Annotated in this window: 36 protein-coding genes; 29 read left to right on the top strand and 7 right to left on the bottom strand. The window is 57.1% G+C overall.

Annotation, left to right across the window (positions count from 1 at the left end; translation table 11 throughout):
- The first annotated feature begins 274 nt into the window (after nucleotides 1-274).
- The 9 genes from ACESLM_RS18525 to infC all read left to right on the top strand — a co-directional run bounded on the left by ACESLM_RS18525 (nucleotide 275) and on the right by infC (nucleotide 9,116).
- Nucleotides 275-2,059, top strand: a complete 1,785-nt coding sequence (locus ACESLM_RS18525) for an acyl-CoA dehydrogenase family protein (RefSeq protein WP_372633051.1) — start codon at nucleotides 275-277, stop codon at nucleotides 2,057-2,059.
- A 60-nt stretch (nucleotides 2,060-2,119) separates the two neighbouring features.
- Nucleotides 2,120-3,787: a long-chain-fatty-acid--CoA ligase gene (locus ACESLM_RS18520; RefSeq protein ID WP_372633055.1), complete on the top strand. Its 1,668-nt coding sequence runs from the start codon at nucleotides 2,120-2,122 to the stop codon at nucleotides 3,785-3,787.
- Between the two features lie 27 nt (nucleotides 3,788-3,814).
- The gene (locus ACESLM_RS18515; RefSeq protein WP_372633050.1) at nucleotides 3,815-4,237 is read left to right on the top strand and encodes a PaaI family thioesterase; all 423 of its coding nucleotides are present in this window, start codon (nucleotides 3,815-3,817) and stop codon (nucleotides 4,235-4,237) included.
- Nucleotides 4,238-4,372: 135 nt separating this feature from the next.
- Nucleotides 4,373-5,053 carry a YdeI/OmpD-associated family protein gene (locus ACESLM_RS18510; protein WP_372633049.1) on the top strand — a complete coding sequence of 227 codons (681 nt, stop codon included), beginning with the start codon at nucleotides 4,373-4,375 and terminating at the stop codon, nucleotides 5,051-5,053.
- Nucleotides 5,054-5,065: 12 nt separating this feature from the next.
- Nucleotides 5,066-5,305, top strand: a complete 240-nt coding sequence (locus tag ACESLM_RS18505; RefSeq protein WP_372633048.1) for a type II toxin-antitoxin system Phd/YefM family antitoxin — start codon at nucleotides 5,066-5,068, stop codon at nucleotides 5,303-5,305.
- Nucleotides 5,306-5,654: 349 nt separating this feature from the next.
- Entirely contained in the window at nucleotides 5,655-6,263 is a 609-nt protein-coding gene (locus tag ACESLM_RS18500; RefSeq protein WP_372633047.1) for an ECF transporter S component, read from the top strand.
- Nucleotides 6,260-7,861, top strand: coding sequence for an ABC transporter ATP-binding protein (locus ACESLM_RS18495; RefSeq protein WP_372633046.1), 1,602 nt, complete (start codon nucleotides 6,260-6,262; stop codon nucleotides 7,859-7,861). Before ACESLM_RS18500 ends, ACESLM_RS18495 begins: the two co-directional genes overlap by 4 nt.
- Complete coding sequence (locus tag ACESLM_RS18490; protein ID WP_372633045.1) at nucleotides 7,815-8,606, top strand: energy-coupling factor transporter transmembrane component T family protein; 792 nt, start codon at nucleotides 7,815-7,817, stop codon at nucleotides 8,604-8,606. The genes ACESLM_RS18495 and ACESLM_RS18490 overlap by 47 nt, the downstream gene beginning before the upstream one ends.
- Nucleotides 8,607-8,624: 18 nt before the next feature.
- Nucleotides 8,625-9,116, top strand: coding sequence for a translation initiation factor IF-3 (infC, locus tag ACESLM_RS18485; protein ID WP_372633054.1), 492 nt, complete (start codon nucleotides 8,625-8,627; stop codon nucleotides 9,114-9,116).
- 52 nt (nucleotides 9,117-9,168) lie between these two features.
- Here infC and ACESLM_RS18480 read toward each other — a convergent pair whose 3' ends face one another.
- The gene (locus ACESLM_RS18480) at nucleotides 9,169-10,077 is read right to left on the bottom strand and encodes a pseudouridine-5'-phosphate glycosidase (RefSeq protein WP_372633053.1); all 909 of its coding nucleotides are present in this window, start codon (nucleotides 10,075-10,077) and stop codon (nucleotides 9,169-9,171) included.
- A 12-nt stretch (nucleotides 10,078-10,089) separates the two neighbouring features.
- On the bottom strand, nucleotides 10,090-11,184 hold the full coding sequence (locus ACESLM_RS18475) for a carbohydrate kinase (protein ID WP_372633044.1): 1,095 nt from the start codon (nucleotides 11,182-11,184) through the stop codon (nucleotides 10,090-10,092).
- 123 nt (nucleotides 11,185-11,307) lie between these two features.
- Between ACESLM_RS18475 and ACESLM_RS18470 the strand changes: the two genes are divergently transcribed.
- Nucleotides 11,308-12,420: an acyl-CoA dehydrogenase family protein gene (locus tag ACESLM_RS18470; RefSeq protein ID WP_372633043.1), complete on the top strand. Its 1,113-nt coding sequence runs from the start codon at nucleotides 11,308-11,310 to the stop codon at nucleotides 12,418-12,420.
- A 201-nt stretch (nucleotides 12,421-12,621) separates the two neighbouring features.
- Here ACESLM_RS18470 and ACESLM_RS18465 read toward each other — a convergent pair whose 3' ends face one another.
- A complete protein-coding gene (locus tag ACESLM_RS18465; RefSeq protein ID WP_372633042.1) occupies nucleotides 12,622-14,661 on the bottom strand; it encodes a molybdopterin-containing oxidoreductase family protein in 2,040 nt (679 codons plus the stop codon).
- A 152-nt stretch (nucleotides 14,662-14,813) separates the two neighbouring features.
- Between ACESLM_RS18465 and ACESLM_RS18460 the strand changes: the two genes are divergently transcribed.
- The 3 genes from ACESLM_RS18460 (at nucleotide 14,814) to ACESLM_RS18450 (ending at nucleotide 17,468) form a co-directional block, all read left to right on the top strand.
- Nucleotides 14,814-15,599, top strand: coding sequence for an SDR family oxidoreductase (locus ACESLM_RS18460; protein WP_372633041.1), 786 nt, complete (start codon nucleotides 14,814-14,816; stop codon nucleotides 15,597-15,599).
- A gap of 214 nt (nucleotides 15,600-15,813) precedes the next feature.
- Nucleotides 15,814-16,014 carry a cold-shock protein gene (locus tag ACESLM_RS18455; protein WP_094043234.1) on the top strand — a complete coding sequence of 67 codons (201 nt, stop codon included), beginning with the start codon at nucleotides 15,814-15,816 and terminating at the stop codon, nucleotides 16,012-16,014.
- A 194-nt stretch (nucleotides 16,015-16,208) separates the two neighbouring features.
- Nucleotides 16,209-17,468 carry an NAD(P)/FAD-dependent oxidoreductase gene (locus tag ACESLM_RS18450; RefSeq protein ID WP_372633040.1) on the top strand — a complete coding sequence of 420 codons (1,260 nt, stop codon included), beginning with the start codon at nucleotides 16,209-16,211 and terminating at the stop codon, nucleotides 17,466-17,468.
- Nucleotides 17,469-17,598: 130 nt separating this feature from the next.
- Here ACESLM_RS18450 and ACESLM_RS18445 read toward each other — a convergent pair whose 3' ends face one another.
- Both ACESLM_RS18445 and ACESLM_RS18440 read right to left on the bottom strand, forming a co-directional pair.
- Nucleotides 17,599-18,831 carry an S-layer homology domain-containing protein gene (locus tag ACESLM_RS18445; protein WP_372633039.1) on the bottom strand — a complete coding sequence of 411 codons (1,233 nt, stop codon included), beginning with the start codon at nucleotides 18,829-18,831 and terminating at the stop codon, nucleotides 17,599-17,601.
- A gap of 329 nt (nucleotides 18,832-19,160) precedes the next feature.
- Nucleotides 19,161-19,952: an IucA/IucC family C-terminal-domain containing protein gene (locus tag ACESLM_RS18440; protein WP_372633038.1), complete on the bottom strand. Its 792-nt coding sequence runs from the start codon at nucleotides 19,950-19,952 to the stop codon at nucleotides 19,161-19,163.
- A 130-nt stretch (nucleotides 19,953-20,082) separates the two neighbouring features.
- Between ACESLM_RS18440 and lplT the strand changes: the two genes are divergently transcribed.
- A complete protein-coding gene (lplT, locus tag ACESLM_RS18435; protein ID WP_372633037.1) occupies nucleotides 20,083-21,294 on the top strand; it encodes a lysophospholipid transporter LplT in 1,212 nt (403 codons plus the stop codon).
- Here lplT and ACESLM_RS18430 read toward each other — a convergent pair.
- On the bottom strand, nucleotides 21,275-21,571 hold the full coding sequence (locus tag ACESLM_RS18430) for a hypothetical protein (RefSeq protein WP_372633036.1): 297 nt from the start codon (nucleotides 21,569-21,571) through the stop codon (nucleotides 21,275-21,277). The genes lplT and ACESLM_RS18430 overlap by 20 nt on opposite strands.
- A gap of 144 nt (nucleotides 21,572-21,715) precedes the next feature.
- On the opposite strand from ACESLM_RS18430, the gene ACESLM_RS18425 reads away from it, so the two are divergent.
- Nucleotides 21,716-23,566, top strand: a complete 1,851-nt coding sequence (locus tag ACESLM_RS18425) for an LTA synthase family protein (protein ID WP_372633035.1) — start codon at nucleotides 21,716-21,718, stop codon at nucleotides 23,564-23,566.
- A gap of 38 nt (nucleotides 23,567-23,604) precedes the next feature.
- Nucleotides 23,605-24,267, top strand: a complete 663-nt coding sequence (locus tag ACESLM_RS18420) for a phosphatase PAP2 family protein (RefSeq protein WP_372633034.1) — start codon at nucleotides 23,605-23,607, stop codon at nucleotides 24,265-24,267.
- Nucleotides 24,268-24,339: 72 nt separating this feature from the next.
- Here the strand turns inward: ACESLM_RS18420 and ACESLM_RS18415 are convergent, their stop codons facing one another.
- Nucleotides 24,340-24,963 carry a TetR/AcrR family transcriptional regulator gene (locus ACESLM_RS18415; RefSeq protein WP_372633033.1) on the bottom strand — a complete coding sequence of 208 codons (624 nt, stop codon included), beginning with the start codon at nucleotides 24,961-24,963 and terminating at the stop codon, nucleotides 24,340-24,342.
- A 219-nt stretch (nucleotides 24,964-25,182) separates the two neighbouring features.
- Between ACESLM_RS18415 and ACESLM_RS18410 the strand changes: the two genes are divergently transcribed.
- The 13 genes from ACESLM_RS18410 (at nucleotide 25,183) to ACESLM_RS18350 (ending at nucleotide 45,328) form a co-directional block, all read left to right on the top strand.
- Nucleotides 25,183-26,685 carry a DHA2 family efflux MFS transporter permease subunit gene (locus ACESLM_RS18410; protein ID WP_372633032.1) on the top strand — a complete coding sequence of 501 codons (1,503 nt, stop codon included), beginning with the start codon at nucleotides 25,183-25,185 and terminating at the stop codon, nucleotides 26,683-26,685.
- A gap of 509 nt (nucleotides 26,686-27,194) precedes the next feature.
- Nucleotides 27,195-28,139: a DoxX family membrane protein gene (locus ACESLM_RS18405; RefSeq protein WP_372633031.1), complete on the top strand. Its 945-nt coding sequence runs from the start codon at nucleotides 27,195-27,197 to the stop codon at nucleotides 28,137-28,139.
- Between the two features lie 236 nt (nucleotides 28,140-28,375).
- A complete protein-coding gene (locus tag ACESLM_RS18400) occupies nucleotides 28,376-29,356 on the top strand; it encodes an ABC transporter permease (protein WP_372633030.1) in 981 nt (326 codons plus the stop codon).
- Between the two features lie 36 nt (nucleotides 29,357-29,392).
- On the top strand, nucleotides 29,393-30,286 hold the full coding sequence (locus ACESLM_RS18395) for a carbohydrate ABC transporter permease (protein WP_372633052.1): 894 nt from the start codon (nucleotides 29,393-29,395) through the stop codon (nucleotides 30,284-30,286).
- A gap of 74 nt (nucleotides 30,287-30,360) precedes the next feature.
- Nucleotides 30,361-32,064 (top strand): extracellular solute-binding protein, encoded by a 1,704-nt coding sequence (locus ACESLM_RS18390; RefSeq protein WP_372633029.1) that lies wholly within the window; start codon nucleotides 30,361-30,363, stop codon nucleotides 32,062-32,064.
- Nucleotides 32,065-32,228: 164 nt separating this feature from the next.
- Nucleotides 32,229-33,908, top strand: a complete 1,680-nt coding sequence (locus tag ACESLM_RS18385) for an extracellular solute-binding protein (protein WP_372633028.1) — start codon at nucleotides 32,229-32,231, stop codon at nucleotides 33,906-33,908.
- A gap of 70 nt (nucleotides 33,909-33,978) precedes the next feature.
- A complete protein-coding gene (locus tag ACESLM_RS18380; RefSeq protein ID WP_372633027.1) occupies nucleotides 33,979-35,556 on the top strand; it encodes a response regulator in 1,578 nt (525 codons plus the stop codon).
- Between the two features lie 15 nt (nucleotides 35,557-35,571).
- On the top strand, nucleotides 35,572-37,338 hold the full coding sequence (locus tag ACESLM_RS18375; protein WP_372633026.1) for a sensor histidine kinase: 1,767 nt from the start codon (nucleotides 35,572-35,574) through the stop codon (nucleotides 37,336-37,338).
- 600 nt (nucleotides 37,339-37,938) lie between these two features.
- Entirely contained in the window at nucleotides 37,939-38,901 is a 963-nt protein-coding gene (locus ACESLM_RS18370; protein ID WP_372633025.1) for an ABC transporter permease, read from the top strand.
- An 18-nt stretch (nucleotides 38,902-38,919) separates the two neighbouring features.
- Entirely contained in the window at nucleotides 38,920-39,810 is an 891-nt protein-coding gene (locus tag ACESLM_RS18365) for a carbohydrate ABC transporter permease (protein ID WP_372633024.1), read from the top strand.
- A 247-nt stretch (nucleotides 39,811-40,057) separates the two neighbouring features.
- Nucleotides 40,058-41,770: an extracellular solute-binding protein gene (locus tag ACESLM_RS18360; protein WP_372633023.1), complete on the top strand. Its 1,713-nt coding sequence runs from the start codon at nucleotides 40,058-40,060 to the stop codon at nucleotides 41,768-41,770.
- A gap of 116 nt (nucleotides 41,771-41,886) precedes the next feature.
- On the top strand, nucleotides 41,887-43,782 hold the full coding sequence (locus ACESLM_RS18355; protein WP_372633022.1) for a sensor histidine kinase: 1,896 nt from the start codon (nucleotides 41,887-41,889) through the stop codon (nucleotides 43,780-43,782).
- The gene (locus ACESLM_RS18350; protein ID WP_372633021.1) at nucleotides 43,757-45,328 is read left to right on the top strand and encodes a response regulator; all 1,572 of its coding nucleotides are present in this window, start codon (nucleotides 43,757-43,759) and stop codon (nucleotides 45,326-45,328) included. The genes ACESLM_RS18355 and ACESLM_RS18350 overlap by 26 nt, the downstream gene beginning before the upstream one ends.
- Nucleotides 45,329-45,436 lie beyond the last annotated feature (108 nt).

Raw genomic sequence — 45,436 nt, 5'->3', positions numbered from 1 at the left:
TGCCTCGGGGCGGCGGTCCCGGCTCCACAAAGGCCAAAAAAGTGCCTCGCCGGTGGGTGGTCGGGAGAGAGCAGGGACTGCCAAGGCCAAAAAAGTGCCTTGGAGCAGCGACCCCGGCTCTGCGAAGGCCAAAAAAGTGCCTCGCCGGTGGGTGGTCGGGAGAGAGCAGGGACTGCCAAGGCCAAAAAAGTGCCTAGGAGCCACGGCGTTCACTGGACGAGGGAACCAAGCCACGAGATACGCATGTTCAATCATCTCAAAGGAGAGGAAAGCGATGGGCAAAACGCTAAGCGGCAAGGTAATCGGCGGGAGCTTCATCATCGAGGATATCGAAGCGGACCGCATCGTGACGCCGGAGGACTTCACCGAGGAGCATCGGATGATCGCGCAGACGACCGAGGATTTCGTTGAGGCCGAAATCGCGCCTCATGATGAAGCGATCGAGAAGCTGAACTACGAGCTGACCGTCGCGAAGCTGCGGCAGGCGGGGGAGACCGGCCTGCTCGGCGCGGACGTGCCCGAAGCCTATGGCGGACTGGGCCTGGACAAAGTCGGCACGACGCTGATCGGCGAGCGCTTCGCCAAGGCCGCCTCCTTCGCGCTGTCCGCCGGAGCGCATGTCGGCATCGGCACGCTGCCGATCGTTTACTTCGGCACCGAGGCGCAGAAGCGCAAGTATTTGCCGGAGCTGGCGTCGGGCGAGAAGCTGGCCGCTTACTGCCTGACGGAGCCGTCCTCAGGCTCGGACGCGCAAGGCGCGAAGACGACGGCGACACCGACGGAGGACGGCCGATTTTACGTGCTGAACGGCGCCAAGCAGTTCATTACGAACGCGGGCTTCGCCGACATCTTCATCGTGTACGCCAAGGTGAACGGCACTGACTTCAGCACGTTTATCGTCGAGCGGACGATGCCGGGCGTCAGCATCGGTCCGGAGGAGAAGAAGATGGGCATCAAGGGTTCTTCCACCTGTCCGCTCATCCTGGAGGACGTCAAGGTGCCGGCCGAAAATCTGCTGTGGGAAGCCGGCAAAGGCCATCTGATCGCCTTCAACATTTTGAATATCGGCCGGTTCAAGCTGGCTGCGGGCGCGCTCGGCACCGCCAAGGAAGCGCTCGGGCTGTCCGCCAAGTACGCCAACGAGCGCGTGCAGTTCGGCCGCCCGATCTCCTCGTTCCCGCTCATCGGCAAGAAGCTGGCGGAGATGAACGTTCGCTCCTATGCGCTGGAGAGCATGGTGTACCGCACGGCGGGGCTGTTCGACGAGGGGCTGGCCGAGGTCGATCACGGCGCGGACAACGTCGGGTTCCAGGCGGCCAAGGCGATCGCGGAATACCAGCTCGAATGCTCGATCAACAAAGTGTTCGGCTCGGAAGCGCTTGATTTCGTCGCCGACGAGGGGGTGCAGATTCACGGGGGGTACGGCTACATCCAGGAGTATCGCATCGAGCGTATTTATCGGGACTCGCGCATTAACCGCATTTTCGAAGGGACGAACGAGATCAACAGACTGCTTATTCCCGGAGCGCTGATCAAACGAGCGTTAAAGGGAGAGCTGCCGCTGATGCAGAAGGCGATGGCGCTCCAGGCCGAGCTGATGGCGCCGATGCCGAGCCGGGAGTTCGAGGGAACGCTGGAGCAGGAGACGCATTTGCTGGCCATGGCCAAAAAGATATTTCTGATGGTCGGGGCTCAGGCCGTGCAGAAGTACCAGACGAAGCTGGACCGGGAGCAGGAGGTGCTCAGCCATCTGGGAGATATGCTGATCTCCGTCTTTGCGTCCGAGAGCGCGCTGCTGCGCGCCCGCAAGCTGATCGGCCGGAGCGGCGAAGCCAAAGCGGCCAACGCGATCGACATGACGACCGTCTTCATTCACGAGGAGTTCGGCAAAGTCGAAGAATTCGCGCGGGAGGCGCTGGCTGCGATGGAGTCGGGAGACGTGCTGCGAACGCAGCTGTCCATTTTGAAGAAGCTCGGACGCCGGGCCGCGGTCGATACGATCGGGCTGAAGCGGAGGATCGCGGCCAAGGTGATCGAAGCGGAAAAGTACGTCGTGTGAAAAGTGAAACGCAACGCTGCAACCAAAGCAACTCACTAGAGTGGGAGCGAGGTGTCGGTGGTGTCCAATGCCCCCTGGTTAAAGGAATATCCTGCCGAAGTTCCGCATTCGCACGAGTATCCGAAAAAGAATTTGGCCTGCTTTCTAATCGATTCCGCTTCGGCCTATCCCGACAATGTCGCCCTGGAGTTTCTGGGGAAGAAGGTGACGTACGGCTCGCTTCTGGAGCAGTCCCGCCGCTTCGCGAACGCGTTGCTCAAGCTCGGCATCCGCAAGGGAGACCGTGTCGCCGTCATGCTGCCGAACTGCCCGCAAGCCGTCATCGCTTACTTCGGCATTCTGATGATCGGCGGAGTCGTCGTCATGACCAATCCGCTCTATATGCCCCGCGAGCTGGAGCATCAGCTTGCCGATTCGGACGCTCGCATCATCGTTACGCTCGACTTGCTCTTGAATCGCGTTCAGCAATCGACGGTTAAGCGTCCGCTGGAACGGATCGTCGTTACGTCGATCCAAGATTACTTGCCTTTTCCGAAGAACGCCCTGTACATGCTGAAGCAGAAAAAAGAAGGAAAGTTCGTCAAGGTGGGGTACACCGAGCAGGTGCTGTCGTTCCGCGAGCTGATCAAGAGCTCCCCCGCCTACCCCGTGCTGGCGGACGTCGACGCGGAGGAGGATTTGGCGCTCGTCCAGTATACGGGCGGGACGACCGGACTGGCCAAAGGCGTTATGCTGACGCACTACAACCTGGTGGCCAACACGGTGCAAACCCGGCTGTGGTGTTACAAAACGGAGAATGCGAAGGAACGTTTGCTGGCTGCGCTGCCCTTTTTCCACGTGTTCGGGCTGACCGTCCTGCTCAACCTGGGGGTGTATGCGGCGAATACGCTCGTGCTGCTGCCGCGCTTCGAGATCGATCAAGTGTTGAAGACGATCCACAAGAAGAAGCCGACGCAGTTTCCAGGCGCGCCTACGATGTACATCGCGATCGTTAATCATCCCAATGTGCGGAAGTACGACTTCTCCTCGATCAACTTCTGCATCAGCGGCGCCGCTTCTTTGCCCCTGCACGTGCAGGGGCGTTTCGAGGAGATGACCGGAGGCAAGCTGATTGAAGGCTACGGGCTGACCGAGGCGTCTCCGGTCACGCATGCGAACAACATTTGGGCGCGGCGGAAGAACGGCTCTATCGGCCTCCCTTTTCCGGACACCGAAGCCCGTTACGTCGATCCGGACACGTTCGAAGACGTGCCGGTCGGGCAGATCGGGGAGCTGGCGATCCGGGGGCCGCAGGTGATGAAGGGGTACTGGAACCGGCCGGACGAGACGGCAAAGGCGCTGCAGGGCGGCTGGCTGTTGACCGGAGATCTGGGCAGGCAGGACGAGGAAGGCTACTGCTATATTGTCGATCGGCGTAAGGACGTCATTGTGGCGGGAGGCTACAACGTCTACCCTCGGGAAGTTGAGGAGGTTCTCTACGAGCATCCGGACGTGGAGGAGGCGAGCGTTGCGGGCGTGCCGGACGCTTACCGCGGAGAAACGGTGAAGGCGTTCGTCGTACTGCGGCAAGGAGCGTCGCGCGATAAGGAAGCGCTGGAACGGTGGTGCAGGGAGAAGCTGGCGGCGTACAAAGTGCCGAAAATCATCGAGTTCCGCGAGACGCTGCCGAAGACGATGTCGGGCAAGGTGCTTCGTCGCAAGCTGCTCGAAGAGGAACCGGAAGGCTGAAACGGAAAGGGAGGAGGAGACGAACGGATGGAGACGAACAAGGGAGTTGAGCTTCCTCCGCAGATGGAACAGTGGAAAGCGAAGGCGGAATCGACGTTCTGGGGCTGGGTCGGCTGCTCGTTCGAGCGGGTGGACGAACGCGGGATCCTGGTGTCGCTGGACGTGAAGCCGCATCATCTGAATTTGATCGGCATTCTGCACGGCGGGGTGCATGCGACGATGATCGATTCGGCAATGGGGCTTGCGGCGATGATTGCCCGTCCGAACGCCGGCGTCGTGACGACGCATCTGAACCTGAACTACGTCGCCCCTGTCGGAGCGGGCCGTGTCTACGTTGAAGCGGAGATCGCGCACATGACCCGCAAGACGGTGACGACGCAGGCTCGCGTCAGAACGGAGGACGGCGAGCTGCTGGCGTTCGGGACCGGAACGTTTCGCGTGTTGGAGTAACGGAGCCAAGGGGAGGCGGCACAGAGGAAGCCAAAGTTGCATTCGAGCAAATCTTCAACGAATCAACCTCGTCAGCTCCGGGCCATGATCGGCTATAATGATCGTAAGACCGATAATCGCCTGGAGGATGAAGCAATGTCGAAAACGATCGTGGATAAGCTGGGCCTGCGTAAATACGAGAGAGCCGCGATTTTGAACCAGCCGGAAGGAACCGATTATTTCACGGAATTGAAAGGGTACGATACGTCGCTCAAGGACGCCGGGTATGATCTTGTGTTCGCCTTCGTGCTGGATATGGAATCGTTGAAGAACCTTGTCGGCCGCGTTATCGTCGAGGGGGCGCTGAGTCCGAACGGATATCTGTTCGTCGCCTATCCGAAGCTGGGCAATAAAAAGTACGCAACGTCCATTCACCGCGACGATCTGTTCCCGGGGCTCGGCGCGGACGAAGAAGGGTATATCTCGGGAAGCGCAGTTAAGTTCGCGAGGATGGTCGGACTGGACGACGTGTTTACCGTCGTCGGATTCAAGGAAGACTCCAAGGGCAAGGGGGCGCCGTCGCCGCGTGCGGCTCAGCCGAGCCAGCGGGTGGACGACTACGTCGATCTGATTCCGAGCGTGGAGCAGGATTTGGCCGATTCTCCCGAGCTTCTGGCCTTCTACCGGTCGCTTACCCCGGGCTATCGCAAGGACTGGGCTCGTTACGTCTACAGCGCCAAGCAAGAGGAGACGCGGGCAAATCGGCGGGAGGAGATGAAAGCGATCCTTAAGACAGGCTACAAGAGCCGAGAGCTCTATCGGCAAGCTGGAAGATAGGAGGACGAGTCTGTGGCGGACGGTAACGAGCTGGACGAACCTTTGATTGTAACGCGCAATGGAGAGGTTGATCCCGTTGTGGTGACCCATGAAACGTATAGGAGCATAGAGGCCCGTATTAAATTGCAATCGAAGCTATTGGTGGCTGAAAAGCAGGTTGCAGACGGAGAAGAACTTGTCAATCACGATGAAGTGATAACCCGCATGCGGAGGAAGCTGTATGCGGCCAATGAGTGTAACGGGCGGTATTAATAGGGGATTGCGGGCAATATCGTATTGCCAAAATCGTGAGCATGAGATAAGTTATAGATAATTGAATCGCAAAGAAACGGGTGCTTGATGAAGTCAGGCTGAGATTGCGGCCGTATGCCGCTGACCGTCGATCTGATCTGGGTAATGCCAGCGTAGAGACAACTTTGGTCGCGTATCTTCGGATGCCGTGCGCTAGCCTGCCCTGCTCGTAAGGGGCGGGCTTTTTCGTTTGCGGTCAAGCCGCTTCGGGGCGTGCGGAGTACAGGGGTAGCCCGGAAGACCTCGTTGCTCGATTGCCCGTCTAAGCGTTCAAGAGGCAACACAATACCGGAGAGGAAGTGTTGAAGTTATGGCGCAAGCCGGACAAGGGACGAAGTCCCGGGGATTGAAATTGACCGATATTATGGTCACGGTCGTGATCGCGGTCGTCTTCGGCATCATCTACAAAATATGGGGCCCGATGTACGACGTCTTTAAGCCGCTCGGGCTGCATGCGGAGCAGCTGTCGTACGGCATGTGGTTCCTGGCGGGAACGTTCGCGTTCCTCGTCATTCGCAAGCCGGGAGTGGCGGTGCTGGCCGAGGTCGCGGCGGCCAGCGTGAGCGCGCTGCTCGGCAGCGAGTGGGGCATCTCCACGTTGTGGTACGGGCTGCTGCAGGGGCTCGGAGCCGAGATCGTGTTCGCGATCTTCCTGTATCGCAACTTCTCGGTATGGGTCGCATCGCTGGCGGCGATCGGCGCTGCGGCCGGGTCGCTGGTGCTCGATTTCGGCTACGGCTACATTGAGCAGCTCACGGCGTGGAACTATACGCTGTTCATCGGGTTGCGCCTGATCGGCAGCATCGTCATCGCGGGCATCTTCGCTTATTCGTTGGCCAAGGCGCTGGAGCTGACGGGCGTGACCAAGGTGCTGCGTCCCGCTTCGAAGCAGGACTTCGACGCGCTCCACCGGGCATGACAGGGGACGCGGCAACCTCAGGCAGCGCTGTGTCGGCGCTCGCCGCGGATACTTCGACGCTGACTGTGCACCGTGCATCCGGACCGTCGGCTCAAGCGGCTGCTTTGCCGGGGCTATCGCCTACAGCGCCGCTGCCCGATTCCGTCGCGGCGGCAGTATCCAATCTGAAGCTGAAGTTCGCGGGAGAGGACGCCTTGTTGTTTCAAGGCGTTTCTCTTTCTTTTCGCAAGGGGGAGCATACGCTGCTGCTCGGGCCGAGCGGCTGCGGCAAGTCGACGCTGCTTCAGGTGATGAGCGGGCTGATTCCCGGCTTGATCGAGGTGCCGATGATCGCCGACGAGACGGTCGTGCCTGAACGGTGGGGATACGTGTTCCAGGACCCGGACACGCAGTTCTGTATGCCCTACGTAGACGAGGAACTCGCCTTCGTACTGGAAAATCTGCTAGTGCCGCGAGAGGAGATGCCTGCCCGCATCTCCCGGCATCTGCGGCAGGTGGGGCTTGAATTACCCGACCCCCACGTGCCGATTCAGACGCTCTCGCAAGGGATGAAGCAGCGGCTGGCGATCGCCGCCGCGCTGGCGACGGAGCCGGAGGTGCTGTTCCTGGACGAACCGACGGCGCTGCTCGACGAAGAGGGCACGGAGCAGGTGTGGCGGACGATCCGTTCGGTCGCGAGCGGCATGACGCTGATTGCCGTCGAGCACAAAATCGAGGGAATGGCCGATCTGTTCGACCGGGTCGTCGTTCTCGGACCTAGCGGAGAGATCGTGGCGGACGGCGCGGCTGCCGATGTATTCACGCAATATCGAGCCGAGCTGAACCGTTACGGAATCTGGTATCCGGGCATTTGGGAGGAGCGGGACCGGAAGCTGGGCAAGCGGCCGGGGAAAGCTAACCCGGAACCTTCGGATCGACCGATCGCCGAGCTTCAAAACTATCGCGGACTAAGAGGAACGAAGCCGGTCATCGAAGTGGAGAGCGCGGAGATCAAGCCGGGGGATTGGATCGCCGTCATGGGCGACAACGGAGCGGGCAAAAGCTCTCTCCTGCTCGCGATCATGCGCCTGATCAAGACGGAAGGGCTATGCAGGGTAGCCGGAGGGGAGTTTCGCAAGACGGAGCAACTAGCCGAACATGCGGCTTTCGTGTTCCAGAACCCGGAATTTCAATTCGTGACCCATACGGTTCGGGACGAGATCGAGTATTCGCTGCTGGTTGACGGAGTGGAAGCGGGAGAGCGGCGCCAAAGCAGCGAACGGCTGATGGAGGAACTGCAGCTGGCCGATTGCGCGAGCCGCCATCCCTTCCAATTGTCGATGGGACAGAAGAGGCGGCTCAGCGTCGCTTCCGCGATCATCCGCGGCCAGCGGCTGCTGCTGCTCGACGAGCCGACGTTCGGGCTGGATGCGCGCAACACGTTCGCCATGCTGGAACTGCTGGAGCGCCTGCGCTCGGAAGAGATGGCGATTCTGATGGTGACGCACGATCCCCGAATCGCGGAACGCTATTGCACGGCCGTCTGGCGTGTCCGGGAAGGGAGGCTGGCGGATGCAATTGACCTTTCCGCACCGGCGGACATGGCTGCATCGCGTTAATCCCGTCGTGAAGCTGACGCTGTTTTCCCTCTGGTTTTTTGCGGTCATTCTCATTCACGACTTCAGCGTCATGGCGAACGTAGCGGCCGGCTCCGTGCTTCTGCTGCTCTGGTCGGGCCACCCATGGCGCAGGCTGCTGCTGTACGCTTCGCCATTTCTGCTCGTATTCGTCTCCTCGACGACGGGCATGATGTTTTTCGGCAAAGGGGAGACGCCGTGGTTTTCGTGGGGCATCGTGAACATTACCGAGGAGAGCTTTTACCGCGGGCTGCATCTCGGCTTCAGGGCGCTGAGCATGGCCGCGGTCGGTCTGCTGTTCGGATTGACGACACGGCCGGTCGACCTGTTTTACGCGCTGATGCAGAAGGCGAAGCTGCCGCCGAAATACGCGTACAGCTTTCTCGCCGCGATGCGAATGATCCCGATTCTTGCCGAGGAGTTCCAGACGCTGCGCCACGCGCTGAAGATCCGGGGGATGAAGAAGCAGAGCAGACTGAAGACGTTCTATCAGACGTGGCACCGCTATGCGATTCCGCTGCTGGCGCAGAGCATCCGCAGAGCGCACCGGATCGCGGTCGCGATGGAGGCGAAGCGGTTTGCCGGGCAGGCGCGAAGAACCTATTATTATATTATCGGGTTCAGCTGCCGGGACATCGTCTTCGGAGCCGTGACGGCCGCCTTGTTCGGACTGTCGTTCGCGCTGGGAACCCAGTGGCCGTACGTCGGCATTACCGACGTGCGATGAGAAAAGAGGATGAAAGCCATGCTGATCATGAACGAGAAAATAAAAGCTTCCGAGGTGAGGCTGACGGGAGTGGACGGAGAGGAACTGGGCATTGTCTCCAGAGACGAAGCTCTGGCTCTGGCGCGCGAGCTGAAGGCGGATCTGGTGTGCACTTCGCTGCTGAGCAGCCCGCCGCCGTGCAAGCTGACGCCGCGGGGAACGGCCAAGCAGACGGCCGCCAAGGAGAAGCAGCAGGAGCGCAAAGCCGCGCAGCCCCCGAAGGTGAAGGAGATTCGCCTGACGCCCCACATCGAGGATCACGACTACGAGACGAAGCGCCGTCAGGCGGAGAAGCTGCTCGCCTCCGGCGACGCGGTGCAGTTCGTCGTGAAAATTCAAGGCAAGGAAGGGCAGAAGGCGAAGGAACTGCTGGAGCAATTGCTGAAGGATCTCGCGGAGGTCGGGCGCAAAGCGACCGGCATCCAGCTCAGCGGCAAACAAGCGGCCGTCCAGGTCACCCCCGTTCGATAGGGGCTGCCCGGCGGCCGCTTGGCATGCGGTGCGGATAGAGGAGAGCGGCAGCTTAGGCTTTCAAAGCAACGGCGATCTGCGCCGCGACTTTGGCGTTATGGTAGACGAGCGCGATGTTCGTCTCCAGGCTGCGTCCTTCGGTCAGCTCCTTGATGCGAGCGAGCAGGAACGGAGTGACCTTCTTGCCGGTAATGTTCTGTTCCTTGGCTTCGCTCAGCGCCTGTTGAATGACGCCTTCGATCTCGGCCTGCGGTAGGGCGGATTCGGCCGGCACCGGGTTGGCAACGATGGCGCCGCCGTTCAGGCCGAGCTGCCATTTCTTCTTCAGCACGTCGGCGATCTGCGCCGGCTCGTCGAGGCGGAAGTCGACGCCGTAGCCGCTCTCCCGGGCATAGAAGGACGGGAATTCGTCGGTCTTGTAGCCGATGACGGGCACGCCGTGCGTCTCCAAGTATTCGAGCGTGCGGCCGATGTCGAGAATCGACTTGGCCCCTGCGCATACGACGGCGACGTTCGTCTGCGCCAGCTCGGTCAAGTCGGCGGAGACGTCCATCGTCGTCTCGCCTTCGCGGTGTACGCCGCCGATGCCGCCGGTCGCGAACACCTCGATGCCGGCCAGCGCTGCGCCGATCATCGTTGCCGATACCGTCGTCGCGCCGATTTTGCCGGAGGACAGCAGGTAAGGGAAGTCGCGGCGGCTGACTTTCTCGACGGGATTGGAGGTCGCGAAGGCTTCCAGTTCCTGCTCGTTCAGGCCGATCTTAACGCGGCCTTCCATAATGCCGATCGTCGCGGGAACGGCTCCTTGCTCGCGGATGATCCGCTCGACGGTGCGGGCCATTTCGATGTTTTGCGGATAAGGCATGCCGTGGGAGATGATCGTCGTCTCGAGAGCGACGATCGGCTTGCCGGCGGAGAGCGCCTCGCGAACTTCGTCCGTATAGGTCAGGTACTGGCTGATTGCGTTGTTCATTTAGAATCTCTCCTCTAGAGTTTGTTGGAGCGTAGGCTCGCTAAGCTGCGCCGAGACGGACTCGGCGGTCTGCAAGGTCAGGTGAGAGGCGGCCAGTCCGAGCCGGCAAGCCTCGCGATAAGATCGGTCGTGCAGTACGCCATAAGCGACTCCGGCGACGAAGGCGTCTCCGGCTCCCGTCACTTCGACGACTTCCGTCGGAATCGGGGGAATAAGAGCCCGATCGCCGTCCGCCGACGAGTGGAAGACGCCTTGCTCTCCGGAGGTAATGAAGACGTGGGCGACTCCGCGTTCGTGAATGGCCCGCGCCAGTTCCGCGTATTCGGGTGCGTCCGACGGGATCGCTCCGGCAAGCTCGACCGCTTCCTCCAGATTGGGGAAGATCGCGGTTACCCCGGTCAAGTCGGCGGGCAGCTTCTTCGCCTTGCCGGAGGAGACCGGATCGATCAGCAGCGGCAGCGAGCCGTCACGGCAACGGCCGATTAGCTCGGCCAGCGTCTCGGCCGGCAAGTTCGCGTCGGCAACGACGAGCTTCGACGCGGCGATGTGCGGCCAGCGCTCCTGCACAATTTGCGGGGAGAAGCGGTCGTAAATGTCCATGTCGGCATAAGCGACGAACATCTCTCCGTCCGGATCGAGCAGGGCGGTGTACGTGCCCGTCTTCTCGCCGGGCAGCACTTGGGAGAGCGAGGTGTTCACGCCGGAAGCGGCCGTTTCCTTCAGCACCCATTGTCCGGACTGGTCGTCTCCGACAACGGTGAGCAGGGAGACGGTGCAGCTCAGACGGGCCAGATTCTCGGCGATATTGCGGGCGACGCCTCCGCAGGCCGTCGCAACGCTGGCCGGGTTGGAGGAGCCTGCCCGGATGCGCTGCTTGGCGGTAGCCTTGCTGTCGAGGTTGGCCCCGCCGATGCACAGCACGGTGTTCTCCTCCGCGGTGATGTAGGCCCGGCCGCGGATGACGCCCCGCTTGGTCAGCGCGGCGATGTAGCCCGCGACCGCCGATCTGGAAATGCCGATGCTGGCGGCGATGTCGTTCTGTGATATAAAAGGATTGTGGCGGATCAGGTCCATAATTTGCCGCTCGCGGTCCATTGTCCGATCCTCCTTCGTTCATATTGAAACTGAAGCAAGTTCATCATACACCCGATCTAAACATTTGTCTATATAATAAACTTTTGTCCTGAGGGGACAAAGGGGAGAAAAGAGGAACCCGTTGTGACGAGATCGGCAACAGGAACAGGAACGAAAACGCCAACAGGGAGAATCCCCGAAGCTCTTGCACAAGCAGCGAAAAGGTATGCGGGCTTGTCCGAAGGGACAACGCTGCCTGCGGACGTGCTGGCAGGCATCTATGACGCCAAGCTGTTTAAACAGTTCGTGCCGGAGGAGCTGAATGGCTTGATGCTGTCGCTGCCCGAGGCGTTGCGCGTGTTCGCAGAGGCGTCCGAGATCGACGGAAGCTTCGGCTGGCTCGTGACGATCGGGTCGGGCGGCGGATTTTTCTCTGCGGCGCTGCCGCCCGAGCAGGCGCGGGAGCTGTTCGGTCCGGCGAACGCGGTCGTAGCCGGCAGCGGACACCCGAACGGAGTCGCCGTTCCGGTCGAGGGAGGCTACCGGGTCAGCGGGCAGTGGAAATATTGCAGCGGCTCGACGTTCGCCAGCCTGTATACGGCGAACTGCCGCATTGATAGAGGAGACGGAGCGGAACCGGAAATTCGTTCGTTCGCGTTTCTGCCCGAGCAGATTCGCGTCATCCGCGATTGGAACTCGTTCGGCCTGAAAGGCACGGACAGTCATTCGATGGCGGTGGACGACGCGTTCGTGCCCGCGCAGCGCACATTCAGTATTATGAGCCCGCCCAACTATGACGATCCCATTTTCCGCTATCCGTTTCTGCCGTTCGCGCAGACGTCGTTCGCCGCCGTATGTCTGGGCATTTGCCGCCATTTTCTCGCGGAGGCCCGTTCGTTCGTCGCTTCCAAACGCGCCGAGTGGGATTCGGCCAAACCGGGACGGGCTGAAGAAACGGAGCGTGCCATCTCCGAGCAGGAAGCGAAGCTGAAGACGGACGCAGCCCATTTCTACGAGACTGTGGAGCGGACATGGGACGCTTTCGTCGCGGCCGGGGAAATGTCGGAGGTCGATCAAGCCGAGGTCGGACAGGTTTGCCAGGCGCTGTCCAGAAGCGTATTAGCGCATGCGCATACGATTTTCCCGTTGCTCGGCATGGCCGTGCTGATGGAGGATCATCCGATCAACCGGATCTGGCGCGATCTTCATACGGTGACGCAGCACGCGGTTCTGGCGGCGCAACCCGAGCCGGCCTGACCGGCAAGAACACCGAACGCCAGAAGAAGCCAATCGGTTCATCGTAAGGAAGGACGCAAAACCGGCAGGGAACGCTAATCTCGGGAGGGATTCCGGCCGGACAAGCTGCACGAGCTATCGTCGGAAATCCCGCTCGAAGACGTTCCTGCCGCTCTGGCCGCTATGCTCGCCGGCAAATCCAGGGGACGAGTCGTCGTGAAGCTATAGCTTCACGACTTCGACCCGCGTGGAGAAGAACGTCGCCCCGCCGCCCATGTCGGCCAGCCGCTGCGAGGTCAACGAATTGACGGCCTGAACGCCGTCGTTGCCGTGCTCCCACCACAGGCCTTGCGTGACGAGCACGCCCGGCAGCACGTTGTCCGCTACTTTCGCTGTCAGACGAACTTCGCCGCGTCCGTTCCACATCCGCACCGAATCTCCGTGCGCGATGCCCCGGGCGGCGGCGTCTTCGGCGTTCATGTCGACGACGGGCCCCTTCTCCAGCTTCTTCAGCCGCTCCTGATTGCCGAACGTGGAGTTGATGAAGCTGTGGTTCGGCCCGGTGACGAGCAGCAGCGGATATTCCTCCGGCTCCCGCAGCGGCGAATATTCCGGTACGGGCGGCAATCCCGCGCGCAGCATCCGCTCGGAGTAGAACTCGATTTTCCCTGAAGGGGTCGGAATCCGCTGCGGAACGAGCGAAGGCCGATCCAGCTTCATTCTTACGTAACCTTCCCGCTGCAGCTCCTCGTAGGTCAGACCGTCAAGGAACGGGCTCCTGTAATCCAGAGCCTCGCGAATCATCTGCTCCTCGGTCACGCCGAATACTTCGGGCTCGAATCCCATGCGCAGGCCAAGCTCCTTGAACAGCGTGAAGTTGGACTTGCATTCGCCCATCGGCTCCAGAATCGGCTCGTGAAGCTGCAAGTACAGATGCCAATAGGAAGCGAACAAGTCGAGGTTTTCAAAATGGCTTGTCGCGGGCAGTACGATATCGGCGTACTTGCACGTGTCGGTCAGGAACAGATCGTGCGTCACGGTGAACAGATCGTCCCGCATCAGCCCTTGGCGCACCCGATTCTGATCGGGCGCGACGACCGCGGGATTGCTGTTGTAGACGAACAGCACGTCGACGGACGGCTCCGACGCGAGCAGCGCTTCGCCGAGCCGGTTCATGCTGATGGAACGGACGTTGCGGTCGGGCAGCAGGTCCGGCCGTTCCAGCTTAACGGCGTTAACCGAGGAATAATGGCTGTTGCCCTTGATCGCTCCGCCGCCGGGAATGCCCCATTGGCCGATCAGGGCGGGCAGGCACGCGATCGTGCGGATCGCCATGCCGCCGTTGTCGTGGTGCTGAAGGCCGTTGCCGATGCGAATGAACGACGGCGTCGTCCCCGCGTATTCGCGGGCCAGCCTGACGATCGTATCCGCCGGAACGCCGGTAATTTCCGCGACCCGCTCCGGCGGGTACTTCTCCGCTTGGACGGCAAGCTCCTCGAATCCCTTCGTATATTCGGCGATAAATCGCTCATCCGTCAGCTTTTCTTTGATCAGCACATGCATCATGCCGAGCGCCAGCGCCGTGTCGGTCCCCGGGAGAATGCCCACGAACTCGTCGGCCCAGGCCGAGGTGCGGTTGCGGTGCACGTCGATGTGGACGATTTTCGCTCCGCGCCTGCGGGCTTCGGTCAGGTACATCACTTGATGCATGTTGGTCGATACGAGATTGCAGCCCCAGATCAGGGCATACCTCGTATGAACCGTCGTCTCGGGATCGGTGCCCGCGGAAGCGCCCATCGTATAGCCGTAGCCCGCCGATCCGGCCGCGTTGCAGATCGTCCTCTCCAGCTGGCTGGCGCCGATCCGGTGGAAGAAGCGCCGATCCATCCCTTCGGCGTTCAGAATGCCCATATTTCCATAGAAGCTGTAGGGAAGAATCGATTCCGCTCCTTTGGCGGCAATGGCGTTCTTCAGTCTGGAGACGATCTCGTCGTCGTAGGCTTCGTCCCAGGTGATGCGTTCGAATTCCAGCGTTCCCTTGGGACCGGTTCTGCGCAGCGGGTGCAGCACGCGGTCGGGGTGGTACACGCGCTCGCGCAGGTGCCGGACTTTGTTGCAGATCGCGCCCTGCGTGACCGGGTGGTCGGGATTGCCGTCTATGGATACAATGGCGTTGTTCTCCAGGGTGACGTGCAAGCTGCACGTGTCGGGACAATCGAAAGGACAAACCGAGCGAACGACTTTGCTCTCTGTTACGGTCATGATTCTGCTCAACTCCGTTTCTATTGCCAGTATAGCTCAAACAAACGTTTGGCGGGAATGGGGCGGCGGACGCGAACCTCTTGTTTTTCGTTGGGAAAAGCGGGGTAATTCAGGTTGGGGCTGGCAACAATACGAGCAAAGGAGGTGTGAAAATGGCGGAGCTCGAGGGGAAGGTCGCAATCGTAACCGGAGGGGGCTCTGGCATCGGCAAGGGGGCGGCGTTGAAAATGGCGGCCCACGGGGCCAAAGTCGGCGTCGTCGACCGGGATTCGGAGCGGGCGAAACGAGTGCGCGAAGAAATCGAACGGGCTGGAGGAGAGGCGTTGGATTTGGAAGCGGACGTCGCGTCGGCGGATTCCGTCCGCTCCGCGATTGAACGAGCGGCCTCGCGCTGGGGGCGATTGGATATTGTTTTCGCGAATGCGGGCATTAACGGAACGTGGACGCCGATCGAGCATTTGACCGAAGAGGATTGGGACCGGACGATGGACATCAATCTGAAGGGGACGTTCTTGACGCTGAAGCATGCCATTCCGCATCTGAAACGGCAAGGAGGCAGCGTGATTATCACCAGCTCGGTCAACGGCAACCGGATCTTCTCCAATATCGGGGCGAGCGCCTACAGTACGAGCAAGGCGGGACAGGTCGCGCTGATGCAGATGGCCGCGCTGGAGCTGGCGGAGCATCGCATCCGGGTCAATGCAATCTGTCCGGGAGCTATCCGCACGAATATCGGGGAGAATACGAACAAGACGCCCGAAGCCGAGGCGGCGCAAATCCCGGTGGAGTATCCGGAAGGCTCGAATCCGTTGGCGCATCGCCCGGGCACGCCGGAGCAGGTGGCCGAGCTGGTGCTGTTTCTGGCCTCTCCGCGCTCATCGCTGATCACGGGAACGAAAGCGTACATCGACGGGGCCGAATCGTTGCTCATCGGATGAATGAACGCATGAAGGTTGGACATACTAAGCTTTGACAGAAGAATAAGTTGCTTTTTGCATGGGAACCTGTTATAGTAAGGACTATCGAAATCGTGACCTGAATTCACAAAATGGAAAGGGTTATCATTTTGAAGTTAACCCTGCCGTTCTGTGGATTTTTTATTCGTATGAATAAAAAAGTTCATGAGGCAATTGTAATTTGGAGGTGAAATACATGCAAGAGGGTACAGTTAAATGGTTCAACGCTGACAAAGGCTTCGGATTCATCGAAGTTGAAGGCGGAAACGACGTATTCGTGCACTTCAGCGCGATCACGGGCGAAGGCTTCAAGACTTTGGACGAAGGCCAACGCGTTCAATTCAACGTGGTTCAAGGCAACCGCGGACCGCAAGCGGAAAACGTAGTTAAGCTGTAAGGCTTAATGCGCCGCAAGAGAGATTCTCGACGATTTTCGTCGAGGGTCTCTCTTTTTTTTTGCGCCCGAAGGCCGCCCAGCCGCCCATGACCGACTTAGTGACCGCGGTAACTGGTCATATGACAGAGACCGGGGATACGATGGGGGGAGATCATTTCCGCCCGCGATGGGGCGGAAGGACAGGGGAGATGACGATGAGTTTCGATGCGATCGTGGTAGGCGCCCGCGTGGCGGGGGCTTCTCTCGCGTATTATTTGGCCAAGGCAGGATACCAGGTTCTGCTGCTGGATCGGGCGACCTTTCCGAGCGACACGTTGTCCACGCACAATATGTTCAGCAACTCGCTTGGAATACTGCAGGAGATGGGAGTGCTGGAGGCCGTGCTGGAGACGGACACTCCCCTCTATCGCAGAGGGCGGATTCAATTCGACGGAGCGGTCATCGACGGACTGTTCCCCGAGACGAACGGGATTCAAGGCTGTCTATGCGTGCGGCGGAAGTATTTGGACCGGATTTTGTTCGAGCATGCGAAGCAACAACCGGGAGTAACGGCCGTTGAAGGCTTCAAGGTAACGTCGCTGATTCGGGTTGACGGGGCCATCGCGGGCGTGGAAGGCAGGCGCAGGGACGGTCAGGGTGAGACGGAAAGATTCGAGGCCAAGCTTGTCGTAGGGGCGGACGGAAGATTGTCCAGAGTCAGGGAATGGGTCGGAAGCGAGCGCAAAATTTCCCTTCCGACGGATTTCGCTTCTTACGTGGCCTACTTGTCGGACTTCCGGCAAGAAGGGGAGACGCATGTGGAGTTCCACAAAAACGGGGATAAGCTGGCTATCGTTTTCCCGACGAGCGATGGCCAGTTCGTCGTCGGAGGGATGTTCCCGCTTAACGACATTGCCCGCTTAGACCGCTTCAAGGCGAATCCGGAAGCGGGCTTCCGCGAGCTGATCGACGAGGGCTTCGGGCATACGACGCTTGCCGAGCGCTTCCGCAACGCCCGGTTCGTCGAGCCGATCCGCGGCTTGCACGGCTATGACAACGATTGGTACGTCGGCATGGGAGAAGGCTGGGCGCTGCTAGGAGACGCGCTTACCTTCAAGGACCCTTGCGTCGGCCAGGGGATGCACGACGCGCTGTTCGGCGCGCGGCTGCTGGCGGACATTTTGTCGCGGCGTCCTTCGGACGAGTGGCAGGGGAACTGGGCTTCGATGGGAGAGGCGTATCAGTCGGCCATGGAGGAGAAGCTGATGTCCCGCTTCTGGCTCGGCTGCCAGTTCACGAAGAACGTGCCGGTCTCCGAAGAAATGACGGCGGCTTACAATCTGGTCGGCTCGGACCAGGGCGCGACCGGGACGTTCCTCGGCATGTATAACTACGCGAGCGAGCCGGAGGATTTGCAGGCCGAGATCGGACGGTTGCTTGCAAGCGTGCAGGGGGGAGCTCCGACTCAGGTTTGAAGGGAATAGAGGCGCCAAGTTCTTAGTCGACGGAGAAGGGCATGCCTTTCGCCGCCCGCGACGGAAGACGGTATGCCCGGAATTGAAGAAAGCCAAGCCGTCCCTGTCCGGGGCGACTTGGCTTTCTTGATTACGCACTTTTCTTCGTGATGGAGAAGATGACCGTTTTGCCGGTCAGATCGACCAGTACGTCGACTTTATCATCTCCGATTTCGAGCTGTTGAGAAGCGACCTTGGCGCCGGATTCGACTTTGACGCATATGTCGTTGAATCGCTCGCGGAACGTCGCCGAGTTGTAGCCGAACAAATAGTTGGAGAACGACTCGACCGCCTCCTGATTGCGCGCCAGCGTCCCTTCGCGCAGTCGGATCGTTATGCCGTAGGTATTGTATTGGGGATCGAGCCACAGCGCCGTCTCCTCGAGCGTCTTGCCCGAATTCGAGGCGGACAGGACGGCGTCCTTCTCCTTCTGGTCCTTGAACAGTCTCAGCTTCGTATCCAGCAGATCGTGGTTGGAGCCCCGCAGCGCCCCCGCTTGTTTGAGAACTTCGTAAGCGTCGTGCATTCTCCGGTCGGGGAATACGACGATCCGCGTGCCTCCGCCGACGGTCGGAACGGCGAGCTGGAGATCGTTCTTCTCTCCCGAAGTGACGGAGATGCGGTTTGTCTTCTCCGTTAAGCGATTCAGAAGAACGAGGGATTGCGCCCGCGTAACTTTGTCTCCGACGCCGAAATAGCCGTTCGGGTACCCCTGCATGATGCCTTTGACCAGCGCTTCCGCGATGAACTTCTGCTCCCGCTCCGAGGCGCTCATCAAGTCTCCGTAAGCCTGCGCCAACTGACGGCTGAACTGCGAATCCTCCAGAAACTCCGTCTCCTGAAGCGTATAGTAGATCACTTCCGCGACGTTCTCGCGCGTCATATCGTTCTGAAAGTCGCTGTAGCGGCTTCTGTTCAGGAAGTGCAGATCGCTGGCGACGTCGATGTAGGGCTTGGCCCAATACCCGGTAGTCGCCGGCTTGAAGTCGAAATAGCGGTAATCCTGCTTCAGAATCGTCTGGTTCTCCGCGCTCAGACTTTGCAGGAACGAGGAATTCCAGCTTCGCTCTCCGTTCTGGTGCAGGTCGGTATAGGACAATACGAGCATCTTGATGAATTGATCGACTTTCACGGGCGCGTCGGGCCGGAACGTTCCGTCCGGATAGCCGTCCAGTATGCCCTTGGACACCATGTCCACGATCGTTTGCTCGGCCCAATGTCCCCGAATGTCGGTAAAAGGGGTTTTGCCTGTTCCTTGCGCATAGGCCGAACTTCCCGTGCTTATAAGCGCGATAAGGATAGCGAAAAATGTAAAACGACGCATGAAAATCCTCCCGTTTCTGATTTGCCTGTAAGGCACCCTAATAAGCTAACCATAATCGGGATCGGGTTGGGAACCGCCGAGGAGACTAATGTGGGAAAGGGCGGTTGCGGTCTTAAGTTGCGTTTTTACGTAGGTCTTGAGGTGCGCAATCCCGGCCGGAGCGATCGATGCGGATAAAGCCGAGATGGCGTATGAGCTAATAGAACCAGTAAGGGGGCGTTCGAACCGCGTCTGCGGACCTAGTCGATCATGGGCGATGCGGAGGCAAACAAAAGGAGCCTTCCGTCATTCGGAGGGCTCCAACGCTTGTTATGACAAATCCGTCGCGTTTACGCGGATTGCTCTTTGATTCGGGCTTCGATCAGCAGCTTCATTTCCGCCCTGTCCTTTTCCTTGAGAATCGGGCAAGTGTAACATTTCGTTCCGTTTTCTCGTTTATAGTACATACAGCAAGCCGAGCGGATCATCATTTGGCCGCCGGGCTCGTACGGACTGTCGATATAGACCGGGGTATGGACGTACGGATTTTTGCGGCGATTAAACGTCTCTCCCGGCATGCCGGCGAGCAGGAGATAGTCGTCCTCCATCGTTCGTCTCAGCGCTCCTTCCGGTACGATCCCCCGGAGGTACTCCATGACGTAAGCGATCCGCGCTCCATACTGATTCCAGACGATCGCGGGTTTTAATCCCGCCGCTTGCGCCGCCGCCTCGATCAGCGGATTCATCGTTTCCCCGAAGTAGCGGGTCCATTCGCCGCGAATGGCTTCTTCCCGTCCTTCGGAAGGAAGGTCCGTCCATTTCAATTCGTTGTACTTGAACACCACGTGCGCATGATCGTCGTGCGCTTCGAGCTGAACGGTCAAGTTATCGAGCGAGAGGTCGAGAATTTTGCCGTATTGGGACATGACGATCTGCTTGGTGGCCGCAAGGCCGAAGAAGGCGATGCCGATGAACGACACGGCCACCTCCAGGCCGACGCCCTTGATTAGGGCGGAGCCCACCTCCAGCGCCTGCCGCATCCGCTTCTCGTCCAGCAATTCCGCGGCCGGAACGGATAGCAGCGGGTGCTCGCAGCCGCTCGCGGAAATATGGAAGTGTTCCTCGAACAGCGAAAGATCCATTCTCATCCCATCCCTGTCGCGTATCTGATTATGATTCTCATTTCAATTCATGATAGCTTCCGTTTCTTGTTGTTGTCAATCGAGGGGGAAGGAGTATAATAAGGGGGCTGATACGAAAGGGTGGAAAATTTTGTTTGCTTCTTTCAGAAAAATAAAACCGCTTAACGCGGTCGTATGGACTCAATTTCTAAGCGCGTTCGCGGACAATTTGAATTTCTTCCTTATCGTAGGCCTCGTGAAGCGGGAAGGCGCCTCGGACCCGGACGGCATGGTCACTTACATACAAATGGCGTTTCTCGTCGCTTACGTCGTGCTCGCGCCCCTCGTCGGAGCGTTCGCCGACAAGAAGGCGAAGTCTCACGTGCTGCTCCTCGGCAACGCGATGAAGGCGACCGGCATTACGTTGCTGCTCCTCGGGGTGCCTCCGGCGCTCTGTTACTTCTTCGTGGGCGTGGGAGCCGTCGTGTACTCGCCGGGCAAATACGGAATATTGTCGGAGCTGACGAAGTCGGAGGGAGAGCTGCTGAAGGCCAACGCCCAGGTCGAAGGCTCGACGATTCTCGCGATTCTGCTCGGCACGGTCGCGGGAGGTTTCCTGGCCGCCCGCTCCGATCTGCCGGCTATTCTCGTTTGTCTGTTCATTTATTTGCTGTCGCTGGCCATGACGTTTCTCGTGCCGGTCAAACCCGGCAATCCCGACATTCGCTACCGGACGGCTTCCGGACAGTTTTTCCGCGACGCGGCGAAGCTGTTCCGCAACCGCCGGAGCCGCTTCTCGCTGATCGGCACGGGAGCGTTCTGGCTGACGGCGTCCGTGCTGCGGATCGCTCTGATCGCCTGGCTGCCGCTTAACCTCGGCATCGCGGACACCGACCAGCAATCGATGATCATCGGCGTGACGGCGCTCGGAGTCGTGGCCAGCGCCTGGCTGACGCCGAGGTTGGTGCCCGAAGGAAGGCTGTACCGCGGATTCTTCTACGGCATCGCGATGGTCGGCACGGTTATGGCCGCGAACTTCACGAACGAGCTGTGGCTGACGGTGTCGCTTCTGTTCGTGACCGGCGTCATGGGCGGCATTTTCCTCATCCCGCTGAACACGATGCTGCAGGAGGAGGGCAAAGCCCTCGTCGGCCCCGGAAGAACGATCGCGGTTCAGAACTTCGTGGAGAACGCGCTGACGGTCGTGGGCCTGTTCCTGTACTTGACGCTCAGGAAGATGGAAGTGCCCGTCAACTATTCGGTCGTCGGCATCGGTGCGGTATTGACGCTGTTCTTCATCTACCTGGCGTTCCAATTCGGCAAGATCAGGGAAAGCTACGCCCTTATTCGCGCAAAGAGATGACGTGCACAAGCTGGGCGTCCGCCGTGATCTTGATGATCGCGTGGCCGGAGTCGTATTCCGCCGTACCGAGCCCGACTTCCGCCGAAGGCTCCGACCCGAGCAGATAGAACAGATCGTCGGCGAGCGTGCGGACGCACACTTCGCGCTCGTCCTTGCTCAGGTCTTGCCAATCGGTTTCTTCCATTTCGAACGCTTCGTAAAACTGCGGTACCGTCGTTAGAGCCCGGGACAAGTCGTCCAAAATATGATCATAGGATCTGGTGTAGGAAATGGCCATGGGGAGTACCCCTTTCGAAGTTTATGCTTGCATTATACGCGAAGCGAATTTCTTTAGCCAACCTTTAGGTAATCTTCCTGCATGTAAGGCTTTAACGCTCAGTTAACATTTTGTATAATAAGTAGGGTTCGGGGGTGAATGGAAATGGAAGCTTCAAAATGGAGAGAGTGGCTGTCCAAGCCATTCGTATTTTTCTCTCTCATAATGGTGCTCAAAATCCTTCTGGCTCGGCTCGTCGTATTCGACGGGGCTTCGATCTGGCTTCAACTGGCGACAGGCATTCCTTCCATTTGGATCCTGTTCTGCCTGATCGAGTGGTTCGCGCCGAAACGGAAGCTGGGCGTCTACTTGACGGTGGACATTCTTGTTACGTCGATCTACTTCGCCGTCATTATGTACTACAAATATTTCGGCGTTATCGTGACCTATCATGCGCTTAAACAAGTGAACCAGGTAACGGAAGTGAAGGGGAGCGTCTTCTCCCTGCTGCATCCTTATTTTCTGTTCATCTATACCGATATTGTCGTGCTACTGCTGCTGTACGTCAGCCGCAGATTCAGAAGCTGGGCCAAGTCGCTTGCCAAGAGGGAGTCCGGAGCGCTGGTCTCTGCGGTGTTCGCCGTCTCGCTCGTAGGCAGCGTCGCAACGGTATGGACTCACAGCGACAGCATCAACGAGTTGAAGCAAGCCGAAAACATGGGGATTCTGAACTACGAAGCTTATGCGGTCATCGCCAGCGCCACCCAGGAGATCGAGGATCCGAGCAAGGTGACCGAAGAGGCGATCGCCGCCCTGAAAGGCATCGAGGAGCCCGCCGTCCCCCTCTACTGGGGTGCGGCGGAAGGGAAGAATGTGATCGTGCTCCAGCTCGAAGCGACCCAGACCTTCCTCATCGACCGCCAAGTCGACGGCAAGGAAGTGACGCCTGTCTTGAACGGGCTGGCTAAGGAGAACTTTTACTTCCCGCGCTTCTACCAGCAGGTCGGTCAAGGAAATACGTCGGATGCGGAATTCGTCGTCAACACCTCCTTCTATATTCCCCAGCATGGGGCGGCGGCGCAGGAATACGGCGGCTTGGATCTGCCGAGCATGCCAAAAAAATTCGCGGAGCGCGGCTACCAGACGGCAACGTTCCATACGAACGACGTCCAATTCTGGAACCGTAAGGAGCTGTACAAAGGCCTCGGATTCGACCGTTATTACGACGCCGGATTTTTCGGAGACGACGATATGGTGTTCTTCGGTCCGTCGGATGAAATTCTGTACGAGAAGACCGCCGACGAGCTGCTGAAAATGAGCCAATCCGGCCAACCGTTTTACGCGCAAGTCATCTCGATGTCTTCTCACCATCCGTTCAACATGCCGGAACGCAAAGTCCGCTTCGAGCTGCCCGACCGCTATCGGGACACGCTCGTCGGCGACTATATCCAGGCTCAGAACTATACGGATTATGCTGTCGGCCAGTTCATCGAGAAGCTGAAGGAGATCGGCCTGTGGGACGATACGTTACTGATCGTGTACGGGGACCATCTGGGATTGCCGATCTACTCGCTTACCGATCACGAGAAAAAGCTGATGAAAGAACTATACGGACACGATTACGGTTTCTCCGAAATGCTGAACATCCCGCTTATTATTGCCGCCCCGGGAGTGACGCAACCGCAAGTGTTTCCTCAAACGGGAGGACAGGTGGACGTCTTCCCGACGCTGGCGAATCTTCTCGGGATTTCGCTGAAAGGGCATATCCACTTCGGACAGGATTTGCTCAACCATACCGACAACGTGCTGCCGCAAAGATATTATTTGCCTTCCGGCTCCTTCGTGAACGGCAGAGGAATTTTTGTTCCGGGACTGGGCTACGAAGACGGGGTCAGCTATCCGTTCGACGGGGAACAGCCGTCGGAGACCGACTCGACGGAAGACGAATATAATCGAGCGTTGGAGCTTTTGCGGCTGTCGAACAGCTACGTGAGCCACTTGCCTGAGCATGAATAGACGGTTGACGCAATAAATATAGATCAGGGGGTAAGTGCGTGAACCTTATAAAAAGAATCGATTGGAAAAAGTACTCTCCGCTGCTGCTGATGCTGATGTTTCCCGTGTTGGGATGGATGTACGCTTTAACGAACAACATCGAAAACCAAGAGGTGTACAGCTTGGCGACCGCGGTGGACGAGACGATCCCGTTCGTCAAATGGTTCGCTCTGCCGTATTCGGTCTGGATTTTCTACATCTACGTCTGCTTGTTCTACTTCTTCAAGAAAGACGTCAACGTGTACTACCGCAATCTGATGACTTACGCGCTCTGCGCGCTGCTCTGCTATTTGATCTACTCGGTATTCCAGACGACGGTCGCGCGTCCACCGGTCATCGGGGACGATCCGTTCTCGCTGTTGATGAAGTACATTTACAATCGGGATCAGCCCTACAACTGCTTCCCGAGCATTCACTGCTTCTCCAGCTACATGGTAATGAGGGCGATCTGGACGAGTTCGTTCCGCAACAAATGGAACGTAACGCTCATTACCGGGATGTCCAGTCTTATCATTATGTCCACCTTGTTCGTGAAACAACACGTCATCATGGACGTGCTGGGCGCGGTGTTCCTCGTCGAAGTCGTGACGGCCGCGATCATCGTGGTCGAACGGAGAGCGAAGCTGGCGCGCGAGCGCCAGAAGAGCACCTTCGGGGCATAAAAATGAAAAAGGCCGAACCCGGGCATAGAATCAGCCTTGCCGGAGTTCGGCCTTTCGCGCGGGTACGGCGTGCTAAGCCTGGCGGCGTACGGACGACGCTCTCGCCGTCAGTACGAACATCCGGCGATAATGTTCCTTAATTTGCTCGCGGGTATAGCCTCGCTCCTTCTTGATCTGAAAGTAGCCTACCGGGGACATCGAGCAAATGATCGCATGGGCCGCGAAGTCGGGATCGAAATCGGTCGCCGGATCTTCCGCCGCGATTTCGGACAGCAGCCCCGCGATTTTGTCCCGGGAGAAACGGTACATCGGAGAATGAAAGAAGTTGCCCCGGTCGTCGTCGCAGTTCATCTTCGCTTCGGTCTCGAGAAGCAGCTCGGCTTTGTCTTCAATCGCGTCGATCCAGTAATCCAGAACGCCCGACAGCCGCTCCCAGGCCGGCGCGCCGCTGCTGCTTGTCAAATATCGATCGATCTCTTTGATCAGCCTGTCGCCGTATTCGTGCAGCATATCCAGGCAGAGATCGCCTTTGTGGGCGTATTTACGGTAGAGCGTCGCTTGTCCGATCCCGGCCGTCTTGGCGATCTGGTGCATGCTGACTGGCTGTACGCCATATTCGCTGAACAGTTCGTGAGCGGTCTGGAGAATAAGCTGACGATTCTCGACCGCGTCTCTGCGTTCCCGTCTGACGGACACGATGCGCCACCTCGCAATCGATAGAAGTTCGCTTTCCACATGTTGACAACCGGACATTTGTCCGGTAACATCGAAGTAAAGCGGACAATTGTCCGCTCAGAACGCAGGTTTTCGTTGCAGCGTCCGGATAACTCTATTGTACCGTCGCGTTCCCCGGCGGTCAATGGAAGAGAGAGAACGCGCAAAGGAAGCCTCTCCCATTCGGATAGGAGGTTTTATATGTCATCCCCAAATGCGCAGGCATCGGAGGATAACGCGATCTCGATGCGCGGCATTCTCGGACCGCTGGTCGCCATCATCATCGGCATTTTCATGGTTATTTTGGACGGAACGGCCGTTAACGTCGCGCTGCCCAAGCTTCAAGAAGAGTTTAATTTGCCTAATCTCACGCTCGTGCAGTGGACGGTTATCGGTTACGCGCTCGCACAGGCGGCCGTCATTCCTCTGGCGGGCTGGTTGTCGGACCGCTTCGGCGCGAAGCGGGTGTTCCTGATCTCGATCGGACTGTTCACGATCGGCTCGCTGCTATGCGCGCTGGCGACGAGCGTCGAGCTGTTGATCGCGTTCCGGATCGTGCAGGGAATCGGCGGCGGCGTAGTCGTACCGATCTCGATGGCGTTCATCTACCGTCTCGCTCCTCCGAACAAGGTCGGAACGGTCATGGGCATGATGGGGGTCCCGATCCTGCTGGCTCCCGCGCTCGGTCCCGTGTTGGCGGGCTGGTTCGTCGAATACTACAGCTGGGATTGGATCTTCCTGATCAATCTTCCGATCGGCGTGATCGGAATTATGCTCGGCATCCGCACGCTCCCGAATATCGGCCGCCAAGCGGTCGCTTCGCTCGACCGGCTCGGCATGATTCTCGGTCCGCTCGCGTTCGCCGCGCTCGTCTACGGCGTATCCGAAGGCGGCATCGACCCGATGACCGGAAAGTCGACTTGGACCGAGCTTCCGACTGTCATCGGAGTCAGTATCGGAGTTATCGCCCTCGTTCTGTTCATCATCGTCGAGCTGCGCAAGCAGAATCCGCTGCTCGAGCTTCGCGTCTTCCGTTCGGGCAACTTCACCAAAGGGATCATCGTGCAATGGGTGTCGCAGATCGCGCTGTTCGGAACGCTGTTCCTCGTGCCGCTGTTCCTGCAGCAGGCCAAGGGATATTCGCCGATGGAAGCCGGCCTGATGATGCTTCCGCAGGCGCTTGCTTCCGGGCTGTTCATGCCGATCGGCGGCAAGCTGTCCGACCGCTTCGGAGCGCGCCCGCTCGTTATCGTCGGGATGGCCATTACGACGGTCGCGGCCTTGCTGCTGTCCAACATCTCGGCGGATGACGGCAAGCTGGCGATCATGCTTCCGCTCGGATTGCTCGGAGCCGGGATGGGGCTGTTCATGATGCCGCTTAATACGCACCTGATTCAATCGGCTCCGCTGAACCTGGTCGGCCGGGTAACGTCTCTGACAAACGCGGCGCAGCAGGTCATGATGTCGTTTGCGGTCGCCGTGCTGACGACGATTTCGACGACGAGAATGCAGGATCTGATGACGAAGCAGCAGAAGCCGGCGCCGGATCTGCCGATCTTCGCCGAGGCTTTCGGGCATACGTTCTTCATTCTGATCTTCATTGCCGTGGCGGGGGCCGCTCTGGGCTTGCTGCTGCGCAAGCCGCAGAGACAGGAAGGCGAGTCCGCGCCGGGCGCCGAAGCTCCGATGATCGTAGGACACTGATTTAAATTGGACGGGGCCGTTCGCCAAGCCAGCGCTTGGGGAACGGCCCCTTTGTGTATTGAAGCGCAACCGCGCGATTCTTCCTGAATTCACTATCACGAAAACAACGATAGCCCTGCCTCTCTATCATTCTTGCGGCTCCGTGGCCGCGCCAGTGAGAATTCGTGTTTCCTTCCAGCAGCCGATCGTTAGATGAAAATAAGGAATGTGTGTGGGGAAACGGAGGAATATTACCCGTACGAAGAAAAATCAGAGGGTTACATCTTCACATAAATATAAATTATACTCGATATCTGTGAGGGTGTCAATATTAATCGAGAGGGCGAATCCGAAGAATAACCGGACGATTATGTGGTAGAACGACAAAATTCACCCCGGAGTTAGGCTAGCCCCCCTCCCCCTTATTTAGTATAATTTTTAGAGAAGACGGTTACATCATGCTAAAATCTGTTCGACAGCATGCTGCTGCAGCTTAAACAATGAACTAACGACAGGAGAATGGATCATCGATGATCGCTTACGCGCATGTTAAATGGTTTACCGACGTCACCCCGGTCAAGGAAACGTTGGACAATGTGCTGTCTCCCGTGTTCGCGGGCACGGCGCTGGCGGTCGCTCTGCTGCTCGCCGCGCTGACGCAGCTGCTGCCCTCGATTATGAAAATAAGCGCGCTCGGCAAGCTGGACGAAGGGGTCGAGAAGCTGAGGCCGTGGTCGTTCCTGATTTTGCAGTATGGCACGGCGGCCGCGTTGCTGTGGGCGCTTCTGGAGGGCGGGCTGTTCGCTCCCGAATTCGCTTCCCCGGAAGGGTCGCTGGAGCTGACCATCTGGGCGACGATCGTTCTGCTGCTCATCCCGCATCATCTCCCCGTCAAGCTCGCTTCCGTCGCGTTGTTCGGACTGTACGTCTATTACGTCGGCGAGTACGGCCTGTTTCACATGCTGGACTACGGCTTCTACCTCGCGATTGCCGCCGCGCTGGGATTTTACCGCACGCCGCTGCAGAAGTGGTCTTTTCCGCTGCTGTACCTGGGAACGGGCTTGTCCCTGTGCTGGGTGGCCGTCGAGAAATGGATTTACCCGGCGATGAGCCTGGACATTATCGAGCACCACAACGTGCCTACCTTCGGCTTCGATCCGGCGGTGTTCGTCGTGCTCGCCGCATTTATCGAATTCGTCGTCGGCTACTTGCTCGTCGTTGGCATTTTGAATCGGCTGCTGTCGATCGTGCTCACGCTGATCTTCATTATGACGACGATGCTGTTCGGCTACGTCGAGATCGTCGGCCATTTTATGATCCATATCGTGCTCGTGTTGTTTATTATCGAAGGGGTGAGCTTCTACAAGCCTCCCGTGGAGATGCATAAGACGAAGCTTGAGCGGATCGTGTTCGTGGCTTTGAATTTCCTGCTTGTGCTGGCGACTTTCCTGCTGTTGTACTACAGGTTTGCATGAAGTTACGAGTGCGGAATAGCGGATAATACAGGAAGAGGTCGATCGGATTTTCCGATCGGCCTCTTTTTTTATCAAAATCGTGGCTAAGTGTAAACAATCGGGGTTTTGTTATATCGTTTTAACTTTTACCCGACGGTAGAATGTAAACGTAGCTGGCGACCGGAAGGAACTTGAATGAAACAGGTTCGAAAGAGGTTGGAAGCAAGAGACAAACTGATCGAACTAGGAGGATATGCATGACGCAAGCCATGACGAAACAGCCTTACTCGGCAACGCCGCCGGACCCGGGCTTAGTCGGAAAGAAGAGCTGGTTATCCCGGCTCCTCAAGCAGTTGGACGTCCAGTTGATGGTTTGGCCCGGACTGCTGCTCATTTTCGTGTTTTCCTACATCCCGATGTACGGCGTGTTAACCGCGTTCATGGATTACAACGTTTTCACGGGAGCAAGAATTTTCGACAATCCGTGGGTCGGATTCAAGCATTTCGAAGCTTTCTTTAATGCTCCCGATTTCGATACGCTTCTGCGCAATACGCTGATCATCAGCGTGCTGAAATTCGCGATCGGATTCCCGGCGCCCATCATACTGGCGCTGCTGCTGAACGAAGTGCGCCATATGGCGTTCAAGCGCGTCGTTCAGACGATTACGTACTTGCCTCACTTCATGTCGTGGGTTATCGTCGGCGGCTTGGTCATGTCGTTGCTTTCTACGGAAAATGGAAGCATTAATATTTTGCTCCAGAAGCTGAGGCTGATCAACGAACCGATCCACTTCCTCTCGATGCACGAGTATTTCTGGAGCATCCTGATTACGACAAACGTGTGGAAGGAAATCGGCTTCAACTCCATCGTGTACCTCGCGGCGATCGCGGCGATCGACCCGCATCTATACGAGGCCGCGGACATCGACGGAGCCAGCAAATTCAAGCAGATCTACTTGATTACGATCCCGACGATCATGCCGGTCATCATCATCTTCATGATTCTCGCCATGGGCAGCTTCCTGAACGCCGGTTTCGAAGATATCCTGATTCTCGCTCAGGATCCGGGGCTCAGGCCCGTATCGGACGTAATAGATACCTATGTATATAGGGTCGGCTTACAGAATCAGAAATACTCGTATGCGGTCGCGGTCGGTTTGTTCAAGGCTCTGGTCAGCATCGGTCTCCTGACGACGGCTAACTACTTGGCTCGCAGATCGGGCAACAGTCTGTGGTAAGAGACAGAACATACGAGGAGGAGAACGAAGTTGAGAATGAAACGGCTCGGGTATAGCGATCGCTTAATGATCATCTGCATCTATACCTTTCTCACGATATTATCGCTGACTTGCATCTACCCGTTCTGGAACGGTCTGGTCGTTTCCTTCAACGAAGGATTGGATACGGCCAAGGGCGGAGTTACGATCTGGCCGAGAGTCTTCACGACGGCCAACTACGAAGTCGTGTTCAGCGACAAGAACCTGCTTAACGCGTTCTTCATCTCCATCAGCCGTACGATCGTGGGCACGGTGACCGCCGTATTCGCGACCGCGATGCTCGCTTACGGCCTGACGAAGCCGTACCTGATGGGGCGCAAGTTCTACATGCTGTTCTTCATTTTCACGATGTATTTCGGAGGCGGACTTGTTCCAAGCTTCCTGCTCGTCAAATCGCTCGGGTTAATGAACAACTTCCTGGTCTTCATCATTCCGTTCATGATCAGCGTGTGGAACATGATCATCTTCCGCACCTTCTTCAAGAGCTTGCCGGCCGGGTTGGAGGAATCGGCACAGATCGACGGCTGCGGCAACTGGGGAACGTTCTTCAAGATCGTGCTCCCGCTCTCTGGACCGATCATCGCGACGCTGGGCTTGTTCACGGCGGTCGCCCACTGGAACGACTGGTTCACGCCGACGATCTACATTTTCAAAGAAGAGCTAATGCCGGTTCAGACCGTGCTCAGGCGGCTTCTGAACGCCAACCTCGTCTCCGATCAAATGGCCGGGTTCGACGGCAAGACGGCCGAGCTGATGGCGAAGAAGGCGCTGACCTCGAAGGCGCTGATCAACGCGACGATCATGGTCGTTACGCTGCCGATCATCATGGTCTACCCATTCGTCCAGAAGTATTTCGTAAAAGGCGTAATGGTAGGTTCCTTGAAAGAGTAGTCCGAAGAACGGTTTCGGAGCGTCCTTGGCGCTTTGAACATAAATGATTTCCAAATGAGAGGGGTAAAATCAGTATGAAGAAGTTGAAAAAACCGGCGTTATTGATCCTTTCGTCGGTGCTGCTTCTTTCGGTGATTCTTGCCGGCTGCAGCAAGAAGGAAAACTCCAACAGCGGAGCAAGCTCGTCGCCCAGCAGCAGCGCCAGCACACCTGCGGAGAGCAGCCCGAGCGCCAGCGAAGAGGCGCCGGCAGGATGGGTATTCGGCTCCGAACCGCTCGCGTTTTCCGCATATGCGCACTATGGCTGGCTGGATTTCCCGGCGGACATGACGCAAGTGCCTTTCTGGAAATATCTTAAAGAGAACAAGCAAACCAATATTACGGCGATCCAAGCCAAAGGCAACCACGCTCAGCTGATGACGACGATGATGGCTTCCGGCGAACTTCCCGATCTCATCTATACGGACCGGTATCACCCGGATCTCAACCGTCTGTACGAAGCGGGTCAGTTGGTAGCGTTCGACGACTACCTGGATAAGTATCCGAACCTGAAGAAGTACTTCGACAAGAAGTACTTGGACATTCTTCGCGCTCCGGACGGCAAGCTGTACAAGTTCCCGAACTGGTACACGGATCATCCGACAAGTACGGCGGGTTACGTCGTCAACAAGAAAATCTACGAGGAACTCGGTTCCCCGCCGCTTGTGACGATGGACGATCTGTACAGCTACCTGGTAGCGGTTAAAGCCAAATACGGCGAAGAGATCATTCCGTTCGAGCCGGACCGCACGCAAGACGCGCAAGGCATCGGCTTGATCTACGCCGGCTTCAAGGAAGGCGCGCTGTATCAATCGCTGGGAGCGGCGCTGCTGGCCGCTCCGGAAGGCGACAAGCTGACTTCCGTCTTTACGGATCCGGCTTTCCGCGAATCCCAAAAGTTCGTATCCAAGCTGTATCGCGAAAAACTGATTTCCCAAGACATGTTTACGCAAGATAGAGGTAAGGTTCAAGAGAAAATTTTGACCGGTCGCGTAGCGATCTATGCAGGCTCCGGCGTAACGACTTGGGGCATGCAAGGCGACATGGAGCTGAAGAAATCCGATCCGAACGCAGGTTACTTCATGATCTGGCCGCTTGCCAAAGCGGGACTTGATCCGAAGAAAATCTATGCAGGAGGCTACGACGCTCTGGGCTGGAACGTCAGCGTGATTACGAAAGCGGCCAAAGATCCGGAGAAAATCTTCGCGTTCCTCGACTGGATCACCGGTCCGGAAGGCATGTCGGTTCAATTCTTCGGCGCTCCGGGGCCGGACGGCAACTGGGACGGATTGGACGAGAACGAATACCCGAACTTCACGGCGAACTACGATGCTGTCGAAGTTGCGGACATCCAAGCGAAGAACGACCCTGTCATGATCGCGGGCAACAGCTCCTACATCGACAAAGCGAAAGCGAAATACGAAGATACGCAGCCGCTTGAGAATCAGAACTGGGCAGCTCGCTGGCAGCGCGATATTACGTGGCCTTCGTCCAACGACATTACCGAATTCCGCAACAACCTGGAGCCGCCTGCGGACGGCGAGCTGGGAGATATCAGACAAAACACGCTCGATCTGTTCCTGCAAATTCTCTCCGAGACGGCTACGGCCAAGAGCGACGCGGATGTCGACAGAATTCTCGACGCTGCGGAAGACAAAGCTCAGAAGCTCAACTATCAGAAGCTGCTCGACTGGAGAACGGAAAGATGGCTTGAGAACAAGAAGATTCTTGGAAGCTGATCGCCGGACGGGTCAGAGTTAAACCATCGCAGTAGAGAAGAGGTACCCCCGAGGATAGAAATTCCCCCCTCGGGGATATCTCTGTTTCTGTTATTCTATATCACAGCAGGATGTTTAGGGGGAAGAAACCTTCCCCGCACATGCGCCGCAATGGGGGAAACGAGATGTGGAATGTCGGAAGGCAAATCGTTCGGAGAACCGGGGCGCTGCTCATTGCGCTATCGTTGGCGGCATGCGATACGCAGCTTGTATCCGATCCGCCGGCCCCACTCCAACCTTCGTCAGAAAGAGTCGATCCGCCGGCGGCCGAAGGGCCATGGAGCGACATATACGAGTTGGGGAAGGAACCGCTTAACGTATCCTTTTACGCGCATTACAGCTACTACAACATGCCGAAGTGGGGAGGAGATCCCTCTTCGAAATGGATTCAAGAAAACAAGAAAATTCATGTGCAGGGAATCAGCCCCGAAGGAAACGGCACTCAGAAGCTGCAGAAGATGATCGCGAGCAGGAAGCTGCCGGATCTGATCTGGGGACAGAGAGACGCCGACCTGGAGCGTCTTCGCCAAGCCGGGCTGCTCGTTCCGCTGGACGATTATATCGAGAAGTATCCGAATTTAAGAACATGGGCGGGGACGAAAACTTTGAATCTGCTGCGTTCTTCAGACGGTAAAATTTATTATTTCCCCAATTATTATACGGATCGTCCTTACGGCAACGCGGGTTACGTGGTCAACAAGAAAATCTACAGGGAGCTCGGGTCGCCGAAGCTGGAGACGACGGACGACCTGTATCTGTACTTGAGACGGGTGAAGGAGAATTATCCGAACGTCGTGCCGTTCGAGACGGGTCTTGCCAAAGAAGGGCAAGGCATCGATCAATTGTTTTCGGCGTTCAAGGAGGACAATTTCAGCTTCACTCGCTACTATGCGGTCGTGACCGGGGACAGAATGACTTCGATTTACAAGGACCAAGGGTTCCGCGATTCGGCCAAGTACGTCGCCAAGCTGATGCGGGAAGGCTTGATGACGCAGGACGCATTCACCCAGACGGAGGAACAGATCGCCGAGAAGCTGATGAGCGGATATGTGGCCGTATACGCTGGAGCCGACCCGGTCAAGCTGGCTATGCCGGCCAACGCGGAGCTTTCCAGCAAAGATCCCGGCGACGGTTATTTTTTCATCGAACCGATCTACAGGAGCGGCTTGGACAAGAGCAAGATTTATCCGGGAACGTACAACTTGCTCGGCTGGAACGTCTCTGCGATTACGACGAGCGCAGCCAATCCGGAAGCGATCTTCGCGATGCTGGACTGGATGACGGGACCCGAAGGATCTTCCGTGCAGATGTGGGGACCACCGGGACCGGACGGCTACTGGAACGGCTTCAAGGAGGACGGCATCACGCCCGCTTTTACGGCCAAATACAGCGAGGACCCGGAAGGGCTCGCCAAAATCCAATCCGTATCCGGGGATATGATCTGGGCGGGCAACACGACCTTCCTCGATAAGACGAAGAGCGAGTTCGAAGAGACGCTGCCGGAGGAGAGGCAGAACTGGGCCACCTATTGGCAGAAAAAGATTACATGGAATTCCCAGGGGGACGCAACGCCGTTTATCAACCTTCATCCGATGCCCGATACCGACGTGGGTTCGATTCACCGCAGAGTCAAGGAGATCTGGCTGAAGGCCCGGGCGGACGCTGTATTCGGCATGTCGGACGGAGAGGTCGACAAGATTCTCGACAATGCGCACGAACAGTCGATGGAGATCGGGTTCCAGATCTATCTGGACTACATTACGGACAGATGGCATTGGAATTTGCAGAAGCTTGAAGAGGAGTAATCTGGCATAACCAGGCATAACCACGCATAACCACGCATAACCGGAGGACGGAAAAATAGGGGGGACGCGCATGTATCAGGTACTGCTGGTGGACGACGAGGAGTTGGATCTCGAGGGGATGCAAAGGTTTATTCCTTGGGAGGAGCTGGGCATGGAGGTGGCGGGAGCCGCCAACAACGCCCTGTCCGCCAAAGACATCATCGAGAGCCGTCCGATCGACATTCTCGTAAGCGATGTCAATATGCCGTATATGTCGGGACTGGAGTTGGCCAGATCAGCGTTGGAGCGGTCGCCGAATCTTCGCGTTATTTTCGTCAGCGGTTATCAGGAGTTCAGCTACGTGCAGCAGGCTCTATCGTTAAAGGCGTACAATTACGTGCTGAAGCCGATGGAAGACGCCGAGCTGGTCGCGACGCTGAAGAAGGTGAAGCACGATCTCGAAGAAGCCGGCAAGCAGCGAGAGGTCGAGGAGTCCTACCAGAGGATGATTCCGATCGCCAAGAGCAACCTGCTCGTGCGTCTGTTCGAAGGAGACACCGGCGAGGGCGGCGCGGATTGGCCCAAGCAATTGGCCGCATACGGACTCAATAAGCTGGCCTGGCCCGTTCGCGTGGCCGTGATGGAGATGGATAAGCTGGCCTGGGAGTATGCGGAGACTCCGAACGCGCAGCTGGAGATGTCGCGAATTTTCCTGGAGCAGGTCAACGCCGCGCTCGAAGGCAAGGGGAACGTGCCGTACTGCAAGCTGAGCACGACGAGAATCGCGCTCGTGCTGGAGGAGAACGGCTTCGACAAGGCGCTCCAGTCGGTGTACGATTCGATTAGAAGGCGGCTGCCGATCTCCGTCACGACCGGAGCGGGCGAGCCGGTACATGCGCTGGCCAGGCTCCATTCCTCGTACCAGCAAGCGATCGAAGCGGTGGAAGGGAAAATGTTTCTGGGCAAGGGGACGGTCATCAAGTACGAGGAAGTGCGGCGGGAGCCCGAGATGCTGGACGCGCGGACGCTGGACGCCCGCATGGAAGCGCTGTTCAAGGCGATGCAGGAGTACAATCTCGTGCGCATCTACGACGAATTCGAGAACCTGTTCCAATCGTTGTCTAGTCTGCGCTCCAAGTTCACGGTGCTGAATCTGTCCAATTATATCATTTGGAACCTGGAGCAGCGGCTGAGCCTTGCCAATGAGAATTTGTTCGAGCTGCTCGATATCGAGCTGCAAAATCTGGATGTGCTGCTGCAATTCGAAACCGTTAACGATATTCGCTCCTGGCTCGTCCACCGCATCTACGAAATATCGGAGAAGCTGCACGATAAGAACAACTCAGCCAACGGCAAGTTCATTCGCGGCGTTATTAATATGATTAAAGAGCGGATGAGCGAGAATATTACGCTGAAGGATTTCGCGAAGCATTTTCCGTTCTCGCCGAGCTATTTCGGATACCTGATCAAGGAGAAGTCCGGGCATACGTTCAACGAATTGCTCGTTCAATTGAGGATGGAGCGGGCGTGCGAGCTGCTCAAGGAGCCGGGTATCAAAATCTACGAAGTGGCCGACCAGGTAGGCTATCGCTATCTGCCGTACTTCAGCAGGCAGTTCAAGGATAAGTTCGGCATGACGCCGCTCGAGTACCGCAAGCGGGAGCAATGATGGAGGTCGCCGGCGATGCGTATTCCGAAGAAAAGAAAGAGGCTCGGCTATATTCCGATCGGATACAAGCTGATGATCTCCTATATGATATTTATCGTGATCCTCGTATCGGTCAACGGATACGTCTCGCATTCCATGTACGATTCGTCCATGCGCAAGCAGACCCGGACGAACATTCAGGGAACGGTGCTGCAAATTCGGGACAACGTCGCGTACAGAACGGACGATCTGACCCGTATTTCGTCCATGCTGTACGACGATTACAATCTCGTGCAAAATTTGCGCGCGATAGAGACCGGAAGGGCGAACGATTACCGAATGAGGCAGATCATTATTCCGAAGCTGGAGAGCGCCTCCCGGTCAATCGGGTTCAATCAGCGGTTGAGCGTATACGTGCACAATCAGACCGTGAACGAGGTATATCCCGAGCAGACGTACAATATCTATCATATGAAACGGATCGAGGACAAACCCTGGTACGTGGACTTTCCTGAAGAGCTGTACGGCATGACGATGATGTGGATGCAGGCGGAGGAGGATGCGGAGGAGGGCCGAATCTCGCTCATTCGGCGGCTGGTCGACACTTCGAATCCGCTTGAGCTCGAAGAACTCGGCATGATGCGGTTCAGCGTAGCCTTGAAGGAACTGTTCGAGAGCGTCGACTTCGAGAAGCTCGGGGAAGGCAGCATGCTGCTCGTGAAAAACTCGGCCGGCAATGTGATGTATTCTTCGGGAGTTCCCGAATCGATGGTCGAGCAGCCTGAGGCTGAGGATAATCGCTATATTACGATTGAGGAGAAAATGCAGCGGCAAGGGTGGACGATCGTCGCGCGCGTCCCGGTGACGATTATCGCGCAGGAAGCGAAGAAGGTGACGACGTTCATCATCGGCATCTGCGTTCTCTGCTTCTTCCTGTTCACGTTCGCCGGCGTGTTCATCTCCCGGTACTTCTCCAAGCGGATCACGAAGTTCGTATCGGTGCTCAACGCGTTCCGCGAAGGCGATCTCCACAAGCGCATCGCCTATAAAGGCAAGGACGAGTTTTCCCAGATTGCCACCGCCCTGAACGGAATGGGCGAGGACGTCGGGGCGTTGATCAACAAGGTGTACTTAACGCAGCTGCAGAAGAAGGAAGCGGAGCTGGAGATGCTTCAGCTGCAGATCAATCCCCATTTTCTGTACAATACGCTGTCCTCGATCAACCGTCTGGCCAAGTTCGGGGAGAACGAGAAGCTGCAGAAGATGGTCGTGCAGCTCGGGAAGTTTTACCGGCTGACGCTCAATTCCGGCCGCACGCTTATTCCGATCTCGTCCGAGATCGAGCAGTCGAACGCGTATTTGGACATCCAGAAGGTCAAATACGGCAATCGCCTGGAAGTGCTGTTGGACGTCGACGTAGCCGTATGGCCTTACGAGACGATCAAGATCATTCTGCAGCCGTTCATCGAGAATGTGCTTAAGCATGCTTGGTCAGGGGATCGCATTCATATCCGCGTTGCCGTGCGCAAGGAGGGGGAGGAAATCCATTACCGGATTATCGACGACGGCCTGGGAATGCCGCCGTGGAAAATCAGGGACATTCTGAATCCTCCGAGCGAGACCGAGAGCGAGACCGGCTACGGAATCCGGAATATCGATCAGCGCATCAAGCTGCAATACGGGCCCGAATACGGCGTCTCCATCTTCAGCAGGCGCGGCGCAGGCACGACCGTGCTTCTGCGGATTCCGGCCAAGAAGCGCAAAGTCCACACGGCGGGAAAAGAAGGCCTGAACGCGTCTTAGCAGAGCGTTCTACTAGCAGATAATAACCGAATAATCTACGGAATCGAAAGGGCGTGCTCCTTCTAATTACGGGGGAACATGCTCTTTCGCCATTTTTCAGGCACAATACGCATGACGGCGGTCGGTCGACCACATGCGGAGGCGGCATCTAACGGTCTGCCAGACCGTTAAAGGGTCGGAATCCGCCGGGAGGCGGCGTCTAACGGTCTGCCAGACCGTTTAAAGGGTCGGAATCCGCCGGGAGGCGGCGTCTAACGGTCTGCCAGACCGTTTAAAGGGTCGGAATCCGCCGGGAGGCGGCGTCTAAGGGTCTGCCAGACCGTTCACGGGTCGGAATCCGCCGGGAGGCGGTGTTTAACGGTCTGCCAGACCGTTAAAGGGGTGGAATCCGCCGGGAGGCGGCATCTAACGGTCTGCCAGACCGTTTTAGGTTCTATCGTTTACCTCTGCATATACTAATTTCTTATGCTGATAACATTGCACCCTCTCCACCTGAAAAAATGCAACCTTCAACGAAATTTGAAGCCTTATGCTTTCGAGAGGAACTGTTTATACTCGGAAAAGAAAGTGTTTATAAGCTTGCGAGGAGTTGTGGCCGTTATGGAAGCCAACGCGGAAGTTCAAGTCCCGACGCGGAAGCCTGACAACAGAAATAGGACGAGTCTGCTGCGGAAATTTTACGGCCAGCGGTATTTGCAGGTCATGGCGCTGCTAGGCGTCGCCTGGATGCTCCTGTTCCACTACGCGCCGATGTACGGAATCGTCATCGCGTTCAAGGAGTACATCGGAATCGGAGAGATCAAGAACGCGCCTTGGGCGGGTTGGGGGCATTTTCAGGCAATCTTCGAGGACGAGATGATGCTCAAGGTCATCCGGAATACGCTCGGCATTAGTCTCTTGAAGCTCATCATCGGCTTTCCCATTCCGATCCTGTTCGCGCTCTTTCTGAACGAGCTTCGCTCCTTAAGGTTCAACCGGATCGTGCAGACGATTACTTATCTGCCGCACTTCCTGTCCTGGGTTATTCTCGGAGGCATCCTCATCTCCTGGCTGTCGGACGTCGGAGTCGTGAACGATGTGCTGATGGGGCTGGGGTTGATCAAGGAACCGATCTTCTACCTGAGCGAGCCGCAATATTTCTGGGGGATCGTGATCGCGTCGGATATATGGAAGGAATTCGGATGGTCGGCTATTATCTATATTGCTGCCATCGCGAGCATCTCGCCAGAGCTGTACGAGGCGGCGACGATCGACGGGGCCGGCAGGTTCCAAAGAATGCGTTATGTGACGGTGCCCTGCATCAAAGGGACGATCTCGATTCTGTTCATTCTGTCGGTCGGCAGCATTCTGAACTCGAACTTCGATCAAATTCTCGTGCTGAAAAATCAAGTCAACGAAAGCATGAGCAGCGTTATCGACATTTACGTCTATGAGATCGGCATCAAGCAAGGACGCTTCTCGTATTCTGCCGCGGTAGGGTTGGTCAAAGGCGTCATCGCTCTCTTCCTGCTGCTTCTTGCGAACTCCTTCTCGAAGAGAATGAACCAATCTTCCTTATTCTAGCCAAGGCGGTGAGATACGATGTTTACTCGCGATCGCAGAACGCGCGGAGATGTATTGTTCGATCGGCTTAACGTCGTCATGATGCTGATCATCTGTTTCGTGACGCTGTATCCGATCTGGTACGTGCTCGTCAACTCGTTCAACGACGGCACGGACGCGATGACTCGCGGGCTGATTTACTGGATTCCGCGCAAGTTCAGTCTGGAAAACTACGAAATCGTCTTCTCCAACGCGGGCATTATGACCGCGATGGGGGTTACGGTGGCCAAAACGCTGATCGGCACGGTTATTCACGTGTTCTTTACCGCGATGGTTGCATACGCCTTATCCCGCCGAGAGCTGCTCTTCCGCAAAGGCTACATGATCATGGGGACGATCACCCTGTTCTTCAGCGCTCCGCTTATTCCCAACTATTTGTGGCTGCGGGATCTCGGGCTTCTCGATACGTTCGGGGTGTACATCTACCCGGCGATGTTCAGCTTCTTCGATCTCATTATTTTCCTGACGTTCTTCCGGGAAATTCCGGACGGTCTGGAGGAAGCGGCCAAGATCGACGGCGCCAACGATTTCTCCATCTTCGTCCGCATCGTGCTGCCGGTATCGCTTCCCGTCGTAGCCACGATCTCGCTATTCCACGGCGTCTGGCAATGGAACGACTACTTCGTCGGGGTTCTCTACACGAACAGCGACAGTCTGCAGCCGATCCAGACGTTCCTGTACCGGGTCATCGCCCAGTCCAGCTCCAACCAGATCGTAGGAGCGACCGGAGGCGCGATTAACCGGACCGTCACCTCGCAGTCGATCAAGCTGGCGACGATGGTCATTACCACCGTCCCGATAATCGTCGCGTATCCGTTCCTGCAGCGCTACTTCGTTAAGGGACTGATGATCGGCTCTTTGAAGGGCTGATCGGGTGAGTACAAATGAGGTTCGAAAAGTTTGGTTTTCAGCACCGAGAAGGTTGGATGAAGCTAGGAAGTGAGGAACGGAGTGTAGGAGAACCTACATGAGTACCGGAAGGTCCGGCTGAATTCAAGATTCGATGTCGAGTAGGCTCCCTGTCAGGCATCGTGATCAAAATCGGACTTTTTGAACTACCTATCAAAGGTTTTACTTTCCCGTAAGGGGATGCTCATACATTATCGATCAAAGGGGTATGACAATGAAAAAGTGGCTCAGCTTATCGATCGTCGCCGCGCTTATGATTACGCTCGTCGCTTGTTCGGGCGGCAACAACAAACCGGAGGCGAGCGGCAGTCCGAGTCCTTCCGCCAGCCAGCCTTCCGCTTCGAGCTCCGAAAGCCCGAGCGCCAGCGAGGAACAGCCTGCCGCGGACGAAGCGGGCTGGAAAGCCGCTACGTCGCCGATTACGTTCGATTGGTACTTGAACTTCGCCTGGTTCCCGAACAAATGGGGAGTAGATCCGACTTCGCAATACATTACGAAGAAAACGGGCGTTAACCTGAACCTGATCGTTCCTGCAGGCAACGAGAACGAAAAGTTGAACGCGATGATCGCGGCCAACCAACTGCCCGACTTCATCACGCTCGGCTGGTGGGAGGAAGGCGTGAAAAAGATGGTCGAGGGCGGTCTCGTAGAGTCGCTTACCGATCTCGCCGAACAGTACGATCCGTACTTCTTCAAAGTCGCCGACGGAGCCAAGCTGAGCTGGTACGCGCAGCCGGACGGCAAGACGTACGTCTATCCGAATGCATCCTCGTCCCCGATGGACTTTAAAAATTTCGGAACCGAGTTTACGTCAAACCAGACGTTCTCCGTACGCAAAGACATCTACGAAGCGATCGGAAGTCCGGACATGCGGACTCCGGAAGGGTTCATTAACGCTCTGAAGCTGGCGAAAGAGAAATTCCCGGAAGTGAACGGACAGCCGCTCATTCCGATCGGCTTCCACGAATTTAACGAAGACGGCAACTATTCGTTCTTCGACGTCGGTCAAGATTCGTCTTACTTGTCCAGCTTCCTGGCGATGCCCCGGGAGAAGGACGGAAAGCTGTACGACCGTCTGACCGACCCGGAGTTCGTCCGCTGGCTGAAGACGTTCCGTCTGGCCAACGAGGAGGGCTTGATTTCCAAGGACGTATTCGTCGACAAGCGCGCTCAGATGGAAGAGAAGATCGCGCAAGGCCGCTACTTCGCGATGCTGTACCAACGCACGGACTTCGCCGCGCAGCAGAACGTGCTGTTCGCCAACGATCCGAATTCCGTCTACATCGCGGTCGACGGACCGGCGAACTCGAATCTGGACGCGCCGACGCTGCCCGGTCCTGCTATCTCCGGCTGGACGGTGACGCTCATCTCCAAGAACGTTAAGGACAAGGAACGCGCGATTAAGTTCCTGAGCTACTTGATCAGCGAGGAAGGCCAGAAGGATATGTACCTGGGCGAGAAGGGCGTATCCTACGACACGATCGACGGCAAAGACCAATTTAAGCCCGAGGTTCTCCAACTGATGAATACGGACCGCTCCGCGTTCGATAAGCAGTACGGCTCTTCGCATACGTTCTGGATGCTCATGGATACGAATATGCAGCTGCAATGGCAGCCTCCTTCGGTCGAGCCGTTCAAGCAGTTGGAAGATTGGACGAAGGGCAAGACGGAAAGCTATTCGCAGTACGATCTGATCAACCCGCCTGCGACGTCTAAGGAAGGGATCAATGCCAAGAAGATCTCAACGGAATGGGGCAAAGCGCTGCCGAAGCTGCTGCTCGCCAAGTCCGAGGCGGATTTCGACCAGACGTTCAACGACTTTGTCGCCAAACGCGACAAGACGGGCTTCGCCGAGCTGATGGCCTACCGCCAAATGAAATACGAGGAAAACGTGAAGAAGCTCGCGGAATTTATGAAGTAAGCTATAGCGGTTCGAAAAACCCAGCGACGCTGGGTTTTTCGGACATTTTCCGGACGCAAAGGCGACTGCCCGTGATAGAATAGGTGCACGAAGCTCGCGAAAGAGATGTGACGAAAATGCTGCGCTATTGGAAGCGGAGACGGGAAAGAATCCGTTTTCGGCTGGAACAGCTTACCTTGCAGAAGAGACTTGTCATCGCCTACATTCTGATCATGCTGCTTCCGAGCCTGCTGATTTCGATGTACATCTTCAAGGGACAGACGGGTAACGCGGTGGAGGAGCTTAGAAAAAACCACGAGTATTCGCTGGAGATCGAGCAGATCAATCTGAAAAACAATATGGAGACGATGAAGCGGGCGGCGGAGCGGGCTTTGGTCGACCGGAGAATCATTGAGTATTTGATGGAGCCGAATACAATGAGCGTGTTGGACTTGATCGATCTGGATCGGATCTACTTGCAGAATATCGTTTGGATCCAGTATAACAATCCGAGCATCGAACGGATCCAACTGTTCGCCAGCAACCCGATGACGAACGAAATGATGCCGGTGCTCCTGCACGAAAGTCGGGTCCGGAATGATCCGTGGTACAAGGAAGTGATGAACTCCGACGAAAAAGATGTATGGATATTCAGCCGTTCTACCCGGGAACTGATCCAGAACCGTCCCGGATTGGAAGAAGATTTTAAACCGAAAATATCGCTCTACCGGGAGCGCCAATATCCGCAAGGGACGCACGTCGGCATTCTGCAGGTCGACATGCTGCTGACGAACTTCTTCCCCAACACGTTCAGTCCGCTGCAGGACGAACAGTCCCAGATGGTCGTGCTCGATCTGCAGGGAGACATTATACGAAATCCGGCCAACCGGTTTCTGGAGCAGAACGGCGTGGACGATGAGACGTTAAGGGAACAGTTCGCTATTCTGGAACCGGATCGGGAGGGGAAAGGCAACTTCAAGTTCAGCGTGAGAGGCGTACCTTACTTGGGCGTCTATGCTTATGTTGAACCACTGGGGGCCTATATGCTGAAGGTAGCGTCGCTTAAGCCCGTATACGACGGCATTAACGATGCCCGCAACCGGATTATTCTGGCCAACGTCATGCTGCTCGCCATTCTCGCGATTTCGACGTATTACTTGAATGCCATCATTCTCAAAAAGCTGCACGTGCTCACCGATTCGATGAAAAGAGTGAGGCAAGGCGACTTCGGGATCGACTTGGACATTCGGGGCGGAGGCGAAGTGGGCGATCTGGCCCACCATTTCCGCAAAATGCTTCGCAAGATCAACGAGCTGATCGCCGACGCGGTCAACAAGCAGGCCGCCGCCAAGGAAGCGGAATTGGCTACGCTGAAAAACCAGATCGATTCGCATTTTCTGTACAATACGCTGGAGAATATCAAAATGATGGCGGAAATCAACGACCAAAGGGAGATTTCCAACGCGCTTACCTCCTTGGGCGGTATGATGCGCTACAATATGCGCTGGACGAGCGAATACGTCCGGCTTAGAGACGAACTTACACATATCGGCAATTACGTGAGTATCGCGAACATTCGTTTCGACGATCGGATTTGTCTGGTGACGGATATACCCGATCCGTACTTGAACCTGGAGCTTCTGAAAATGTCGCTGCAGCCCGTCGTAGAGAATTCGATCAAGCACGGACTTGGGGACGCCGAGCTGACGATCGAGATTCGAGCGAAGAAAGAGGACGACGCGGTGCTGATCTCGATCGTCGACGACGGCGCGGGCATTGCGCCGGAACAGGTACGGGAGCTGAACGCGCGCATCGAACGAGGAGTCGAGGGAGAGTCTCGGGACGCCTCGGGCAAGGGCAACGGCATCGGGCTGGCGAACGTGCACAGCCGGATTCAGATGCATTTCGGCAAGGAATACGGATTGCGGGTCGACAGCGAGCCGGGAAGAGGCACTCGCGTAACGCTTCGCATTCCATGCTTGATCTTGAACGGAGGATTGACGGCCAATGCGGAAGCTGCTGATCGCGGATGACGAGAAAAATATCCGGCTCGGGCTGAAGGCGATGATCGAACGGGAGTGTCCCGGCGCGTATGCGATCCGCCTGGCGGCCGACGGACGGCAAGCGCTGGAGGAGCACGGGCGGGAAGCGGCGGAAATCTTGCTGACCGATATTCGGATGCCGCACATGGACGGAATCGAGTTGATCCGAAAGCTAGCGGAGTTTGGAAATCCGCCGGTGCTGCTGATCTTGAGCGGATACGACGATTTTCAGTACGCCAAGGAAGCGATTAAGCATAAAGTCAAAGAATATTTGCTGAAGCCGATCGTGCGCGACGATCTGTTCGCGGCGCTGGGCAAAGCCGATTCCGAGCTGCGGGAGCGGGATGCGCTTCGCGACCGACTCGGCGAGACGGATAAATATCGCAACGGGATGAGAATCAGTTCGCTGCGGCACATCTGGTCGGCGGCGGAGCTAGGTTCGGAAGAGGTCGAGAGGTTGGCGCGCGAGGCCGGTCTTCAGGACTTCGAGTTCGGCTATTGGGTGGGCATTCTGGATACGGCAGGTCATGAACGGATCGTGATCAAAGGAACGGAGTATTTGGCCGCGGCCGGCAAAGACGAGGCGTATCTTTGCTTGGAGGACAAGGATGATCGGCTCGTCGTTCTCTCCGCCCGGGAGGAGCTGTTGACGGGCATGGTCGGGGAGCTTTCCTCGGCATCGAGCGGGCCGGGCACCTTTTCCGCCGGGCTCAGCGCGAAAGGCGAAGGGCTCGGCGAGCTCAAAATCAAATACGAGGAAGCGCGGCATGCGCTCAAATACCGGCTGCTGCTCGGCCGATCCAGCGACGCCCAGATCCGGTACGAGCAATTGGCTCGGCGGGAGCGAGATTACCCGGTTCCGGTCGGAACGATCGGAAGGCTGGCGAACATGATGGGGACGGACCGCGTCAGCGAAATGAAGACGCTGCTTCAGGAGCTGTTCGCGGCGGACGCGCTTGTCCGCGCGGATATCGGCTATTTCGAAGAGGTAGGCCGTCTGCTGAACGAGTCGATCTTCGATCAAGTGTTCCACACGTACGGAGAAGCGTCGGTGGAAATCATCAAAATGTATAAGATGGCCGGCAGCTTGTACAATTTCGAGCACATTCAGGACTACATTCATTGCGTACAAAATTTGCTGCTAGGACTGAACGATTTTATTCGTCACCTCAAATCGATTCACGTAGATCGCAAAGATATGGATCGAGCGCTGGAATATATTCACGCCAATTATGCCAAAGATCTCAACATGACGATGGTGTCCAACTACGTATCGCTAAACTACACGTACTTTAGCCAGGCGTTTAAGGAGTTCGTCGGCGTCAGTTTCGTTCAATACTTGAAAAACGTTCGTATCGAGAAAGCGAAAGAACTGCTGGCGACGACCAATCTGAAGGTAATGGATATTGGCGAACGGGCCGGGTTCGACAATACGAAGCATTTCAATCGGGTATTCCGGGAGACGGTCGGCGTCACTCCGCTCGAATATCGGCAAAGCTTCTCCAATTCGTCCGGAATGGGGCTGTCCCATAAGTAAACAGAGCCGTACTGAACGATTATCGATGGAATGATGTCATGGGCATCTATCTCCCTCCGATGCTATACGATCCTGAAATTTGGAATGGATAAACCCGTCACAGGGTCA

Source organism: Cohnella sp. (assembly GCF_041641335.1).
Classification (GTDB): domain Bacteria; phylum Bacillota; class Bacilli; order Paenibacillales; family Paenibacillaceae; genus Cohnella.
Note: the sequence above shows the minus strand (reverse complement) of the source record. Positions and strands in the feature narration are given on the sequence as shown.

Bases quoted from the DNA above. Each gene is read 5' to 3' on its own strand.
- ACESLM_RS18525 (WP_372633051.1), top strand. From the start codon at position 275: ATGGGCAAAACGCTAAGCGGCAAGGTAATCGGCGGGAGCTTCATCATC.
- ACESLM_RS18515 (WP_372633050.1), top strand. From the start codon at position 3,815: ATGGAGACGAACAAGGGAGTTGAGCTTCCTCCGCAGATGGAACAGTGG.
- ACESLM_RS18510 (WP_372633049.1), top strand. From the start codon at position 4,373: ATGTCGAAAACGATCGTGGATAAGCTGGGCCTGCGTAAATACGAGAGA.
- ACESLM_RS18500 (WP_372633047.1), top strand. From the start codon at position 5,655: ATGGCGCAAGCCGGACAAGGGACGAAGTCCCGGGGATTGAAATTGACC.
- ACESLM_RS18495 (WP_372633046.1), top strand. From the start codon at position 6,260: ATGACAGGGGACGCGGCAACCTCAGGCAGCGCTGTGTCGGCGCTCGCC.
- ACESLM_RS18490 (WP_372633045.1), top strand. From the start codon at position 7,815: ATGCAATTGACCTTTCCGCACCGGCGGACATGGCTGCATCGCGTTAAT.
- infC (WP_372633054.1), top strand. From the start codon at position 8,625: ATGCTGATCATGAACGAGAAAATAAAAGCTTCCGAGGTGAGGCTGACG.
- ACESLM_RS18475 (WP_372633044.1), bottom strand. From the start codon at position 11,184: ATGGACCGCGAGCGGCAAATTATGGACCTGATCCGCCACAATCCTTTT.
- ACESLM_RS18465 (WP_372633042.1), bottom strand. From the start codon at position 14,661: ATGACCGTAACAGAGAGCAAAGTCGTTCGCTCGGTTTGTCCTTTCGAT.
- ACESLM_RS18460 (WP_372633041.1), top strand. From the start codon at position 14,814: ATGGCGGAGCTCGAGGGGAAGGTCGCAATCGTAACCGGAGGGGGCTCT.
- ACESLM_RS18455 (WP_094043234.1), top strand. From the start codon at position 15,814: ATGCAAGAGGGTACAGTTAAATGGTTCAACGCTGACAAAGGCTTCGGA.
- ACESLM_RS18450 (WP_372633040.1), top strand. From the start codon at position 16,209: ATGAGTTTCGATGCGATCGTGGTAGGCGCCCGCGTGGCGGGGGCTTCT.
- ACESLM_RS18445 (WP_372633039.1), bottom strand. From the start codon at position 18,831: ATGCGTCGTTTTACATTTTTCGCTATCCTTATCGCGCTTATAAGCACG.
- ACESLM_RS18440 (WP_372633038.1), bottom strand. From the start codon at position 19,952: ATGGATCTTTCGCTGTTCGAGGAACACTTCCATATTTCCGCGAGCGGC.
- ACESLM_RS18430 (WP_372633036.1), bottom strand. From the start codon at position 21,571: ATGGCCATTTCCTACACCAGATCCTATGATCATATTTTGGACGACTTG.
- ACESLM_RS18425 (WP_372633035.1), top strand. From the start codon at position 21,716: ATGGAAGCTTCAAAATGGAGAGAGTGGCTGTCCAAGCCATTCGTATTT.
- ACESLM_RS18410 (WP_372633032.1), top strand. From the start codon at position 25,183: ATGTCATCCCCAAATGCGCAGGCATCGGAGGATAACGCGATCTCGATG.
- ACESLM_RS18405 (WP_372633031.1), top strand. From the start codon at position 27,195: ATGATCGCTTACGCGCATGTTAAATGGTTTACCGACGTCACCCCGGTC.
- ACESLM_RS18400 (WP_372633030.1), top strand. From the start codon at position 28,376: ATGACGCAAGCCATGACGAAACAGCCTTACTCGGCAACGCCGCCGGAC.
- ACESLM_RS18395 (WP_372633052.1), top strand. From the start codon at position 29,393: ATGAAACGGCTCGGGTATAGCGATCGCTTAATGATCATCTGCATCTAT.
- ACESLM_RS18390 (WP_372633029.1), top strand. From the start codon at position 30,361: ATGAAGAAGTTGAAAAAACCGGCGTTATTGATCCTTTCGTCGGTGCTG.
- ACESLM_RS18385 (WP_372633028.1), top strand. From the start codon at position 32,229: ATGTGGAATGTCGGAAGGCAAATCGTTCGGAGAACCGGGGCGCTGCTC.
- ACESLM_RS18380 (WP_372633027.1), top strand. From the start codon at position 33,979: ATGTATCAGGTACTGCTGGTGGACGACGAGGAGTTGGATCTCGAGGGG.
- ACESLM_RS18375 (WP_372633026.1), top strand. From the start codon at position 35,572: ATGCGTATTCCGAAGAAAAGAAAGAGGCTCGGCTATATTCCGATCGGA.
- ACESLM_RS18370 (WP_372633025.1), top strand. From the start codon at position 37,939: ATGGAAGCCAACGCGGAAGTTCAAGTCCCGACGCGGAAGCCTGACAAC.
- ACESLM_RS18365 (WP_372633024.1), top strand. From the start codon at position 38,920: ATGTTTACTCGCGATCGCAGAACGCGCGGAGATGTATTGTTCGATCGG.
- ACESLM_RS18360 (WP_372633023.1), top strand. From the start codon at position 40,058: ATGACAATGAAAAAGTGGCTCAGCTTATCGATCGTCGCCGCGCTTATG.
- ACESLM_RS18355 (WP_372633022.1), top strand. From the start codon at position 41,887: ATGCTGCGCTATTGGAAGCGGAGACGGGAAAGAATCCGTTTTCGGCTG.
- ACESLM_RS18350 (WP_372633021.1), top strand. From the start codon at position 43,757: ATGCGGAAGCTGCTGATCGCGGATGACGAGAAAAATATCCGGCTCGGG.